At 70.3% G+C, this 56,299-nt stretch carries 56 protein-coding genes and 1 tRNA gene (2 of these 57 cut by a window edge); 36 read left to right on the top strand and 21 right to left on the bottom strand.

Annotation, left to right across the window (positions count from 1 at the left end; translation table 11 throughout):
- On the bottom strand, positions 1-271 hold the 5' portion of the coding sequence (locus U870_RS0108620; protein WP_240183664.1) for a TPM domain-containing protein. It extends 1,781 nt beyond the left edge of the window; only the first 271 of its 2,052 coding nucleotides appear in the window; the start codon lies at positions 269-271; its stop codon lies beyond the left edge, outside the window.
- A 125-nt stretch (positions 272-396) separates the two neighbouring features.
- Here U870_RS0108620 and U870_RS0108625 point away from each other — a divergent pair, with 125 nt between their 5' ends.
- Positions 397-1,137, top strand: a complete 741-nt coding sequence (locus tag U870_RS0108625; RefSeq protein ID WP_025156999.1) for a gamma-glutamyl-gamma-aminobutyrate hydrolase family protein — start codon at positions 397-399, stop codon at positions 1,135-1,137.
- Positions 1,138-1,156: 19 nt separating this feature from the next.
- Here the strand turns inward: U870_RS0108625 and U870_RS0108630 are convergent, their stop codons facing one another.
- From U870_RS0108630 to U870_RS0108660, 7 genes are all read right to left on the bottom strand, one after another.
- Positions 1,157-1,777 (bottom strand): protein-L-isoaspartate(D-aspartate) O-methyltransferase, encoded by a 621-nt coding sequence (locus U870_RS0108630; protein ID WP_025157000.1) that lies wholly within the window; start codon positions 1,775-1,777, stop codon positions 1,157-1,159.
- Positions 1,778-1,814: 37 nt separating this feature from the next.
- Positions 1,815-2,819 carry an N-acetylglucosamine kinase gene (locus U870_RS0108635; protein WP_025157001.1) on the bottom strand — a complete coding sequence of 335 codons (1,005 nt, stop codon included), beginning with the start codon at positions 2,817-2,819 and terminating at the stop codon, positions 1,815-1,817.
- Positions 2,807-4,078: a 6-phospho-beta-glucosidase gene (locus tag U870_RS0108640; protein WP_025157002.1), complete on the bottom strand. Its 1,272-nt coding sequence runs from the start codon at positions 4,076-4,078 to the stop codon at positions 2,807-2,809. The genes U870_RS0108635 and U870_RS0108640 overlap by 13 nt, the downstream gene beginning before the upstream one ends.
- Before the next feature lie 4 nt (positions 4,079-4,082).
- On the bottom strand, positions 4,083-5,003 hold the full coding sequence (locus U870_RS0108645) for a carbohydrate ABC transporter permease (protein WP_025157003.1): 921 nt from the start codon (positions 5,001-5,003) through the stop codon (positions 4,083-4,085).
- A complete protein-coding gene (locus U870_RS0108650) occupies positions 5,000-5,983 on the bottom strand; it encodes a carbohydrate ABC transporter permease (RefSeq protein WP_025157004.1) in 984 nt (327 codons plus the stop codon). The genes U870_RS0108645 and U870_RS0108650 overlap by 4 nt, the downstream gene beginning before the upstream one ends.
- 1 nt (position 5,984) lies before the next feature.
- Entirely contained in the window at positions 5,985-7,316 is a 1,332-nt protein-coding gene (locus U870_RS0108655) for an ABC transporter substrate-binding protein (protein ID WP_025157005.1), read from the bottom strand.
- Between the two features lie 89 nt (positions 7,317-7,405).
- Positions 7,406-8,599 carry an ROK family transcriptional regulator gene (locus tag U870_RS0108660; RefSeq protein WP_025157006.1) on the bottom strand — a complete coding sequence of 398 codons (1,194 nt, stop codon included), beginning with the start codon at positions 8,597-8,599 and terminating at the stop codon, positions 7,406-7,408.
- A gap of 230 nt (positions 8,600-8,829) precedes the next feature.
- Here U870_RS0108660 and U870_RS0108665 point away from each other — a divergent pair, with 230 nt between their 5' ends.
- The gene (locus U870_RS0108665) at positions 8,830-9,399 is read left to right on the top strand and encodes a COG4315 family predicted lipoprotein (RefSeq protein WP_025157007.1); all 570 of its coding nucleotides are present in this window, start codon (positions 8,830-8,832) and stop codon (positions 9,397-9,399) included.
- A gap of 13 nt (positions 9,400-9,412) precedes the next feature.
- Here U870_RS0108665 and U870_RS0108670 read toward each other — a convergent pair whose 3' ends face one another.
- Positions 9,413-10,408 (bottom strand): SDR family oxidoreductase, encoded by a 996-nt coding sequence (locus U870_RS0108670; RefSeq protein WP_025157008.1) that lies wholly within the window; start codon positions 10,406-10,408, stop codon positions 9,413-9,415.
- A 113-nt stretch (positions 10,409-10,521) separates the two neighbouring features.
- On the opposite strand from U870_RS0108670, the gene U870_RS0108675 reads away from it, so the two are divergent.
- Complete coding sequence (locus U870_RS0108675) at positions 10,522-11,730, top strand: mechanosensitive ion channel family protein (protein ID WP_025157009.1); 1,209 nt, start codon at positions 10,522-10,524, stop codon at positions 11,728-11,730.
- 39 nt (positions 11,731-11,769) lie between these two features.
- On the opposite strand, the gene U870_RS0108680 is transcribed toward U870_RS0108675, so the two are convergent.
- Complete coding sequence (locus U870_RS0108680) at positions 11,770-12,498, bottom strand: alpha/beta fold hydrolase (RefSeq protein ID WP_025157010.1); 729 nt, start codon at positions 12,496-12,498, stop codon at positions 11,770-11,772.
- A gap of 276 nt (positions 12,499-12,774) precedes the next feature.
- On the opposite strand from U870_RS0108680, the gene msrB reads away from it, so the two are divergent.
- Together msrB and msrA are read left to right on the top strand one after the other, a co-directional pair.
- Positions 12,775-13,221, top strand: coding sequence for a peptide-methionine (R)-S-oxide reductase MsrB (gene msrB, locus U870_RS0108685; RefSeq protein ID WP_025157011.1), 447 nt, complete (start codon positions 12,775-12,777; stop codon positions 13,219-13,221).
- 13 nt (positions 13,222-13,234) lie between these two features.
- The gene (gene msrA, locus U870_RS0108690; protein ID WP_025157012.1) at positions 13,235-13,747 is read left to right on the top strand and encodes a peptide-methionine (S)-S-oxide reductase MsrA; all 513 of its coding nucleotides are present in this window, start codon (positions 13,235-13,237) and stop codon (positions 13,745-13,747) included.
- A gap of 91 nt (positions 13,748-13,838) precedes the next feature.
- On the opposite strand, the gene rlmC is transcribed toward msrA, so the two are convergent.
- From rlmC to U870_RS0108705, 3 genes are all read right to left on the bottom strand, one after another.
- Positions 13,839-14,963, bottom strand: a complete 1,125-nt coding sequence (rlmC, locus tag U870_RS0108695; RefSeq protein WP_025157013.1) for a 23S rRNA (uracil(747)-C(5))-methyltransferase RlmC — start codon at positions 14,961-14,963, stop codon at positions 13,839-13,841.
- 76 nt (positions 14,964-15,039) lie between these two features.
- Positions 15,040-15,112: transfer RNA gene (locus U870_RS0108700), tRNA-Arg, on the bottom strand.
- A gap of 66 nt (positions 15,113-15,178) precedes the next feature.
- Entirely contained in the window at positions 15,179-15,790 is a 612-nt protein-coding gene (locus U870_RS0108705) for a hypothetical protein (protein ID WP_025157014.1), read from the bottom strand.
- 140 nt (positions 15,791-15,930) lie between these two features.
- Here U870_RS0108705 and argS point away from each other — a divergent pair, with 140 nt between their 5' ends.
- From argS to prfA, 8 genes are all read left to right on the top strand, one after another.
- Complete coding sequence (gene argS, locus U870_RS0108710) at positions 15,931-17,619, top strand: arginine--tRNA ligase (RefSeq protein ID WP_025157015.1); 1,689 nt, start codon at positions 15,931-15,933, stop codon at positions 17,617-17,619.
- Positions 17,620-17,623: 4 nt separating this feature from the next.
- Entirely contained in the window at positions 17,624-18,436 is an 813-nt protein-coding gene (locus tag U870_RS0108715; RefSeq protein WP_025157016.1) for an LmeA family phospholipid-binding protein, read from the top strand.
- A gap of 124 nt (positions 18,437-18,560) precedes the next feature.
- Positions 18,561-19,985, top strand: coding sequence for a diaminopimelate decarboxylase (lysA, locus tag U870_RS0108720; protein ID WP_025157017.1), 1,425 nt, complete (start codon positions 18,561-18,563; stop codon positions 19,983-19,985).
- On the top strand, positions 19,982-21,355 hold the full coding sequence (locus U870_RS0108725) for a homoserine dehydrogenase (protein WP_025157018.1): 1,374 nt from the start codon (positions 19,982-19,984) through the stop codon (positions 21,353-21,355). Before lysA ends, U870_RS0108725 begins: the two co-directional genes overlap by 4 nt.
- Positions 21,355-22,455 carry a threonine synthase gene (thrC, locus tag U870_RS0108730; protein WP_025157019.1) on the top strand — a complete coding sequence of 367 codons (1,101 nt, stop codon included), beginning with the start codon at positions 21,355-21,357 and terminating at the stop codon, positions 22,453-22,455. The genes U870_RS0108725 and thrC overlap by 1 nt, the downstream gene beginning before the upstream one ends.
- Entirely contained in the window at positions 22,452-23,414 is a 963-nt protein-coding gene (thrB, locus tag U870_RS0108735) for a homoserine kinase (RefSeq protein WP_025157020.1), read from the top strand. The genes thrC and thrB overlap by 4 nt, the downstream gene beginning before the upstream one ends.
- Positions 23,415-23,655: 241 nt before the next feature.
- Entirely contained in the window at positions 23,656-25,848 is a 2,193-nt protein-coding gene (gene rho / locus U870_RS0108740; RefSeq protein ID WP_025157021.1) for a transcription termination factor Rho, read from the top strand.
- A gap of 99 nt (positions 25,849-25,947) precedes the next feature.
- On the top strand, positions 25,948-27,024 hold the full coding sequence (prfA, locus tag U870_RS0108745; RefSeq protein WP_025157022.1) for a peptide chain release factor 1: 1,077 nt from the start codon (positions 25,948-25,950) through the stop codon (positions 27,022-27,024).
- 84 nt (positions 27,025-27,108) lie between these two features.
- Here prfA and epsC read toward each other — a convergent pair whose 3' ends face one another.
- On the bottom strand, positions 27,109-27,678 hold the full coding sequence (epsC, locus tag U870_RS0108750) for a serine O-acetyltransferase EpsC (protein ID WP_025157023.1): 570 nt from the start codon (positions 27,676-27,678) through the stop codon (positions 27,109-27,111).
- Positions 27,679-27,680: 2 nt separating this feature from the next.
- Positions 27,681-28,631: a cysteine synthase A gene (gene cysK / locus U870_RS0108755; protein ID WP_025157024.1), complete on the bottom strand. Its 951-nt coding sequence runs from the start codon at positions 28,629-28,631 to the stop codon at positions 27,681-27,683.
- A gap of 115 nt (positions 28,632-28,746) precedes the next feature.
- On the opposite strand from cysK, the gene prmC reads away from it, so the two are divergent.
- Positions 28,747-29,649, top strand: coding sequence for a peptide chain release factor N(5)-glutamine methyltransferase (gene prmC / locus U870_RS0108760; RefSeq protein ID WP_025157025.1), 903 nt, complete (start codon positions 28,747-28,749; stop codon positions 29,647-29,649).
- Positions 29,650-29,665: 16 nt separating this feature from the next.
- Here the strand turns inward: prmC and U870_RS0108765 are convergent, their stop codons facing one another.
- Positions 29,666-30,643 carry a TetR/AcrR family transcriptional regulator gene (locus tag U870_RS0108765; RefSeq protein WP_025157026.1) on the bottom strand — a complete coding sequence of 326 codons (978 nt, stop codon included), beginning with the start codon at positions 30,641-30,643 and terminating at the stop codon, positions 29,666-29,668.
- Between the two features lie 133 nt (positions 30,644-30,776).
- Between U870_RS0108765 and U870_RS0108770 the strand changes: the two genes are divergently transcribed.
- On the top strand, positions 30,777-31,658 hold the full coding sequence (locus U870_RS0108770) for a daunorubicin resistance protein DrrA family ABC transporter ATP-binding protein (protein ID WP_025157027.1): 882 nt from the start codon (positions 30,777-30,779) through the stop codon (positions 31,656-31,658).
- Positions 31,655-32,443, top strand: coding sequence for an ABC transporter permease (locus U870_RS0108775; RefSeq protein WP_025157028.1), 789 nt, complete (start codon positions 31,655-31,657; stop codon positions 32,441-32,443). Before U870_RS0108770 ends, U870_RS0108775 begins: the two co-directional genes overlap by 4 nt.
- An 18-nt stretch (positions 32,444-32,461) precedes the next feature.
- Here the strand turns inward: U870_RS0108775 and U870_RS0108780 are convergent, their stop codons facing one another.
- Both U870_RS0108780 and U870_RS0108785 read right to left on the bottom strand, forming a co-directional pair.
- A complete protein-coding gene (locus tag U870_RS0108780; protein ID WP_025157029.1) occupies positions 32,462-33,073 on the bottom strand; it encodes an HAD-IA family hydrolase in 612 nt (203 codons plus the stop codon).
- A gap of 3 nt (positions 33,074-33,076) precedes the next feature.
- Positions 33,077-33,709 (bottom strand): HAD-IA family hydrolase, encoded by a 633-nt coding sequence (locus tag U870_RS0108785; RefSeq protein ID WP_025157030.1) that lies wholly within the window; start codon positions 33,707-33,709, stop codon positions 33,077-33,079.
- Between the two features lie 64 nt (positions 33,710-33,773).
- Here U870_RS0108785 and U870_RS0108790 point away from each other — a divergent pair, with 64 nt between their 5' ends.
- From U870_RS0108790 to U870_RS0108850, 13 genes are all read left to right on the top strand, one after another.
- A complete protein-coding gene (locus U870_RS0108790; protein ID WP_025157031.1) occupies positions 33,774-34,490 on the top strand; it encodes an L-threonylcarbamoyladenylate synthase in 717 nt (238 codons plus the stop codon).
- A 4-nt stretch (positions 34,491-34,494) separates the two neighbouring features.
- Complete coding sequence (locus tag U870_RS0108795; RefSeq protein WP_025157032.1) at positions 34,495-35,760, top strand: MraY family glycosyltransferase; 1,266 nt, start codon at positions 34,495-34,497, stop codon at positions 35,758-35,760.
- Positions 35,757-36,251 (top strand): hypothetical protein, encoded by a 495-nt coding sequence (locus tag U870_RS0108800; protein WP_025157033.1) that lies wholly within the window; start codon positions 35,757-35,759, stop codon positions 36,249-36,251. The genes U870_RS0108795 and U870_RS0108800 overlap by 4 nt, the downstream gene beginning before the upstream one ends.
- A 173-nt stretch (positions 36,252-36,424) precedes the next feature.
- Positions 36,425-37,222 carry a F0F1 ATP synthase subunit A gene (atpB, locus tag U870_RS0108805; RefSeq protein WP_025157034.1) on the top strand — a complete coding sequence of 266 codons (798 nt, stop codon included), beginning with the start codon at positions 36,425-36,427 and terminating at the stop codon, positions 37,220-37,222.
- Positions 37,223-37,273: 51 nt separating this feature from the next.
- Complete coding sequence (gene atpE / locus U870_RS0108810) at positions 37,274-37,495, top strand: ATP synthase F0 subunit C (protein WP_018190348.1); 222 nt, start codon at positions 37,274-37,276, stop codon at positions 37,493-37,495.
- Positions 37,496-37,526: 31 nt separating this feature from the next.
- Positions 37,527-38,078, top strand: a complete 552-nt coding sequence (locus U870_RS0108815; protein ID WP_025157035.1) for a F0F1 ATP synthase subunit B — start codon at positions 37,527-37,529, stop codon at positions 38,076-38,078.
- Complete coding sequence (locus tag U870_RS0108820) at positions 38,078-38,869, top strand: F0F1 ATP synthase subunit delta (protein ID WP_025157036.1); 792 nt, start codon at positions 38,078-38,080, stop codon at positions 38,867-38,869. Before U870_RS0108815 ends, U870_RS0108820 begins: the two co-directional genes overlap by 1 nt.
- A 23-nt stretch (positions 38,870-38,892) precedes the next feature.
- Positions 38,893-40,530 carry a F0F1 ATP synthase subunit alpha gene (gene atpA / locus U870_RS0108825; RefSeq protein ID WP_025157037.1) on the top strand — a complete coding sequence of 546 codons (1,638 nt, stop codon included), beginning with the start codon at positions 38,893-38,895 and terminating at the stop codon, positions 40,528-40,530.
- Between the two features lie 33 nt (positions 40,531-40,563).
- Positions 40,564-41,463: a F0F1 ATP synthase subunit gamma gene (locus tag U870_RS0108830; RefSeq protein WP_025157038.1), complete on the top strand. Its 900-nt coding sequence runs from the start codon at positions 40,564-40,566 to the stop codon at positions 41,461-41,463.
- 40 nt (positions 41,464-41,503) lie between these two features.
- Positions 41,504-42,967: a F0F1 ATP synthase subunit beta gene (gene atpD / locus U870_RS0108835; protein ID WP_025157039.1), complete on the top strand. Its 1,464-nt coding sequence runs from the start codon at positions 41,504-41,506 to the stop codon at positions 42,965-42,967.
- A 2-nt stretch (positions 42,968-42,969) separates the two neighbouring features.
- Positions 42,970-43,230, top strand: a complete 261-nt coding sequence (locus U870_RS0108840) for a F0F1 ATP synthase subunit epsilon (RefSeq protein WP_025157040.1) — start codon at positions 42,970-42,972, stop codon at positions 43,228-43,230.
- Between the two features lies 1 nt (position 43,231).
- On the top strand, positions 43,232-43,789 hold the full coding sequence (locus U870_RS0108845) for an AAA family ATPase (RefSeq protein ID WP_052357654.1): 558 nt from the start codon (positions 43,232-43,234) through the stop codon (positions 43,787-43,789).
- Positions 43,790-44,608, top strand: a complete 819-nt coding sequence (locus tag U870_RS0108850) for a YaaA family protein (protein ID WP_025157042.1) — start codon at positions 43,790-43,792, stop codon at positions 44,606-44,608.
- Positions 44,609-44,938: 330 nt separating this feature from the next.
- Here the strand turns inward: U870_RS0108850 and U870_RS0108855 are convergent, their stop codons facing one another.
- Both U870_RS0108855 and U870_RS0108860 read right to left on the bottom strand, forming a co-directional pair.
- Positions 44,939-45,565, bottom strand: a complete 627-nt coding sequence (locus U870_RS0108855; protein WP_052357655.1) for a DNA-3-methyladenine glycosylase I — start codon at positions 45,563-45,565, stop codon at positions 44,939-44,941.
- Complete coding sequence (locus U870_RS0108860) at positions 45,562-46,056, bottom strand: methylated-DNA--[protein]-cysteine S-methyltransferase (RefSeq protein ID WP_025157044.1); 495 nt, start codon at positions 46,054-46,056, stop codon at positions 45,562-45,564. The genes U870_RS0108855 and U870_RS0108860 overlap by 4 nt, the downstream gene beginning before the upstream one ends.
- Positions 46,057-46,196: 140 nt before the next feature.
- On the opposite strand from U870_RS0108860, the gene U870_RS0108865 reads away from it, so the two are divergent.
- From U870_RS0108865 to U870_RS0108880, 4 genes are all read left to right on the top strand, one after another.
- A complete protein-coding gene (locus U870_RS0108865; protein ID WP_025157045.1) occupies positions 46,197-47,168 on the top strand; it encodes an aldo/keto reductase in 972 nt (323 codons plus the stop codon).
- A gap of 74 nt (positions 47,169-47,242) precedes the next feature.
- Positions 47,243-47,914 carry a TetR/AcrR family transcriptional regulator gene (locus U870_RS22475; protein WP_025157046.1) on the top strand — a complete coding sequence of 224 codons (672 nt, stop codon included), beginning with the start codon at positions 47,243-47,245 and terminating at the stop codon, positions 47,912-47,914.
- A 10-nt stretch (positions 47,915-47,924) separates the two neighbouring features.
- On the top strand, positions 47,925-49,658 hold the full coding sequence (locus U870_RS0108875; RefSeq protein WP_025157047.1) for an ABC transporter ATP-binding protein: 1,734 nt from the start codon (positions 47,925-47,927) through the stop codon (positions 49,656-49,658).
- A complete protein-coding gene (locus tag U870_RS0108880; RefSeq protein WP_025157048.1) occupies positions 49,655-51,634 on the top strand; it encodes an ABC transporter ATP-binding protein in 1,980 nt (659 codons plus the stop codon). The genes U870_RS0108875 and U870_RS0108880 overlap by 4 nt, the downstream gene beginning before the upstream one ends.
- Here the strand turns inward: U870_RS0108880 and U870_RS0108885 are convergent.
- Positions 51,631-52,413 (bottom strand): DUF1206 domain-containing protein, encoded by a 783-nt coding sequence (locus U870_RS0108885; protein WP_025157049.1) that lies wholly within the window; start codon positions 52,411-52,413, stop codon positions 51,631-51,633. The two genes, U870_RS0108880 and U870_RS0108885, sit on opposite strands and share 4 nt — an antisense overlap.
- A 129-nt stretch (positions 52,414-52,542) precedes the next feature.
- Between U870_RS0108885 and nusA the strand changes: the two genes are divergently transcribed.
- From nusA to infB, 3 genes are all read left to right on the top strand, one after another.
- Entirely contained in the window at positions 52,543-53,562 is a 1,020-nt protein-coding gene (gene nusA / locus U870_RS0108890; RefSeq protein WP_025157050.1) for a transcription termination factor NusA, read from the top strand.
- Between the two features lie 167 nt (positions 53,563-53,729).
- On the top strand, positions 53,730-54,005 hold the full coding sequence (locus U870_RS23660; protein WP_081815246.1) for a YlxR family protein: 276 nt from the start codon (positions 53,730-53,732) through the stop codon (positions 54,003-54,005).
- An 80-nt stretch (positions 54,006-54,085) separates the two neighbouring features.
- Positions 54,086-56,299 carry the 5' portion of a translation initiation factor IF-2 gene (gene infB / locus U870_RS0108895; protein ID WP_025157051.1) on the top strand. It continues 591 nt past the right edge of the window, so 2,214 of the gene's 2,805 nt are visible here — the first part of the coding sequence; it begins with the start codon at positions 54,086-54,088; the stop codon falls past the right edge of the window.

Genomic DNA, 56,299 nt, shown 5'->3' on the forward strand with positions numbered 1-56,299 from the left:
CATCGGTCGGGTTCGTGAACCGGTCGACGTAGACCACGAACAGGTCGATCTTGTGGTCGTCGGCGAGCTTCGCGGCGGCGGCGGCGACCGCGTCGCCCTCGCTGTCGCTGAGCACCCCGGCGACGTCGTCCACGTGGCTGGAACCGAGGTCCACCGGATCCTGTGCCGCAGCGGGAGCCGCGAGGGCCAGCGGGCCCGCGACGAGTGCGACGGCCAGCAGGGCCCCGGTCAGAACACGTCGCACGAGGATCCACCCACTCTCCAGGAACACTTCGAGCCCGAGTCTATTCGGGGCCCGTGGACGCTGTCACTGTTTCGGCCTGTTACGGGCCCGGCTGCGTCACGGCGCCGGCCGACCCAGAATGGACGGACCCGGCCAGGCGAGAGGAGGAGCCCGTGACCGCATCCGGTGGCCGATCGCTCGCCGTCGTCGAGGCGACCCGCTTCCGCGGGCACGACCCCGCCTACCATGCCTACGTGCAGCTCCTCGTCGGTGCGGTCATCGCCGAAGCCCGCGCACAGGGCTGGTCCGTCAGCCGGCTCGCCGCCGACGCGGGCGAGGAAGCGCTGCTCGAGCGCACCGACGCCGCCGACGCGATCGTCGTCGTCGGGGGAGAGGACATCGCCCCGCGCTTCTACGGCGCAGCCGGCGGATACGCAAACGAGAGCCGCCACCTCGAGGTCGCCGACGCTGCCCAGATCGCGCTCGCGCGCCGGGCCATCGAGCGCCGCACACCGCTGCTGGGGATCTGCCGCGGCCTGCAGATCGTGAACGTCGCCCTCGGCGGGACCCTGGTGCAGGATCTCGGCGAGCACACGCCGCACGTCAACCGGGGAGTCCCGATCGCCGAGGTGCTGACCACCCACCCCGTGCTCCTGGAGCCGGGCAGCCGGGTGTCCGAGCTCCTCGGCTCGGCCGTCGTCGACGTGCGCAGCGCCCATCATCAGGCCGTCGACGTGCTCGGTGCGGGCCTCGTCGTCAGCGGCCGGGCGCCGGACGGCCACGTGGAGGCGATCGAGCACACCGACGCGCCCGTGGTCGCCGTGCAGTGGCACCCGGAGGACGTCGCTGCCCCGGCGGGCCAGCTGACCGCGCTCCTCGGCGCCCTGCGCAGCAGTGTCGCCGTCGCCGCCTGACGGGCAGACGACCGCGCGGTCAGGCCGCCGGCCAGCCACCATCGCCGACGAGCGGCACGAATGACACCGCGCCCAGGTTGGTCTCACGCAGTGCGCCGGCCGCATCCCGCTCGAACACGGCGAGATGCTGGGAGCCCCCCGTCGGCCCCACCGGCATGACGATCCGCCCTCCGGGGGCGAGCTGGTCCAGCCAGGCCCGGGGCACCGCGGGACCGGTCGCCGCCGCGACGATCGCGTCATAGGGCGCGGCGTCCGGCCAGCCGAGCGTGCCGTCCCCGGTGACGACCTCGACCCGGTAGCCGAGCGCTTCGAGGGTCGCCGCGGCCGTGACCGCGAGGTCCGGGATGCGCTCGATGCTGATCACCCGGTGGGCCAGCTCTGCTGCGACCGCGGCGGCGTAGCCGGACCCGGTGCCCACGTCGAGCACCCGGTCCTCCGGTCCGATCCGGGCCGCCTCCAGCATCTGGGCGACGATGAACGGCTGCGAGATCGTCTGGCCGTCCTCCAGCGGGAGCGGACGGTCGGCGTAGGCGTACGCCACCGACTCCTCGGGCACGAACTCGTGCCGCGGCACACGGGCCATCGCGTCGAGGACCCGCTGGTCCGCGATCCCGCGGGGGACGAGCTGCTGCTCGACCATCCGGCGGCGCTGGGTGAGATCGTCGCTGTTCGTGTCCCTAGTGAACCACCGCCGCCCGCCGCCCGGCCAGCCCCTGGCGCGCGGTCTCCAGCGCAGCCGGGTCCGCCCCGGCCCCCTCGAGCGCGAGCAGCGCGGCGCCGAGGATCGGAGCAGCCGTGACCAGCTCGATGCTGGCCAGCGGGGCGCGCTCGGCGAGCAGCCGCTCGATGCCGCCGAGCAGTCGGGCGTCGCGGGAGCCGATGACGCCTCCGCCGAGCACGACCGGCACGGACCGCTCCAGCAGGGACAGCCGTCGCAGGGTGGTCGCGGCGAAGGCCACGATCTCCTCCGCCTGACGGTCGACGAGTCCGCCGGCCACCGCGTCGCCGTCGTTCGCGCAGGCGAACACCGCGGGGGCGATGCGGGCGAGGTCGGCGTTGGGCACGCGTCCGAAGTGCAGGGCCTCGATCACCGCCTGGACGTCGCCCAGCCCGAAGACGGCGGGGACGGCGCCGGTCAGCACCGTGGCGGGTCCGCGGCCGTCGACCGCGCGTGCGGCGTGCCACAGGGCCTGCTCGCCCAGGTGCCAGCCGCCGCCCCAGTCGCCGGAGGTCATGCCGAGTGAGGGATACCGGACCACCTCGCCGTCGGCGCGCACGCCGACGCAGTTGATGCCCGTCCCGCAGACGACCGCGACCGCGTCGGGTTCGCTGGTGCCGGCGCGCAGCAGCGCGAACAGATCGTTGTCGACCACGGCGTCCGCCCACGCGTAGCCGGCGATGCCCGCCCGGAACGCGGCCACCTCGGGGGGCAGGTCGAGACCGGAGAGGTAGATCCCGGCGTTCGCGATCGGCCGCGGCCCGGTCTGCTCGAGCAGGCGCTCGATGAGATCGTCGACCAGACGGGCGGAGGCGTCCATCCCGATCAGGTGCGGGCTGGAGGTCCCCGCGCGCGCGGTCGCCGCGATCGTGCCGTCGAGCTCGAGGGCGACCGCGTCGGTCTTGGAGCCGCCGCCGTCGACCGCGATCGCGATCGGGCGGCCGGCGCCGGTCAGCGCGCCCACGCGAGGTGCTCCCGGTTGCCGGCGATGAGGAGGTCGGTGAGCTTCTCGGCCCGGTCGTACTGGCCGACGAGGGGGTGCGCCAGCATCGCCCGCACGACACGGTCGCGGCCGCCGTGCACAGCGGCATCGAGGGCGAGCCGCTCGTATCCGGCGACGTGCGACACCAGCCCGCGGATGTCGTCCGGCAGGGGATCGATCGGCAGGGCCGTCAGACCGGCGGCGTCGACGGTGGCGGGCACCTCGATCACATGATCGTCCGGGAGGAAGGGCAGCGAGCCGTCGTTGCGCAGATTGACCACCTGCACGTCGCCGCGGTCGCTCGTGAGCGATGCGATCAGGTCGACGGCGGCCTCCGAGTAGAACGCGCCGCCGCGCTGCGCCAGCTGCTCCGGCTTGGTGTCGACCGCCGGGTCCGCATAGAGGGCCAGCAGCTCGCGTTCGACGCGCTGCACGGCCTCGGCACGGGTGGGCGCGTCGAGCTGTTCGCGCAGCACCTGGTCGTGCGCGTAGTAGTAGCGCAGGTAGTAGCTGGGCACGTTCCCGAGCAGCGAGATCAGGGAGGCGGGCAGCTCGATCTCCTCCGCCAGCTCGGCCAGGTGGGTGCCGAGGAGCGCCGGAAGGGCGTCGCGGGTCCCTGCGCCGTCCGCGACGGTGACCGAGCGCTCCCAGGTGAGGTGGTTGAGGCCGACATGCCCCAGCTGCACCTGTGTGTGGTCGACGCCCAGGAGGTTCGCGAACCGGCGCTGGAACCCGATCGCGACGTTGCAGAGCCCGACGGCGCGGTGTCCCTCGTTCAGCAGCGCGCGGGTCACGATCCCGACCGGGTTGGTGAAGTCGACGATCCAGGCGTCGGGCTTGGCGTGCTTCCGAACGACGTCGGCCACACTCAGCACGACCGGGACGGTGCGCAGCGCCTTGGCGAATCCGCCCGGTCCCGTGGTCTCCTGGCCGATGCAGCCGCACTCGTGCGGGAAGGTCTCGTCGCCGTGCCGGGCCGCCTGGCCGCCGACGCGCAGCTGCAGCAGCACGGCGTCGGCATCGGCGACGCCCGCGACCAGGTCGGAGGTGGGCACGATCCTCCCGGTGTGCCCGGCGGCGCGGAACATCCGCTCGCTCATCCCGCCCACCAGGCGGAGACGCTCGGGGTCGGTGTCGACCAGCCAGAGCTCTTCGATCGGGAGCACGTCGCGCATCCGCGCGAACCCGTCGATCAATTCGGGGGTGTAGGTGGACCCGCCGCCCACGACTGCCAGTTTCAACGCGTTATCCCTTCACGCCGGTCAGAGTGATGCCCTCCACGAAGACGCGTTGGGCGAAGAAGAAGATGATCACGACGGGGATGGTGACGAGCATGGTCATCGCCATCGTCAGCCCCCAGTCGGTCCCGTGGACACCGCGGAACGAGGCGAGTCCGTACGCGACGGGCCACGAGGCGGGGTTCTCGGAGGTGTAGAGCAGCGGCCCGTAATAGTCGTTCCACGAGTTGAAGAACATGAAGATGGCGGTCGCCGCGATCCCGGGCTTGGCCATCGGCAGCACGACCCGCCACAGCACGCCGAACTCCCCGTTGCCGTCGATGCGGGCCGCGTCGGCGTACTCGCTCGGGATGGTGAGGAAGAACTGGCGCAGCAAGAAGATCGAGAACGCGTCCCCGAGCAGGTTGGGCAGGATGAGCGGCCAGAGCGTGCCGGTGAGGCCGAGTTGCGACCACATCACGTAGATCGGGATGGCCGTCACCTGAGGTGGCAGCAGCATCGCCACGATGATGACGGTGAACAGCGCCCCCGATCCGCGGAACTTGATCTTGGCGAGCGCATAGGCCGCCGGCACGCTGGAGACCAGCATGAACACGGTGGCGAGCACCGCGTAGAGGGCCGAGTTGCCGAACCACTGCGCCAGGGGGACGGTGGTGAACACCTTCGTGTAGTTGTCCCAGGCGAAGGGCTGCGGCCAGAGCGATGCGGTCAGGGTCTGCTGGCTCGACATCAGCGAGGTGAGCAGGACGAACACGACCGGCGCGAGGAACAGCACGGCCAGGACCAGCAGCACGGCGTGCTCGGCGATCCAGCCCAGGATCCGACGCGTGCGCAGCGACCGCGGGGTGGGGATCCGGCGGTTCGGCGCCGCCGGGCGGCCGGAGGAGGGCCTGGTCAGCGGGGGAGTGGAGGAGGTGGCGGTGGTCATTGCGCGCCTTCCGGGGTGAACGCCTTGAATCGGCGCAGGATGAGGATGAGCAGGACGGCCGCCACGACGAACAGCAGCACGGCGAGGGCCGAGGCGTAGCCGAGCTGGTACGTGCCGAAGCCGCGCACGTAGAGCCACTGGGTGTAGGTCAGCAGGGAGCCGTCGGGGTAGCCGAGGTTGTTGCTGATGCCCTCCCCGACGACGGCTTTCCCGGAGGCCACGGAGGAGGCGACCGCCGCCTCCGTGAAGTACTGGATGGCCGCGATCACTCCCGTCACCGCCGCGAACAGCAGCACGGGGGAGATGCTCGGCATCGTGATGAAGCGCACCTTCTGCACCCCGTTGGCGCCGTCGAGGGAGGCCGCCTCGTACTGGTCCTTCGGCACGTCGAGCAGCGCCGCCAGGAAGATGATCATGACGTCGCCCATCACCCAGATGCCGAGCAGCACCAGCGAGGGTTTCGACCAGGCCGGGTCGTTGAACCAGAGCGGTCCCTTGATCCCGAACCAGGCGAGCACCTGGTTGACCGGTCCGGTGCCCGGGTTGAAAAGGAAGACGAAGGAGACCACGCTCGCGACCGGTGGCACCAGCGCGGGCAGGTAGAACACCGTGCGCCAGAAACCGGAGGCCCGCTTCGCCCGGGCGAGGAGGCCCGCGATCAGCAGGGCGAACACGGTCTTCACCGGCACCCAGATCACCACGAACCACAGTGTGTTCAGGGTGGCCTTCCACACGTTCGGGTCCTGGGTGAACAGGTACTCGTAGTTGCGCAGCCCGATCCACTGCGGCGCCGACACGAGGTCGTAGCGGGTGAACGAGTAGTAGACGGACGCGATCAGCGGGTACACGAAGAAGATCGCGAGGCCCAGCAGCGCCGGCGCCAGCAGGGCGAGCGTGACCAGGTTGCGGCGCCGGCGCGAGCGGGAGGACCGCACGGGGCGGGCGGTGGCCCGCCCCGTGCGTTCGATGGCGGACGTCATCTCACGGACCGGTGGTCAGCGCGAGCGCGTCGTTGATCTGCTTGTCGACGTCCTTCAGCCCCGCCTGGAGGTCGCCGCCCTGGCTCTGGTACTTGTTCCAGAAGTCCTGGAACGAGTTCTGGTAGCCGGCGCCGAGCGGGCTGGCCGGTGTGGTCTGCACGTTCTTGTCCGACGAGATGTCGAGGAAGGTCTTGAACTGCTCGGACACCTCGAGCTTCGGCGAGGCGAGCGCGTCCTTCGTCGTCGGCACGTTCTTCAGGCCGTTGGCCAGCTTGACGACCGCGTCCGTGTCGGTGGTGAGGTACTTCAGCAGCGCCCAGGCCAGTTCCGGCTGCTTCGAGCCCTTCGAGATGCCGATGATGTTGCCGGTGATGTAGCCGCCACCGTAGAGGTCGGTGTGGTCGTCCGCGGTCGGGAACGGCGCCGTGCCGTAGTCGAGGTCCTTCGCCTGGTCGGCGATGAACGCCGTGCGGTACTCGCCGTCCAGGTTCATGGCGACCTGGCCGGTCTGGAACGCGTTGTCGGCCGAGAACTCCTGGCCGAGGCCGGAGGTGAAGGCGTTCAGCTTGTCCCAGCCGATCTTCTGGACGTAGGCCCGCTGCCACTGGATCAGCTCGCTCCAGCCCGGGCTGGACGAGATCGCGCTCGTGCCGTCGTCCTTCAGCCACTTCGCGCCGGCCGCGGGGCCGTAGTGGGCGGCCGAGTTCTCGTACCAGCCCATGGTCGGGTTGAAGCCGAGTGTCTTGATCGAGCCGTCGGCGTTGAAGGTGGTGAGCTTGTCCGCCATGGCCTCCAGCTCGGAGAGGGTCTTCGGCGGTTCGGTGTAGCCGGCGGCCTGCAGCAGGGCCTTGTTGAAGTACAGGCCGTAGACGTCGGCGAGCATCGGCATCGCGCAGCGCGTGCCCTTGAACTCGGTGTACGACTTCACGGTGTCGGAGAACTGGCTCATGTCGACGCCGTCGCGCTCGATGACCTTGTTGAGGCTGCGGAACGCGCCGTTGGAGCAGAAGTTGCCGACGATGTCGGTGGAGTAGGAGAGGCCGACGTCGACCTTGCTCCCGGTGGCGATGGCCTTCTGCAGCTTCTCGTCGTCCTGGCCCGAGTGGACCTCGACTTTGACCTTGGGGTTCTTCTTCTCGAAGTCATCGACGACCGACTGGATGACGTCGGCCTCCCGGTCGGAGAAGAAGTGCCAGAACGAGACGGTCCCGGAGAGCTCCTTCGGGGTGGTGTCGGCGAACGAGGTGCCGCTGGAGCCGCCGGAGCAGCCGGCGAGCGTGAGCGCTGCGGCCGCGGCGATGCCGACGGCGGCGACGAGGTGACGGTGTTTCACGGGTGGTTTCCTCACTGATTCCGGTCGTGATGCAGGTGGACGGTGCGTGGTGGGTGGAGCCTGGTGCCTGGTGCGGGAGGAGCGGTGCCCTAGACGGTGATCCGGGACACTTCGGCGAAGAGCGCGCCGCGCACCTCGCCGAGGAGGTGCTCCCGCGCCCCGCGGAGCACGGGATGGGCGGGGACACCGGTGGCCACGATGGTGGGACAGCCCCACTGCTCGCGCAGCAGAGCGGCGACGCGCTCGGCGAGGAGCGCGCCTCCCGAGCGGCCGGTCGGGCCGCCGAGCACGATGAGCTCGGGGTCGAGGAGGGCCAGCACCGGCACGACGCCGACGGCGACGCGCGGGGCGAGCGCGGTGATCAGGTCGTCGAGCGCGGCGGATCCGGTCGATCCGGTGCCGGAGACGCTGTCGGCATCCGTCGCCTCCTCGGCCTCGCCGAAGCCGGCTACGCCGTGCGCGGCCGCGAGGCGGGCGACGGTCGGACCGCCGACCAGGTCCTGGAGGTCGTGGGCGTCGGGGTCGAGGGCTGCGGCTTCGCGGGGGATCGGGAGGTAGCCGATCTCGCCCGCGCCGCCGGAGGCACCGCGGTGCACCGCGCCGCCCTGGTCGACGGCGAGGCCGAGGCCGTCGCCCATCCAGAGCAGGGCGAACCCACCGGCGTCGCGACCGGCTCCGTCGGCCCGCTCGGCGATCGCGGCGAGGTTGGCGTCGTTGTCGATGTGGACGCTGACGCCGAGCGCGTCCTCCAGCCGGCGGCGGATGCCCTGCTTGGGCCAGCCAGGGAGGGTCTCGATGTAGGTCAGTTCGTCCGTGCGCGGGTCGAGGGCGCCCTGAACGCCGATGCAGACGGCGCGGACGCGGTCGGCGTCGACTCCCGCGGCCTCGCAGGCCGCGGCGATCGCCGCGCGCACGTCGTCCTCCGGTGTCCGGGCCGCAAGCGGGGTGACGGCGATCGGATGCTCGGCGCCGGCGGCGTCCACCACCGTGGACCGCAGGGCGACGGCGTCGATGTCGATGGCGACGCCGAGCATCCGGTCGGTGCGCACCGCGTAGCTGGCGGCATTCGGGCCGCGACCGCCGGAGACCTCGCCGACGACGTGGATCAGACCCGCCGTCTCGAGACGGGAGACCATCTGCGCGGCCGTGGGCTTCGACAGCCCCGAGAGCTCTCCGATGCGGCTGCGGGTGAGGACGCCGTGCTCGAGCAGCAAGGAGAGCGCGGTGCGGTCGTTCGTCTCGCGCAGCCATGCTGGCGTGCCGCGAACCGGTCTGTCGGCCATCCTCATCCCTCCGTCGGAACGATCTTCTGACGGGAATGTATCAGGAAAGTTTCTTAATAGTAAAGCTCGTGTTTCGCCCCAACCCGAAGCGCACCCGGGCGCATTCGGCACGAATGTGGAGTACGGGCCCGCCATTCCCCGCATTCGGCACGAATCCGGGCGGCGCTCCGGGGGGCGGGGAGTGAACCCGGGGAGGAAGGATCTCGTGCTTGTGGTGGAAGGGAAACACCATGAGAACGAGAATCGCCGCACTCACCGCCGCTGCAGCGGTGGCACTGATCGCCCTGGCCGGATGCTCGGCCGGTACCGGGACCTCCCCGTCGAGTCCGGGAGGCGGCTCCGCGTCGACCTCCACCTCGACCTCGGGCTCGACTTCCGCCTCGACCTCGGGCGCGGCCTCCTCGGCCGCGCTGAAGACGGGCGACACCTCCCTCGGCACCGTCGTCGTCGACGGCGCGGGTCTGACCGTCTACGTGTTCGACAAGGACACGCAGAACTCCGGGCAGAGCGCGTGCTCGGGAGCGTGCGCCGCGCAGTGGCCCGCCGTCGAGACCGACTCCGCGAAGCCGGACGTCACCGGCGTCACCGGGACCGTCGGCACCATCACCGGGGTCGACGGCAACAAGCAGGTCACCCTCGACGGCCGGCCGCTCTACACGTTCGCGGGCGACTCGTCGGCCGGCGACGTGACCGGGCAGGGCGTCGGCGGCATCTGGTGGGCCGTCATGCCCGACGGAGCGAAGATCGCCGCCGCCGCGACCTCCACCTCGGGAGGTGCGGGCTCCGGCTACTCGAAGTAGGCGACGGAGCGGGTCACCCGAACGCGCGCGCGTGGTCGACCAACCGGTCGAACGCGGCGTCCAGATCCGGGTCGACCCGCTGCCGGGAGGCGTCGGCGAGGAACCACTCGACGATCTCGCCGGCGCCGCGGGCGAACGGCACCCGCTGCTGGAAGCCGGGCACGAGGGCGCGCACCTTGCTGTTGTCGAACTGCATCGAGTGCGCCTTGTCGCCGAGCAGTCCGGGGCCGAGGTCCGGGACCACCGCGGCGATGGAGTCGCTGGCGACGTGCACGAGCTCCGCCTCGACGCCCAGCGCCTCGGCCAGGTCGCAGTAGATCCTGTCCCAGGTGGGGGCCTCGTCGCCGGTGATGTGGAACGTGTCGCCGACCGCCTCTGGCCGGCCCAGGAGGCCGGTGAAGGCGACCGCGAAGTCCGTGTTGTGCGTGATCGTCCAGCGGCTGGTGCCGTCGCCGTGCACGACGACCGGCGCGCCCCGGCGCATCCGCTCGAGGTCGGTCCAATGGCCCATCGTGGGGATCATCGTGCGGTCGTAGGTGTGCGACGGGCGCACGATGGTGATCGGGAAGCCGCGCTCGCGATACGCCTCGACCAGCAGGTCCTCGCAGGCGATCTTGTCGCGGGAGTACTGCCAGAACGGGTTGCGCAACGGGGTCGACTCGGTGACCGGGAGGCGGGACGGCGGCGTCTGGTAGGCCGAGGCCGAGCTGATGAAGACGAACTGGCCGACGCGTCCCTCGAACAGCTCGAAATCGGTGCGGATGTGCTCGGGGGTGAACGACAGGAACTCCGCGGCGACGTCGAAGCTGCGCTCGCCGAGCACGGCGTGCACGCTCTGCGGGTCCCGGACGTCGGCGTGGAGCACCTCGACGCCCTCGGGCAGCGCACGAGCGCCCTGGGAGCCCCGATTGACCACCGTGACCTGGTGTCCGGCCTCCAGCGCCTCGGCGACGCAGGCGGAGCTGATGACCCCCGTGCCGCCGATGAAGAGCGTCCGTGTCGCTGCCATGACTGTCTCCTGCTTCCTCGCCGACCGCTGGATTCCCCCGGGACCTCAGCGTAGCGCGGGCCGGGCGTACACTCCACGGCACCCCGTCCCCACCCGAAGGAGCCCCGTCCGTCGTGTCCGCCCTCCGAACCTGGCCCGGTCTCGCGGTCGCCTGCGTGGCGGCCGTCGTGCTCGCGATCGTCCTCACCGCCATCGTCGGCACCGTCCTGCGGGCCGTCGCCCGCCGGCGCAGCTGGCCAGAACTGCTGATCAGGAACGCGCGCGTGCCGTTCCGGCTGTTCCTGCTCGTGGTCGTCCTCTGGATCGCCGTCACGGTCGCCCTGCCGGCGGAGCTCCCTGCGGGCTGGCGGCAGGGCATCCACCACACGATGCTGATCCTCGCCATCGTCACCGGCGTCTGGTTCGCCGCGGCGCTCGTCGTCTTCGTGGAGGATCTGGGCCTCGCCCGCTACCGCCTCGACGTGCCCGACAACCGCTACGCACGCAAGGTGCGCACGCAGGTGCTGATCCTGCGCCGTCTCACCGTCGTGGCGGCGGTCGTCATCGGGGTCGGGGCGGTGCTGCTGACCTTCCCGGCACTGCAGGCCGCCGGGGCCAGCATCCTGGCCTCCGCCGGCGTGATCGGCATCATCGCCGGCGTCGCGGCGCAGTCCAGTCTCGCCAACCTGTTCGCGGGCATCCAGCTGGCCTTCAGCGACGCCATCCGGCTCGACGACGTCGTGGTGGTCGAGCAGCAGTGGGGCACCATCGAGGAGATCACCCTCACCTCCGTCGTCGTGCACGTGTGGGACGATCGCCGGCTCGTGCTGCCGTCGACCTACTTCACCACCAAGCCGTTCGAGAACTGGACCCGTCAGCACAGCGAACTGCTCGGCTCCGTCGAGTTCGACCTCGACTGGCGGGTCTCACCCGGCGGGATGCGGTCCGAGCTCAATCGCGTGCTCGCGGGGACCGAGCTGTGGGACGGTCGCACCGGCGTGCTCCAGGTGACGGACGCGGTCGCGGGCTGGGTGCGGGTGCGTGTGCTGGTCACGGCGAAGGACGCCCCGACGCTGTTCGACCTGCGCTGCCTGGTGCGAGAGCGGCTGGTCGACTGGATGCAGCGGTACGCACCCGCGTCGCTGCCGCGCTCCCGGGTGGAGCTGGTGCAGCCTCCCGAGCCCACGGCGCCGACGGCCCGCGCCCGCGCGCAGTCGCAGGACGAGGCCCGGCTCTTCGGGGGCTCTCCCGAGAAGGAGCAGCGCGGCGCGCAGTTCACCGAGGCGATCCCGGTGATTCCGTCGGACGCGGAGGGCGACGGAGCGGAGCAGGCCCGGCCGTGAGCGCGCGTGGGGGACGACGACGCCCACGGCCGGCGTCGCTCAGCCGAGGGATTCGGCTGCGGCGACGATCATCCCGGTGACGACGTCCGGCGCCGACAGCATGGCGACGTGACCGGTAGGGGCCTCCACGATCGTGGAGCCGGCCCGTTCGGCCATGCGGCGCTGGGACGCGGGAGGGATGATGCGGTCTTCGGTGCCGACGAGCGCCCAGCTCGGCAGCCGGCGCCAGGCGGGGGCCCCGGCGCGCTCCCGGTTGGCGGCCAGGGCGATCGGTCGCTGCGTGGCGAACACGAGTTCGCGCTCGGACGCGGAGAGGTCCTGGGCGAACCACTCGTGCACGGTCGCGGCCTTCAGATACGCATCGGCGTCTCCCGCGGGCGCCCCGGGGTACCCGATCACGTCGAGGATCGTCGTCGGGTCGGGGACGTCGAGCGCCGAGCCCGAGCCGCTCAGCAGCCCGGCGGTGGACTCGCCCTCATCGGGGATGAAGGCGTCGACGTAGACGAGAGCCCGCACATCCCCGCCGTCGAGGGCCGCGCCGCTGATCACTGACCCGCCGTAGGAATGGCCGGCGAGCACCACCGGTCCGCTGGTGCGCTGGGCCAGGGCGGCCGAGACCGCGGCGGCATCGCTCGCGACGCCGCGCAGGAGGTTGGGGAAGGCGAGCACGGCGAGGTCGCGCTCGCGGAGGGCGGTGATGACGGGACTCCAGCTGGAGGCGTCCGCCCACGCTCCGTGGACGAGGACGATGGTGGGCCGAGGGGTCACGTTCTGTTTCCTTCCAAGCGGTGCGGAGCGCGCGATCGAGCCGGAGGGATGCGGATCGGCCGCAGTCCGGATCAGCCACAGGCCTCGGTCCGGATCAGCCACAGGCTAGGGGAGCGGGTCGCGGAAGGCCACCCCTCGCCCGGGCCGCAGGCCATCCGCCGCTCACAGCAAAGACTCAGCATCGACGGGACCAACCCGGGCCGCCGCGCTGTTCTCCTCAGTGCGGGCCGCAGCAGGCGGCAGCCGCACCGAGGAGGAATCGTGACACAGGAGAACGTGACACCGCGCTACACCAAGGACCCGGACGCGATCGGGCGCCTCACCAAGCGGCAGTACGCCGTGACCCAGGAGGCGGCCACCGAGCCGGCCTTCCGCAACGAGTTCTGGAACAATCACGAGGACGGCATCTACGTCGATATCGTCTCGGGCGAGCCGCTGTTCTCGTCCACCGACAAGTACGACAGCGGATCGGGCTGGCCGAGCTTCACCCGGCCGATCGACGCCGCCGAGATCGTGGAGAACACCGACCGCACCTACGGCATGGTGCGCACGGAGGTGCGCTCCGGGCAGGCCGACAGCCACCTGGGGCACCTGTTCGACGACGGACCCGCCGCCGACGGCGGGCTCCGGTACTGCATCAACTCCGCCGCACTCCGCTTCGTCCCGCTCGCCGAGCTGGAGGAGCAGGGATACGGCGCCTACCGACGGCTGTTCGAGAAGTAAGGAGAGGGAACCGATGACGACAGAGAAGGCGATCCTGGCCGGAGGCTGCTTCTGGGGCATGGAGGATCTGATCCGCAAGCGCCCCGGCGTCACCAGCACACGCGTCGGCTACACCGGCGGAGACGTGCCGAACGCCACGTACCGCAACCACGGCACCCACGCCGAGGCGATCGAGATCGAGTACGACCCCGAGACGACGTCCTATCGCGAGCTGCTGGAGTTCTTCTTCCAGATCCACGACCCGTCGACGAAGAACCGTCAGGGCAACGATGTCGGCACCAGCTACCGCTCGGCGATCTACTACACCGACGACGCGCAGCGCCGCATCGCGGAGGACACCATCGCGGACGTCGACGCGTCCGGCCTCTGGCCGGGGAAGGTCGTCACCGAGGTGGAGGCCGCCGGCCCGTTCTGGGAGGCGGAGCCGGAGCACCAGGACTACCTGGAGCGCATCCCGTGGGGCTACACCTGCCACTTCGCACGCCCGGGCTGGGTGCTCCCGAAGCGCGAGACCCTCGCGAGCTGACGCGTCCTCCACACCCCCGCCGCCGATAAGGCGAAATGTACGCCTGTGACCGGGCACAGCGTGCACTTTCTGCCCGCTCGGCGGCGGGGCGTCAGGCGCGCTCGAGCAGGACGGCGACCTCGAGGTGGCCGGTCTGCGGGAACATGTCCAGGACGCGCCCGGTGCGGACGCGGTAGGACGGCATGCGTGCCAGGTCCGTGGCGAGGCTCTTCGGGTTGCAGCTGGAGTACACGACGTGCGGGACGCCCGAGCCTTCCAGCCACTCGGCCAGGTCGGTGCCGATCCCGCGCCGCGGCGGGTTGACGATCACGAGTTCCGGGGCCGTCTTCGCCCGGAGCGCGAACGCGGTCGCATCCTCCGCGCGGAACGCGAGCTGGGGGAGGCCGGCGGCGGCGGCGGTCGAGCGGGCGCTCTTCACCGCCTCCCGGCTGGTCTCCACTCCGACCACCCGCCGCCCCGGTGCCGCGCAGTGCAGGGCGAACCCGCCGACGCCGCAGTACAGGTCCCAGACGCTCGCCGGCGACACCTCGTCGACCCAGCCGCTCACCTGGCCGTACAGTTCGGCCGCGACCGCCGTGTTGGTCTGGAAGAAGCTCTGCGGCCGCAACCGCAGCCCGACCCCGCCGACGCGCATCACCAGCGAGGCGTCCGGGGTGAGCACGATCTCCCGATCGCCCTCGACGACCGCCTTGTGCTCGGACTGGATGTTGGCGGACACCACCCGGGTGTTCGGCAGCTCGGCGAGCAGCGAGCCCAGTTCGCGGCGGATGCGTGCGACCGCCGCCTCGTCCCGCAGGACGAACCGGATCATCAGCTCGTCGTCGGGGGAGAGCGTGACGAGCACGAACTTCAGCTCCCCGCGCCGATCGGGGACGCTGTAGGGCACCAGCCGCGCGCGCGTGACGAACCGCGCGAGCACCGGGAGGGCGGCGCGCACGCCGGGGGCGCAGATCCCACACTCCTGCAGGTCCACCCCGCGGCCGCGCTCGTCCAGGATGCCGATCGTCGGCTGCTCGAGTGTGCCGCCGACCACCATCTTCGCCTTGTTGCGGTAGCCGGACTCGGCGCTCGCGACCGGCGGGAGCCACGCGGCGTCTCCGTACGGCGCCAGCAGAGCGCGCGCCGAGCGGTCCTTCTCCGCCAGCTGCTCGGCGTACGGCACACCCATCAGCGTGCACGACCGGCACACGCCGGCATCGAAGTACGAACAGTCCATGACCGGTCAATGGTACGCGGTCCGGACGACGACGAAGGCCCCTCTCCCGCGGGAGAGGGGCCTTCGTGCGTTCCGGTGCCCCCAGTAGGATTTGAACCTACGGCCTTCTGCTCCGGAGGCAGACGCTCTATCCCCTGAGCTATGGGGGCCAGGAGTGCCCGTCCAGGCTAGCATCCTTTGAACGACGCGCTGCGCACGCGGCGGAGGCCGCCGGATCAGCTGGCGGGCAGGTTCCCCAGCACGCTCTCCATCAGCGGTGCGGCGTCTCCCGGCTCGAAGAACGCGGTGGACTCGGCGACGATCCAGTAGCCGCCGCGGAAGATCTGCACCTGGCCGACGTCGCCGGTCTTGAAGTAGCCCTCGACGGGCGGGGCGCCGTAGGTCGGCACCGGCTGCGCATCGGTGATCGCGGCGTTCTTGAGGGCATCGAGCTGGCTCGCCGGCGGCTGGGCGACTGCGATCTGGATGACGTCGCCACTCGTCTGGTTGAGCCACGCGCAGGAGACGCCCTTCCAGTCGGCGACCTTCTTCTCCAGGCTGCCGTCCTTCGGCGCGTAGCCGGGGTTCGTGCCGAAGTTCGGGTTGAACGCGTACAGCTGATCGGGCGTGACCAGCTGGTCGCACGCGATGGTCACCGGCGTGGGTGGCTCGGTCGGAGTCGGAGTCGGTGTTGTCGAGGGCGTCGACGAGGAGCCGCCGCCGCTCGCCGAGGAGGACGGCGAGGCGGAGGGCGACGCCGTGGGGGCGCAGCCGGCGAGCGTCAGAGCGCCGGCCAGGGCGACCACGACGGTCGTGGTGCGGAGGGCGGATCGGGTGGAGAGAGACATGGTGGCGATCGGTCTTCCGTGTCGGCGGGTGCGTCGCATCGACCTTATCAAGGGGTAGTCTCGACGTTCCGCCGCGTCACCGCCCCCGACGAATTCGTGAGGCAATCGTTGCCTGCGCGCTCCCGGTAGAATCGATCCTCATGACTCCCGCTGACCTCTCCGCCGCCCTGCTCGACATCGTGACCGCGGTCGTCGACCGGCGCCGAGCGGATGGCGCGGACCTCGGCGATCTGACCGTCACGCTCGACGACGTGCCGCTGGAGCGGCCGAAGAACCGGGAGCACGGCGACTGGGCGTCGAACGTCGCGATGCGACTGGCCAAGAAGGTCGGCGCCAACCCGCGCGAGCTCGCGACCGAGATCGCCGAGGCGGCCGCGGGCATCGACGGCGTCGCGTCCGCCGAGGTCGCCGGTCCCGGCTTCATCAACTTCCGGCTCGACGCCGCCGCCGCCGGCCAGCTCGCCCGGACGATCCTGGAGGCCGGCGAGAGCTACGGCCGCACCGACGTCTACCACGGGCTGAAGGTGAACCTCGAGTTCGTCTCCGCCAACCCGACCGGCCCGATCCACATGGGCGGCGCCCGCTGGGCCGCCGTGGGCGACAGCCTCGCCCGCATCCTGCAGGCCGCCGGCGCCGACGTGACGCGCGAGTACTACTTCAATGACCACGGCTCCCAGATCGACCGGTTCGCGCGCAGCCTCCTGGCCGCCTACCTGGGCGAGCCGACGCCGGAGGACGGCTACGGCGGCGCCTACATCGGCGAGATCGCGGCCTCCGTCGCCGCGTCGTACGACGGCGACCTCGCCGCCCTACCGCGGGAGGAGCAGCAGGAGGTCTTCCGCTCCCGGGGCACCGCGCAGATGTTCCAGGAGATCAAGGACCGCCTGCACGCGTTCGGGGTCGACTTCGACGTGTTCTTCCACGAGGACTCGCTGCACGAGTCGGGTGCGGTCGAGCGCGCCATCCAGCGCCTCCGCGACCAGGGCCACATCTTCGAGGCCGACGGCGCCGTGTGGCTGCGCACGACGACGTTCGGCGACGACCGCGACCGTGTCATCATCCGCTCCAACGGGGAGCCCGCCTACATCTCGGGCGACCTCGGCTACTACCTGAACAAGCGGGAGCGCGGGTTCGAGCAGAACATCATCATGCTCGGCGCCGACCACCACGGCTACATCGGCCGGCTGATGGCGATGACCGAGGCCTTCGGCGACGTGCCGAACGTCAACCACCAGATCCTCATCGGCCAGATGGTGAACCTCCTCAAGGACGGCGAGCCGATGAAGATGTCCAAGCGCGCCGGCACGATCGTCACGCTCGACGACCTGGTCGACGCCGTCGGGGTGGATGCCGCCCGGTACTCGCTGGTCCGCTCCTCCACCGACTCGCAGCTCGACATCGACCTCGACCTGCTGAGCAAGCGCAGCAACGAGAACCCGGTCTACTACGTCCAGTACGCCCACGCGCGCACGCGCTCCGTCGCGGCCAACGCCGAGAAGGCCGGGGTCGACCGCAGCGTGTTCACGCCGGAACTGCTCACCCACGAGACCGAGAGCGCCCTGCTCGGCGCTCTGCAGGAGTTCCCGCGGGTGGTCGCCCAGGCGGCCGAGCTGCGCGAGCCGCACCGCGTCGCCCGCTACATCGAGGAGGTCGCCGGTCTCTACCACGCCTGGTACGCGGTCCGCGACGGCTCCACCCGCGTGATCCCGTTCGGCGACGAGCCGGTCACCGACGCGCACCGTACCCGCCTGTGGCTCAACGACGCCACCGGTCAGGTCATCCGCAACGGCCTCGGGCTGGTGGGGGTGTCCGCTCCCGAGCGGATGTGAGCGGATGAGCGAGCAGCCCACCGAGATCGTCCCCGAGCCCGCCACGGCGGCCGCTCCGGCGACCGCGCGTGCGCGCCGCCCGCGCTGGGCGCGGGTGCTGCTGTGGACGCTGATCCCGCTCGCGATCCTGATCGTGCTCCTGGTCGTCGCCGACGTCGCCGCGCGCGCGTACGCCGAGCAGCGGGTGTCGTCGGAGATCGAGAAGAACCTGCCGGCGGAGGTGAAGGGCGACGTCCAGGTGCACATCGGGGGCGTCTCGGTGCTGCAGCAGTACCTGGCGGGCTCGTTCCAGCGCGTCGAGCTCGACGCGCCGAAGCTGACCGTGAAGGGTGCGCCGCTCAGCGCGTCCATCGTGGCGACCGGGGTCCCGGCCGACTTCAGCAAGCCGATCGCGGCGGCGACGGGCACCCTCAGCATCTCGCAGTCCTCGTTGAACACCCTGGTGACCATTCCGGGCGCGACCGGCGACATCACCCTCGGCGACGGCGTCATCGGATACCAGGGGAGCATCGACCTCCTGGGGCTCCCGGTCGGCTACTCGGTCACGGCCACGCCGACGGCGCACGGCGACACCGTCCAGCTCCAGCCGGACAAGGCCTCCCTCGACACCGGCTCCGGCGCCGACGTCAACCTGACCCGCCTGCTGCAGGCGCTCACCGACAAGGGGCCCTTCCCGGTCTGCACCGCGCAGTACCTCCCGGACGGCGTCCAGGTCTCCGACATCGCCGTGACGCCGGGCCACGCCACCGTCACGCTCACCGCGAGCGATTTCGTCCTGGACGCCACGTTCCTGCAGAGCAAGGGGCACTGCTCGTAACACTGTCGGGAGGCGGCCGAGCGCATCGGTAGACTTCTGATACTTCTCCACCGGCTTCAGGGGCCAATCCGGGTCCGCTCGCCTGAGAGACCCCCCCACTCGTCGCTCCCGTGAGGTTGTCCCTATGGCTCCGAATCCGCTCGCGCCCCCGTGGCTGCATGTTCCGGACGACGCCAACGCGCTCGTCCCCGGTCTCTGGTCGCGCACGGTGGCGCGCGACGATGAGGAGATCAGCGTCGGAGGCGTGCGCGCGTCCGACCTGGCCTCCCGCTTCGGCACGCCGATCTACGTGATCGACGAGCAGGAGGCGCGCGAGCGCGCCGTCGAGGTGCGCGACGCCCTGCAGACGGCGTTCGCCGAGGTCGGCAGCGCGGCCACCGTGTACTACGCGGGCAAGGCGTTCCTCTCGATCGAGGTCGCGCGCTGGATGGCCGACGCCGGCCTCAACATCGACGTCTGCTCGGGCGGGGAGCTGGCCGTGGCCCTCGCCGCAGGCGTCGACCCCGAGCGGCTCGGCTTCCACGGCAACAACAAGTCGGAAGGGGAGATCGACCGGGCCGTCTCCGTCGGCGTCGGGGCGATCATCATCGACAGCCTGCAGGAGATCGAGCGCGTGGCGGCCGCTGCGGAGCGCCACGGGCGCGTCCAGCGCGTGCGGCTGCGGGTCAACAGCGGCGTCCACGCCCACACCCATGCCTTCTTGGCGACCGCGCACGAGGACCAGAAGTTCGGCATCGCCCTCGCGGACGCCGCCGACGCCGTGGCGCGCATCCGGTCGCACGAGGGCCTCGACTTCCGCGGCCTGCACTGCCACATCGGCTCCCAGATCTTCGGGGCGGACGGGTTCGCCGAGTCCGCCGCCCGGCTGCTCGCCGTGCACCGCGACCTGCTCGCGGGCGGCGACGTCCCCGAGCTCAACCTCGGCGGCGGCTTCGGGATCGCGTACACCGCCGCCGACGACCCCACGCCCATCGACGAGCTGGCCCGCCGGATCGCCGAGACGGTGGCGGCGGGATGCGCGGAACTCGACATCCCGACCCCGGTGGTCGCCTTCGAGCCGGGCCGCCTGATCATCGGAACCGCCGGCCTGACCCTGTACACGGTGGGCACCACCAAGGACGTGCTGGTCGCGGCCGAGGACGACGGCGAGACCGCCGTGCGACGCTACGTGAGCGTGGACGGCGGGATGAGCGACAACGCCCGCACCGCCCTCTACGGCGCGGACTACTCCGCCCGGATCGCCGGCCGCGTCTCGTCCGCCGCCCCGGCGCTCGTGCGCGTCGCCGGCAAGCATTGCGAGAGCGGCGACATCGTCGTGGACGCCGAGTACCTCCCCTCCGACGTCCGGCCCGGCGACCTGCTCGCCGTGCCGGCCACCGGCGCCTACTGCTGGTCGCTGGCGAGCAACTACAACTATCTGGGCCGTCCGCCCGTGATCGCGGTGCGCGACGGCGTCGCCCGCGTGATCGTGCGCGGCGAGACCGAGGCGGATCTGCTGGCGCGCGACGCCGCGTACGACGGCACCGCCGGTGAAGGAGTCAACCGATGATCGAGTACCGCAACCTCCGCGTCGCCCTCCTCGGGGCCGGTTCGGTCGGCTCGCAGGTGGCACGCCTGCTGCTGGAGCAGGGCGACGAGTTCGCCTCGCGCGTCGGCGCGAAGCTCGAGCTCGTCGGCATCGCCGTCCGCGACGTCGACGCCCCGCGCGATGTCGACCTGCCGCGCGAGCTGTTCACCACCGACGCGAGCTCCCTCATCCTCGGCGCCGACATCGTGGTGGAGCTGATGGGCGGCATCGAGCCCGCCCGCGGCTACGTGCTGGAGGCGCTCAACTCCGGCGCGGACGTGATCACCGCCAACAAGGCGCTGCTCGCCACGCACGGACCGGAGCTGTTCGAGGCCGCCGAGCAGGTCGGCGCGCAGCTCTACTACGAGGCGGCCGTCGCCGGCGCCATCCCGATCATCCGTCCGTTGCGCGACAGCCTGGCAGGCGACCGGGTCAACCGCATCCTCGGCATCGTCAACGGCACCACCAACTTCATCCTCGACCGGATGGACATCAACGGCGAGAGCTTGCAGGACGCCCTGGCGACCGCCACCGAGCGCGGCTACGCCGAGGCCGACCCGACGGCGGACATCGGCGGGTACGACGCGGCGCAGAAGGCGGCCATCCTCGCCAGCCTCGCCTTCCACACCACCGTTCCGCTGGAGCGCGTCTACCGCGAGGGCATCACGGGCATCACCACGTCCCAGGTGGAGGCGGCCCGCGAGGCCGGCGCCGTCATCAAGCTGCTGGCGATCTGCGAGCGCCTGACCGACCCGGAGACGGGGGAGGAGGGTGTCTCGGCCCGCGTCTACCCGGCCCTGATCGACCGGCACCACCCGCTCGCCGCCGTGCACGGCGCGCACAACGCCGTCTTCGTCCAGGCGGGCGCCGCGGGCGACCTCATGTTCTACGGCGCGGGCGCCGGCGGCGTCGAGACCGCCTCCGCCGTGCTGGGCGACGTCGTCTCGGCCGCCCGCCGCCACGTCGTCGGAGGCCCGGGCGTCGCGGAGTCCACCCATGCCGACCTCCCGGTGCTCGACATCGGCCGTGTGGTCACCCGCTACCAGATCACGCTCGACGTGACGGACCAGCCCGGTGTGCTCGCGGCGGTCGCGCGCATCCTGAGCGACGGCGGCGTCAGCGTCGAGACCATGCAGCAGTCCGTCCCCAGCACGACGGGCGCCGTCGCCGTCGCCGGAGCCGTGCTCTCCGGTCAGGCGTCGGCGATTCACGGCCCGGGGGCGCCCACCGCTACCCTGGTCATCGGTACCCACGAAGCCGAGGAGGCCGCGCTCGCGGCCACCGTCGAGGCGCTCGCGGCGAGCGACGTCGTGACCGCCATCTCTTCCGTTCTCCGAGTCGAAGGATCGTAATGCCCGAGAAGTCCTACAGCCGTCAGTGGCGTGGTGTCCTCCGCGAGTACGCGGACCGCCTGAACATCTCCGAGGCGACGCCGATCGTGACGCTCGGCGAGGGCGGCACCCCGCTCATCCCGGCCGCCGCGCTCTCCGCGCGCACGGGAGCGGACGTCTACGTGAAGTTCGAGGGCATGAACCCGACCGGCTCCTTCAAGGACCGCGGAATGACCATGGCGATCTCGAAGGCCGTCGAGCACGGCGCGAAGGCCGTCATCTGCGCCTCCACCGGCAACACCTCCGCCTCGGCGGCCGCGTACGCGACCCACGCCGGCATCCAGGCCGTCGTGCTCGTGCCGGAGGGCAAGATCGCGATGGGCAAGCTCAGCCAGGCCATCGCGCACAACGCGCAGCTGCTGCAGGTGCAGGGCAACTTCGACGACTGCCTCGACATCGCCCGCGATCTGGCCACCAATTACCCGGTGCACCTCGTCAACTCGGTGAACCCGGACCGCATCGAGGGTCAGAAGACGGCCGCGTTCGAGGTCGTCGAGGCGCTCGGCGACGCGCCGGACTTCCACATCGTGCCGGTCGGCAACGCCGGCAACTACACCGCCTATCACCGCGGCTACACCGAGGAGCTGCAGCGCGGCGAGACCACGAAGCTGCCCCGGATGTTCGGCTTCCAGGCCGCTGGCAGCGCCCCGATCGTGCTCGGCCACCCGGTCAAGGACCCGGACACGATCGCCACCGCGATCCGCATCGGCAACCCGGCCTCGTGGGAGCTCGCGCTCAACGCCCGCGACGACAGCGACGGCTACTTCGGAGCGATCGACGACGCGAAGATCCTCGAAGCGCACCGCATCCTCTCCTCGGAGGTCGGCATCTTCGTCGAGCCGGCCTCGGCGATCAGCGTCGCCGGTCTGCTGGAGCGGGCAGAGGCCGGAGTGATCCCGGCGGGTTCGACCGTCGTCCTCACCGTCACCGGCCACGGCCTGAAGGACCCGCAGTGGGCCCTCCGCACGGCGGACGGCTCCGACGTGCAGCCGACGGTCGTCCCGGTCGACACCGCCGCCATCGCCGATGTGCTCGGCCTCTCCTCCGGAGCGACGGCGTGACGTCCTCGGCCGACGCCCTGCGCGGCCGCTCCGTCGCTGTCAAGGTGCCCGCCACCAGCGCCAACCTCGGTCCGGGCTTCGACACGCTCGGCCTCGCGCTCGCGCTCTACGACGAACTGCAGGTCACCGTCCGCGACGAGCCCGGCGCGACCGTCGAGGTCATCGGCGTGGGCGCCGGGGAGGTGCCGACCGACGAGACCAACCTGGTCGTCCGCGCGATCGCGCACACCTTCGCCTCGGTCGGGCACCCCATGCCCGGGCTGAACCTGGTGGCGCGCAACAGCATCCCGCACGGCCGGGGGATGGGCTCCTCCGGCGCCGCGATCGTCTCCGGCATCATGGCCGCGAAGGGGCTGCTCGACGGCGTGGTCGATTTCGACGCTCAGGCCCTGCTCGCGCTGGCGAACGACATGGAGGGGCACCCCGACAACGTGGCGCCCGCCCTGTTCGGCGGCCTCACGATCGCGTGGGTCACCCCGCAGGGGCCGCAGTTCAAGAAGCTCATCGTGCACCGCGGTGTATCGCCGCTCGTGCTCGTCCCGTCGCACGTCATGTCGACGGCGCTCGCGCGCAGCCTCCAGCCGGAGTCCGTGCCGCACGAGGACGCCGTCTTCAACGTCTCCCGCTCCGCGCTGCTCGTCGCGGCTCTCATCCAGAGCCCCGAGCTGCTGCACGCCGCCACCGAGGACAAGCTCCACCAGAGCTACCGTGCCTCGGCGATGCCCGAGACCAACCGTCTCATCACGCTTCTGCGCGAGCAGGGCTTCGCGGCCGTCGTCTCCGGGGCCGGGCCGTCGATTCTCGTGCTCTGCAGCGATCCGAGCCAGCGGCTCGCCGCCGCGGAGCTCGTCGCGGCCTCCGCGGAGACCGCCTGGCAGCCGCTGATGCTGGCGGTCGACTTCAAGGGCGCGACGGTCACCCCGCTCGCCGTGGAGAGCGCGGACACGCCCGTCGCCTAGCGTCAAAAACGCCGGGGGCGAGGTGGTAAACTGTGCGTGCACCCGTGAAGACCCCGTCTCACGAGCGAATTCAGCTTCCGGGTGATCTCAAAGCAATCATGCCGTCATTCCTGCCTGCGTGCCCGGATCCCCGGGGCGCACCGTAGCGCGGATCAGAACGCCGCTCGGTCAAGGCAGTTCATGTGACGAGTGCTCCACAGCGACGCGCAGAGAGCGCGTCGGGGGAAAGGAATCCTCTTCAGTGACTGATGTCGAACTCCACGCCGGGGGCGTGGACACCAGCGACCTGACCTCGCTCAAGGTGGCGGAGCTCCAGGCTCTCGCCTCCCAGCTCGGGCTCCAGGGCGCCAGCAAGCTTCGCAAGGGCGAGCTCGTCGAGGCGATCGCGGCGGCCCGTGCCGCCGCGCAGCCGGAGGCGACGGTCGCGGCCGCCGCTCCGGTCGAGACGGTCGTCGAGCTCCCGATCGACGAGCAGCCGGCCGACCACGCGACCGCCGCGTCGCAGGTGCTGCTCGAGCCGCTCATCGCCGAGCCGGCCGCCGCCGAGACGGTGGCGCCCGCCGACACCGCCGTGGCGGATGCCGCACCGCAGACCGCGGAGCCGCGCCGTCGCGGCTCGCGTCGGGCGTCCAGCCCCGACGGCACCAGCCTCACCGCCGCCGGCCACGTCAACTCGGGGGAGACCGGCGTCGAGTCGCTCATCCCCGACGTCGACGCCCTCCTCGACTCGGCCCTCGCATCGCGCGAGCAGGCGCAGCGCGAGGGGCAGACCGGCGGTCGCCGTCGCCGCGGACGCGGTCAGGGCGGCGCCCAGGGCGCGGCTCCGGAGCAGGCGGGCGAGCAGCCGGCCGAGCAGACCGGCGAGGCCGAGCAGAACGCTCCGGCCGAGCAGGGCGACGCGCAGGCGCCGGCCGAGGGCGAGCAGCAGTCCCGCTCCAGCCGTCGCAACCGCAACCGCAACAAGAACAGCGGCCAGAACCAGAACGGCAACGGCGGGCAGAGCCAGAACGGCAACGGCGGGCAGAACCAGAACGGCAACCAGGGCCAGGCCACGGGCGACCGCCAGCAGGGCCAGCCGAAGGATCTGCAGAGCGGCGACGAGCAGCGCCAGGGTCAGCAGGGACGTGCGCAGCAGCAGCAGCAGCAGGACGGCGAGGGCGAGCGCTCCGGCCGCTACCGGGATCGCGACCGCAACCGCAAGCGCCGCGGCGCCCCCGGCGACGAGTTCGAGCCCGAGCTCGCCGACGACGACGTGCTGCTCCCCGTCGCGGGCATCCTGGACGTGCTGGACAACTACGCGTTCGTCCGCACCACCGGCTACCTCCCGGGCGCGAGCGATGTCTACGTCTCCCTCGGCCAGGTCAAGAAGTACAGCCTGCGCAAGGGTGACGCCGTCGTCGGCGCCATCCGCCAGCCGCGCGAGGGCGAGAACAACAGCCGCCAGAAGTACAACGCGCTGGTCAAGGTCGACTCCATCAACGGCCAGAGCGTCGAGGAGGCGGCCAACCGCGTCGAGTTCGGCAAGCTGACGCCGCTCTACCCGCAGGACCGCCTGCGCCTGGAGACCGAGCCCACCAAGGTCACGCAGCGCATCATCGACCTGGTCGCCCCGATCGGCAAGGGCCAGCGCGGCCTCATCGTCGCGCCGCCCAAGGCCGGCAAGACCATCGTGATGCAGCAGATCGCCAATGCGATCACCACCAACAACCCCGAGGTACACCTCATGGTCGTCCTGGTGGACGAGCGTCCCGAAGAGGTCACCGACATGCAGCGCACGGTCAAGGGCGAGGTCATCGCCTCCACCTTCGACCGCCCCGCCGAGGACCACACCACCGTCGCCGAGCTCGCCATCGAGCGTGCGAAGCGTCTGGTGGAGCTGGGCCACGACGTGGTCGTGCTGCTCGACTCCATCACCCGCCTGGGCCGCGCGTACAACCTGACCGCTCCGGCGTCGGGTCGCATCCTCTCCGGCGGCGTGGACGCCTCCGCGCTGTACCCGCCGAAGCGCTTCTTCGGCGCCGCGCGCAACATAGAGAACGGCGGATCGCTGACCATCCTCGCCTCGGCCCTAGTCGAGACGGGTTCCAAGATGGACGAGGTCATCTTCGAGGAGTTCAAGGGCACCGGCAACATGGAGCTCCGCCTGTCTCGCCAGCTGGCCGACAAGCGCATCTTCCCGGCCGTCGACGTCAACGCCTCCGGCACCCGCCGTGAGGAGATGCTGATGGGCCAGGACGAGGTCAAGATCACCTGGAAGCTGCGCCGCGCCCTCGCCGGGCTCGACCAGCAGCAGGCCCTGGAGATCGTGCTCGGCCGCCTGAAGGAGACCTCGAGCAACGTCGAGTTCCTGATGCAGGTGCAGAAGTCGATGCCGCAGCCGACCAACGGCCACGGCACCGCGCACTCGCACGGTCACGAGAACGACCACCGCTAGCTGACGGAGTGCCCGTCCGTCGCGCCCCGAGCGCGCCGGGCGGGCACTTTTCCGTTCCCGGGCGGACCGCCCGGATCCCTCCGCGAGAAAGTAGCCTCCATGTTCGAATCGGTGAACACCCTCATCGCCGAGCACGACGACCTGCAGCAGCAGCTGTCCGACCCGGAGCTGCACAGCGACCCCGTCCGCTCCAAGAAGGTGAACCGCCGCTACGCCGAACTCTCCCGCATCGTCGCCGCGTACAACGAGTGGAAGCAGCTCTCCGACGACCTGGAGGCTGCGCGTGAGCTCGCCGCGGAGGACGCCGCCTTCGCGGAGGAGATCCCGGGCCTCGAGCAGGCCGTGGAGGAGACGGGGGAGAAGCTGCGCAGGCTCCTCATCCCGCGCGACCCCAACGACAGCCGTGACGTGATCATGGAGATCAAGATGGGCGAGGGCGGTGCGGAGTCCGCGCTGTTCGCCGGCGACTTGCTGCGGATGTACCTGCACTACGCCGACTCGAAGCGCTGGAAGGCCGAGATCATCGAGCAGACCTCGAGCGATCTGGGCGGCATCAAGGACGTGCAGGTCGCCTTCAAGGGCTCCTCGAGCGATCCCGCCGAGGGCGTCTGGGCGCACCTGAAGTACGAGGGCGGCGTGCACCGCGTGCAGCGCGTGCCGGCGACCGAGTCGCAGGGCCGCATCCACACCTCCGCCGCCGGTGTGCTCGTCTTTCCCGAGGTGGACGAGCCGGAGGAGGTCGACATCAACCCGAACGACCTCAAGATCGACGTGTTCCGTTCCTCGGGCCCCGGCGGTCAGTCGGTCAACACGACCGACTCCGCGGTGCGCATCACGCACGTGCCCACCGGGATCGTCGTCTCGATGCAGAACGAGAAGAGCCAGCTGCAGAACCGCGAGGCGGCGATGCGCGTGCTGCGCGCCCGCCTGCTGGCGAAGCAGCAGGAGGAGGCGGACGCCGAGGCTGCGGAGTTCCGCAAGGGCCAGATCCGCACGATGGACCGCTCGGAGCGCATCCGCACGTACAACTTCCCGGAGAACCGGATCGCGGACCACCGCACCGGCTACAAGGCGTACAACCTCGACTCCGTCATGAACGGCGCCCTCGAGCCCGTCATCGAGTCGAACATCCTCGCCGACGAAGAGTCCCGCCTCGCCGACCTCGGCAACGACTGACCCGCGAGCCTCGAAAACTCCCGACTCCGCAGAAACTCGGGTCGAAACCGCCGAGTACGCAGAGAGTTCGTGTACTCGGCGGGCTCAGATGTAGAGCGCGGGGTCGAGCCAGTCGTCGCCGGCGATCTGCTCGTGGCCGGAGCGCGGGCGTGCCCGCGCCGGGACGCCGGTGAGCACGGAGTCCGGCGCGGCGTCCTTGGTGACGACGGCGTTGGCGCCGATCACGCTGCGCTCGCCGATCGTGATCGCGCCGAGCACTTTCGCTCCCGCCCCGACGATGACGCCGTCGTGGATCGTGGGATGGCGCTTGCCGTGCCCGCTGCCGCGGCCGCCGAGCGTGACGCCGTGGTAGATCATCACGTCGTCGCCGATCCAGGTGGTCTCGCCGACGACGACGCCCATGCCGTGATCGATGAAGAACCGGCGGCCGATCCGGGCGCCGGGGTGGATCTCGATGCCGGTCAGGAACCGCGCGAACTGCGAGAGGAGGCGGGCGGGCGTCCGCAGCCCCGACCGCCACATCCGGTGTGCGATCCGGTAGGCCCACACCGCGTGGAGCCCCGAGTACGCCAGAGTGACCTCGGTGGTGGTCCGCGCGGCCGGGTCGTGCCGGCGTGCGTTGCGGATGTCCTCCCGCACTCGTCCGAAGGGCAACGTCAGTCCTGCAGGTCCGCCCACAGCGGGGTGGAGATGTAGCGCTCGCCGGTGTCGCAGACGATGGCGACGATGGTCTTGCCGGCGTTCTCGGGGCGCTTCGCCTGCTCGAGCGCGGCCCAGACGATCGCGCCGGAGGAGATGCCGGCCAGGATGCCCTCCTGGCTGGCGAGCTTCTTGGCGATGTCGATCGCGTCGTCGAACGACGCGTCGGCGACCTCGTCGTAGACGGTGGTGTCGAGGATCTCGGGTACGAAGTTGGCGCCGATGCCCTGGATCTTGTGCGGGCCGGGCTTGCCGCCGTTCAGGATGGGGGAGTCGATCGGCTCGACCGCGACGACCTTCACGCCGGGCTTGCGCTCCTTGAGCACCTGGCCGACGCCCGTGACCGTGCCACCGGTGCCGACGCCGGCGACGAAGATGTCGACCTCGCCGGCCGTGTCCGCCCAGATCTCCTCCGCCGTGGTGGCGCGGTGGATGGCCGGGTTGGCGGCGTTCGCGAACTGCTGGGCCCAGATCGCGTTGTCCGAGGAGGCGACGATCTCCTGCGCCTTCTCCACGGCTCCGCGCATGCCGTCCGGGCCGGGGGTGAGGACGATCTCGGCGCCGAACGCGCGCAGCAGCACGCGACGCTCCTTGCTCATCGTCTCCGGCATGGTGAGGATGACCTTGTAGCCGCGGGCCGCGCCGACCATCGCGAGGGCGATGCCGGTGTTGCCGCTGGTGCCCTCGACGATGGTGCCGCCGGGGCGGAGCGCTCCGGCCTTCTCGGCGGCGTCGATGATCGCCACACCGATGCGGTCCTTCACACTGCCGGCCGGGTTGGCGAACTCCAGCTTGACGAGCACCGTGGCGCCGGTGCCCTCGGCGAGCCGGTTCAGTCTCACCAGCGGCGTGCGGCCCACCGTCTCGGTGACGTCGGCGTAGATGTGACCCTTGACCTGTTCTGACATGGCCTCTTCCTCGTGGCGGAGTGCGGATGGAGCGTGGATGGGAGCGTGTCCCACTCTAAACCGCCCCGGTGTCCGCACGGAGTGTGTGACGGGATGCGGATAGGCTCGATGGGCCATGCCTCCCGAGACCCCTGCCCCCGCGCGCCCGGACGACTCCGGTCCGCTCACCGTCCGCTCCGTGCTCGAGCGCGTCGTCGCGGTCCTGAGCGCCGCGGGCGTCCCCGATCCGGAGGTCGACGCCGAGTTGCTCCTCGGCCACGTGCTCGGCGTGAGCCGGGGCCGGGTGCAGGCGCTCGCCGTGATGGGGTCGTCGCTGGAGGCCGCGGACGCCGACCAGCTCCGTGCGCTGACCGAGCGCCGCGCCGCGCGCGAGCCGCTGCAGCACATCACCGGGCGGGCGGCGTTCCGCTCGCTCGAGCTGGCCGTCGGCCCGGGAGTGTTCGTGCCACGCCCGGAGACCGAGCAGGTCGCGCAGTTCGCGATCGACGCCCTGCGGTCCGTGCCCGCTCCCGCGCCCGTGGCCGTCGACCTCGGGACCGGCAGCGGGGCGATCGCGATCGCCCTGGCGACGGAGGTGCCGCACGCCCGGGTGTTCGCCGTCGAGAACTCGCCAGAGGCGTACGTCTGGACCCGGCGCAACGTCGACGAGTCCGGCGCCGGCAACCTCCGTCCGGTCTTCATCGACCTCGCCGACGCCCTGCCCGAGCTCGACGGGACGGTGGACGTCGTCATCTCGAACCCGCCCTACGTTCCGGACGCGGCCGTCCCGCGCGACCCCGAGGTGCGGTTGTACGATCCGGCGGCCGCTCTCTACGGCGGCGAGGACGGCCTGGATGTCGTGCGCACGATCTCTCGCGTGGCCCAGCGGCTCCTCCACCCCGGCGGAACCCTCGTGCTCGAGCACGGCGAGCTGCAGGGCGCCGCCATCCGGGAGCTCCTGACGGCCGACGGCTGGCGGGCGGCCGCAACGCACCGCGATCTCACCACGCGCGACCGGGCGACGACCGCGCTGCGCTGAGCGGCCGCGCCGCGGGTCAGCGTCCGCGCCGCTCCGCGTCCCGCGCGGCCTTCTCGGCCTCGCGCTCCGCCTTCTCCGCGTCGCGCTGGAGCCGGTCGCGGGCGCGCTCGATCGCCTCGCGCTCCCTCTTGCGCGCCTCCCGCAGCGCCTTCTCGGCTTCGCGGCGCTGTTTGGTCGCCTCCCGGACCGCTTTGTCGTTCGGGAGCGGCTCGGGGCGTTCCTGCGCGGCGACGATCGGTTCGCCGTCCGCGCGCGCGGTGACGTAGCGTTCGATGCCGTCGAGGATGCGTTCCAGGCCGAAGGCGAAGTCGTCCTGCCCGTCGGAGCCGTCGTCGACGTAGGCTCCCGCGGAGACCAGCGGGGAGAGGTCGGGGAAGCGCTCGGGCGTGATCAGCTCCGCCAGTGCGGCGACGAAGGCGTCACCGTTCTGCGGGGGCGCGTCCTCGCGCCGTGAGCGCCGTACATCGCGTTCCACGACCCCGGCGGCACGCGCGTAGGACGACAGCAGCAGGGCCACCGACATCTTCTCCGCCTCGGTCAGCGGGAGCGCGCGCATCTCGCGCAGCCCCCAGTCGAGCACGGCGAGGTTGTTGGGCATCATCGGCACCCCGTTGATCGGGATGTCGGGGAACCAGGGATGCGCCTCGATCACCTGGATGCTGGCCATCGCCCAGACGCGCAGTCCCTGCCGCCAGTCCGCGGCGCCCTCGTCGTCCGGCGGGATCGGCACGTCGCACACCGCGTCCTGCATCAGGGCGAGCACGTCGTCCTTGCTGGTCACGTAGCGGTAGAGCGACATCGTGGTGAACCCGAGGTCGCCCGCGATGCGGCTCATCGACACGGCGCCGAGGCCGTCGGCGTCGGCGATCGCGATGGCCGTCTCGACGATCCGCTCGATGCTCAGCTCGCGTTTCGGGCCGCGCTGCGGGCGCTCGGCCACGCCCCAGCTCAGCGCGACGGCGCGGGGGAGTGCGTCCTCGACGGCATCGGGCATCGGCTCCGCCTTCCTCGGTGGCGACCCGGGGCGTCCCGGGCCGGTCGTTGACATCCATCCTAGAACTGTGTATCACTTAAACCAAATCGTATGCGCCATAAACAGTTTGACTGATACACAGAAAGGGATCACCATGACGACAGCGGCGATCGAGGTCACGGGACTGCGCAAGGCCTTCGGCGCTCAGACCGTGCTCGACGGCATCGATCTGCGGGTGGAGGCGGGCACCGTCTTCGCCCTGCTCGGCCCGAACGGGGCGGGCAAGACCACGCTCATCTCCATCCTCTCCACCCTCGTCGACCCCGACGGCGGCACCGCGACCGTCTGCGGTCACGACGTCGTCGCCGACCGCGAGGGCGTGAAGGAGTCCATCACCCTGACCGGTCAGTCCGCCGCGGTCGACGGCGTCCTGACCGGTGAGGAGAATCTGCGGATGATGGCCCGGCTCTCGGGCTACTCCGCGCCGGGGGCGCGGCGACGCGCGCAGGAGCTGCTCGAGAGCTTCGACCTCGCCGGTGCGGCGCGCAAGCGGGTGGCGACGTACTCCGGAGGGATGCGTCGCCGGCTCGACCTGGCGCTGAGCCTGGTCGCCACGCCGCCGGTGATCTTCCTCGACGAGCCGACCACGGGCCTCGACACCCGCAGCCGCCAGGCGCTGTGGGACATCATCGACGGTCTCGCCCGCGCCGGGACGACCATCCTCCTGACCACCCAGTACCTGGAGGAGGCCGACCACCTGGCCGATCGGATCGCCGTGCTCGACCGCGGCGTCGTCGTCGCCGAGGGCACGGCCGCCGAGCTGAAGGCCCTGGTCGGCGGCGAGGTCGTCGAGCTGCGTGGCCGCAACGACGAGGTGCTCCGCGAGCTGCCGACGGACGGCACCGTCGACGGCCTGCGCGCCGCGATCGACGAGCTCGACGATCTCGGCCTCCCCGGCGCGTCCATCGGCATCCGCAAGCCGAGCCTCGACGACGCCTTCCTCGCCCTCACCACCCGGAAGGAGGCCGTGCGATGAGCGCTCTCGCACCCGCCCGCACCACCGTCGCACCTCTCACCAGCACCGCGGTCTTCATCGGTCGCAGCGTCCGTCACTCGCTGCGCAACGTGGAAGCCCTCACCATGGCGATCGTCCTGCCGGTCATGCTCATGCTGCTCTTCACCTTCGTCTTCGGCGGGGCGCTGGACAGCGGCGGGGGATACGTCGACTACGTGGTCCCCGGCATCATCCTGCTCTGTGCCGGCTTCGGCGCGTCGAGCACCGCCGTCGACATCGCCCAGGACATGAGCGACGGCATCGTCGACCGCTTCCGGACGATGCCGTTGCGCTCGCGCGGGGTCGTCACCGGGCACGTCGTGGCGAGCCTCGCGCGCAACCTCGTCGCGACCGGTGTCGTGATCGCGGTGGCGCTGCTGGTCGGGTTCCGGCCCACGGCGAACGTCCTCCAATGGGTGGCGGCGCTCGCGATCGTCGCGCTCTTCATCCTCGCGATCACCTGGCTCTACGCCGGGATCGGCATCGCCGCGAAGAACCCGACCTCCGCGTCCGGCTACGGCTTCGCGCTGCTCTTCCTGCCGTATCTGTCGAGCGCGTTCGTCCCCACGGACACGATGCCCCAGTGGTTGCAGTGGGTCGCGCAGAACCAGCCGATCACCCCGATCATCGAGACGATCCGGGCGTTCCTGTTCGGAAACGCCCCGGGCACGGACCTCTGGTGGGCGCTGGGCTGGTGCGCCCTCATCATCGCGGGCGCCTACGTCTGGGCGGCCTGGCTGTTCCGGCGCACGGCCGGGAGGCGCTGAGCCGGGACGCCCGTTCCGTCAGGCGACCAGCTCGCCGGCCTGCTCGACCGCCTCGAGCAGGCCGGCGGGCGTGCGGAAGAGGTGCGCGTGGATCCCGAGACCGGCCGCCGACTCCACGTTCTCGACGAGATCGTCGGCGAAGAACGTCTCCTCTGGCGTCGATCCGTAGCGTTCGAGCACCCGCTCGTAGACGACCGGGTCCGGTTTGCGCGCGCCGTAATCGGAGGAGGCGCGCATGTGCTCGACCCCGAGGATCGGCACCAGCTCGGGAGCGAGCCGGCTCAGCCTCCTGGCGACCAGGGGACCGTTGTTGGTGAGGAGGGTCGCCGTGCCCAGCTCCGCGGCCCGCTCGACGGCGCGCAGGGAGGTCGGCCACGGCGTCATCGCGTCGCCGCGGATGCGGAGGAAGTCCTCCTCCGTCACCGGCACGCGCAGCGCCGACTGGAGCGCCCCCAGGTAGACCGCCTCGTCCGCGAACGCGCCGGCCTCGGCCGCCCACTCGCCCTCGCGATGCCACCAGCGCTCCCGCAGCTCGTCCAGGCTCAGGCCGGTCAGCCGCGACATGCCGGCCATCCGGCGCCGCCAGTCGTACTCGTAGAGCACGTTGTCCATGTCGAAGACGAACAGCACGGCTCAGCGCTCCCTCTCGGCGAAGGCGCGCATGGCCGCCGTCAGCCCGTCGGTGTCGAAGGTGCCGTCGTCGCGCTTCGTCAGCTGGTAGGCGTGCATGCCGGCCTCTCGCGCCCCCTCCACGTTCGGCAGCGAGTCGTCGAACAGGATCGCGTCGCGTGGTTCGACGCCGAACCGGCCGAGGGCGCGGGTGTAGATCCGGCGCTCGGGCTTGCGCGCGCCGAGCACTGCGGAGACCAGGTCGTTGTCGCGCAGCACGTCGACGATCTCCGGGGTGAGCACCGGCAGCGAATCCTTGAACGGGATGGGGTTGTTCGAAAGCAGGGACACCGTCCCGAGTGTCGCGGCCTCCCGCAGCGCGGCGATCGAGCCCGGGATGGGCGTCATCGCGGCCTTCCGAGCATCCTGCCACTGGGCGAGGGTGAGGCGGGCGCCTGTCACGTCGGCGAACGCCTCGAGGTACTCCTCGCTGGTCGCGTACTCGCCGATCTCGGCGGCGCGCTCGTGGCCTCCCGCCCACCAGGTGGAGGCCAGGCGGTACTGACTCACGCCGCCCAGCTCGGCCAGCCGGGGCAGGCGCTTGTGGAAGTCGTAGCCGTAGAGCGTCTTGTCGCAGTCGAAGAAGTAGACATCCATCGGTACCAGTATCGACCGTGAACGCAGGGAACCTTGCAGCGGCTCAACTATCATGGGTGCCGTCATGGCACCCATCTACGACTGCTCGGTCGACTCCGAGCTCCTCTCCGGCATGCGTCTGGCCCGTTCGGCCATCGGACGCGGCGAACTCGTCGTCATCCCCACGGACACCGTCTACGGTGTCGCGGCGGACGCCTTCTCGCCCGCGGCGGTGCAGCGGCTGCTCGATGCGAAGGGACGCGGGCGCCAGTCGCCGCCCCCGGTGCTCGTGCCCGGCATCCCCACGCTCGCGGCGCTCGCCGAGACGGTCCCGCCCGAGGTGGACGCCCTGGTGAAGGCGTTCTGGCCCGGCGGCCTCACCGTCGTGCTCCCGGCGGCGCCGTCCCTGGTCTGGGACCTGGGGGAGACCCGCGGAACCGTCGCGCTGCGCATGCCGCAGGACACGATCGCCCTCGAACTGCTGTCGGAGACAGGGCCGCTCGCGGTCTCCTCCGCCAACCTCACCGGTCGTCCCGCCGCCCGCACCGCCGCCGAGGCCGAGGCCATGCTGGGCGACTCGATCGCCGTCTACCTCGACGGGGGAGAGGCCGGCGGCTCCTACGAGCGCGTCGAGGGCAAGGACTCCTCGTCGACGATCGTCGACGCGACCGCGCTGGCCTCCGGCGCCGGCGCCCTGCGCATCCTGCGCCACGGCGTGATCTCGGCGGCGCAGCTGCGCGCGGTCGTCGGCGACGCCCTCGAGCCGGACGACGCGCCGGCGCAGGCCCCCACGGACAGCTGATCCCGTGATCCTCCTCCTCGCCCTCGCCCTGATCTCGGCGGTCATCACCTTCGGGATGTCCCTCGTCGTCTACCGGCTGAGCCTGAAGTACCGGCTGTACCCCAAGATCCGGGAGCGGGACGTGCACACGCGCCCGACGCCGCGTCTGGGCGGGATCGCGATGTTCCTCGGCATCCTGGTGGCGTTCGCCGTCGCCTGGCTGCTGTCCAGCCAGTTCGGCGTGCTGTCGCTGATCTTCTCGGACAGCGGGCCGATCCTGGCCATACTCGGCGCCAGCCTGCTGATCGTCGTCATCGGCGTCGCCGACGACATCTGGGACCTCGACTGGATGACCAAGCTGGCCGGCCAGTTCGTGGCCGCGGGCCTGGTCGCCTGGCTCGGGGTGCAGATCTACTCGCTGCCGATCGGCGGTCTCACCGTCGGCTCGCCGATCATGAGCATCGTCATCACGCTGTTCGCGATCGTCCTGGTGATGAACGCGATCAACTTCATCGACGGGCTCGACGGCCTGGTCGCGGGCGTCGCGCTGATCGCCAACGGCACCTTCCTCATCTACACGTATCTGCTCCAGCGCGAGATCAGTCCGCAGAACTACTTCAGCCTGGCGGGGGTGATCGCGGCCATCCTGGTCGGCGCCTGCGCCGGCTTCCTGCCGCTCAACTGGCACCCGGCGAAGATGTTCATGGGCGACGCCGGGGCGCTGCTCATCGGCCTCCTGATGGCGACCTCGGCCATCTCGGTGACCGGAACGATCAACCCGGAGACCCTGCAGACGCTCGGAAAGTCGTCGCTCGTGCCGGCGTTCATCCCGATCATCCTGCCGTTCGCCGTGCTGATCGTCCCGCTGCTGGACTTCGGCCTGGCGGTCGTCCGCCGGCTGCGGGCGGGCAAATCCCCGTTCAGCGCGGACCGCAAGCACCTGCACCACCGGCTGCTCGACATGGGGCACTCCCACCTGCACGCGGTCCTGATCTTCTACGCGTGGACCGCGGTGGTCGCGATCGGCTCGCTGCTGTTCTTCTTCGACCCGTACTGGATGGCGATCGTGTTCCTCGCCATCGGCCTGGTCGTCTGCGCCGTGTTCACCCTGGCGCCGCTGAGCCGCCGCAAGGTCACCGAGGCCGCCGCGGAGCTCGCCCCCGCCGGCACCGAGGAGGCGGTCGAGACCGCCCGGTACGACCAGCTCGACGCCGCCAGCGAGCGGCACCCCTACTCCGACCCGACGCCCGCCGTCGGCTCGCCCGCCCCCACTCGTGAGGAGTCCCGATGACCGACCCGCAGGACGGCGCCCCCGCGCCGCGCCCGACCGGCCCGCCCGCCCAGCCCACCTCCACGCCCGTGTTCAAGGACGTGCTCAAGTACGGCCTGATCATCGCCGGGGGGATCGCCATCGTCGGCGCTCTGCTCGGCTGGATGTTCGCGGGCTGGATCGGCGTCACCAGCGCGCTCATCGGCACCGTGATGGCGGCGGTCTTCCTCTCCATCACGGCTCTGAGCATCCTGATCGCGAACCGCTTCATCGGCTCCGACCTCTTCGTCGGGCTGTTCTTCGGCATCGTCCTCGGGGGCTGGATCCTCAAGTTCGTGCTGTTCCTCGTGCTCGCGATCGTGCTCAGGGACCAGGCCTGGATCAACCCGGTGGTGCTGTTCCTGAGCCTGATCGCGGGGGTCATCGGCTCCCTCGTGGTCGACATGATCGTGGTCTTCCGATCCCGCGTCCCGTACGTCAGTGACATCTCGCTCCCGGGCGAGAAGCGCTGAGCCGTATCCGATTCGTTACGCTGCGAAAACTCTTGTAGAGTTGTCAGTGATCCCCCACCCGAACGCGCTCTCCAGCTTCACTGGCGCAGTATTCCGGGTGTTCCCATGTTCGTCGTCGCGAGGGCCTGAGGCTCGACGCCCCGAAACAGGAGATAGCGCTGCTAGCTAACGCTGTGAACCTGCTGGTCCAGGCCGCAAGCTCCGATGATGGAAGCTTCACCGGCCCCTCGATCAACGAGTTCTTCCCACCGACCCTGTTCACCATCGGCGGACTCGAGTTCAACCGCATCATCGTGGTCCGGCTCATCGCCCTTCTGGCGCTGATCCTGGTCTTCTGGCTCGGCACCCGCAAGATGAAGCTCATCCCGGGCCGCTTCCAGTCGGTCGTCGAGATGGGTCTGGACTTCGTCCGCGTCAACGTCGCGGAAGACCTGCTGGGCAAGAAGGACGGCCGCCGGTTCCTGCCGCTGCTGACCACCATCTTCTTCATGGTGCTGTTCTTCAACCTGACCGGCATCATCCCGTTCCTCAACATCGCGGGCACCTCGGTCATCGCGCTCCCGCTGCTGCTGGCGATCGTCGCGTACATCGCGTTCATCTACGCCGGAGTCAAGAAGAGCCCGAAGAACTTCTTCAAGAACGCGCTCTTCCCGCCCGGCGTGCCGTGGTTCCTCTACATCATCGTGACGCCGATCGAGTTCGTCTCGACCTTCATCCTGCGCCCCGTGACCCTCACGCTCCGACTCCTGATGAACATGGTCGTCGGTCACCTTCTGCTGGTCCTGTTCTTCACGGCGACCTCGTTCTTCTTCTTCACCGCGGGCAGCTGGTGGTCGCTCTTCGGCGTCGGCACCTTCGCCTTCGGCTTCGTCTTCACCCTGTTCGAGATCCTGGTCGCAGTCCTGCAGGCCTACGTCTTCGCACTGCTCACGGCTGTCTACATTCAGCTCGCAGTCGCCGAGGAACACTAAGAACGATCCGCGCACCCGCACGGATCGCCATCACGGAAGGAAACACACAACGTGGACATCGCTGCAATCAACGGCAACATCGCCACCGTCGGTTACGGCCTCGCGGCCATCGGCCCGGCCATCGGCGTGGGCATCGTCGTCGGCAAGACCATCGAGGGCGTCGCCCGTCAGCCCGAGCTGGCCGGCCGTCTCCAGGTCCTGATGTACATCGGTATCGCGTTCACCGAGGCCCTCGCCTTCATCGGTATCGCGACCTACTTCATCTTCCAGTAAATCCTCTTTTCACACTCAGTAAGGAGGAACGATGCTCAGTAGTGTCGTGATCGCCGCCGAGGAGCAGCACAACCCGCTGATCCCCGCGTGGCCGGACATCATCGGCTCTCTGATCTGCTTCATCATCATCCTGTTCTTCTTCTGGAAGCTCGTGCTTCCGCGTATGAGGAAGCTGCTCGATGAGCGTGCTGAAGCGATCGAGGGCAACATCGCGAAGGCCGACGAGGCCCAGCACAAGGCCGAGGCGCTGCTCGAGGAGTACACCGCTCAGCTCGCCGACGCCCGCGCCGAGGCCGCGAAGATCCGCGAGACCGCCCGCACGGACGGCCAGAAGATCGTCGCGGAGGCCAAGGACACCGCGACGGCCGAGGCCGCCCGCGTCACCGCCACCGCGCAGGCGCAGATCGAGGCGGAGCGCCAGGGCGCTCTCGTGTCGCTGCGCAGCGAGGTCGGCTCGCTCGCGATCGACCTCGCCTCCGGCGTGGTCGGCGAGGCGCTCACCGACGACAAGAAGTCGCAGGCGATCGTCGACCGCTTCCTGGCGGACCTCGAGGCCGGCGAGAAGGCAGGATCGAGCAAGTAATGGGAAGCGCCACCAGAGAAGCATTGGCCCGGTCCGTGTCGGCTCTCGCCGGCCTGGGATCCAAGGCCGATCTGGCGACGGCAGAGGACCTGTTCGCCGCAGGACGAGTCGTCGCCGACTCCGCCCAGCTCCGAGCGGTCCTCAGTGACCCCTCGGCCGATCCGGCCGGCAAGACGGCGCTCGTGCAGCGCGTCTTCGGTTCGCTCTCCGCTCCCGCGGTCGAGCTCCTGGTCTCCGTCGCCTCCGGGCGCTGGTCCGGCCAGGACGACCTGCAGGACGCGATCGAGGAGCTCGGCATCCGCTCCATCGCCGCCTCCGCTCCGCGCAACCTCGACATCGCGGCCGAGCTGCTCGCGTTCGGAGGCGCCGTGACCTCCGACGCGCAGCTCGAGCTCGCGCTGCGCAGCAAGCTCGGCGCACCCGAGGCGAAGGCCGCCCTGGCCGAGCGGCTGCTCGCCGGGAAGGCCTCCGCTCAGACGATCGCGATCGTGCGTCAGCTGGTGCTGCAGCCCCGCGGCCGCAGCATCCGCGAGTCGCTCCGCGCCGCCGCCCGGATCGTCGCCGCGCAGGACGGGCAGACGATCGCGACGATCGTCACCGCCCGGCCGCTGCCGGCCGCGCAGCTGGAACGCCTCCGGGCGGGCCTGGCCGCGAAGTACGGCGACCTCAAGCTCAACACGATCGTCGACCCGGCGATCGTCGGCGGCCTGCGCGTGCAGATCGGCGATGACGTCATCGACGGCAGCATCGCATCGCGCCTCAACGACCTCAGACTTCAGCTGGCGGGCTGACCGCCCCAAGATAGGGAAATACGATGGCAGACATTTCGATCAGCCCCGACGAGATCCGGGATGCGCTCAAGGAGTTCGTCTCCAACTACGAGCCGACCGCGGCCGCGACGGCCGAGGTCGGGCACGTCCTCGACGCCTCCGACGGCATCGCGCACGTCGAGGGACTCCCCGGTGTGATGGCGAACGAGCTCATCCGCTTCGCGAACGGCACCCTGGGCCTGGCCCAGAACCTCGACGAGAACGAGATCGGCGTCGTCGTGCTCGGCGAGTTCGACGGCATCGTCGAGGGCATGGAGGTGACCCGCACCGGCGAGGTCCTCTCCGTCCCCGTCGGCGACGGCTACCTCGGCCGCGTGGTGGACCCGCTCGGCAACCCGATCGACGGCCTGGGCGACATCGCCTCCGAGGGCCGCCGCGAGCTCGAGCTCCAGGCCCCCGGCGTCATGCAGCGCAAGTCGGTGCACGAGCCGCTCCAGACCGGCATCAAGGCGATCGACGCCATGATCCCCGTCGGTCGCGGTCAGCGCCAGCTCATCATCGGCGACCGCCAGACCGGTAAGACGGCCATCGCGATCGACACGATCATCAACCAGAAGGCCAACTGGGAGTCGGGCGACGTCAACAAGCAGGTCCGCTGCATCTACGTCGCCATCGGCCAGAAGGGCTCGACCATCGCCTCGGTGAAGGGCGCGCTCGAGGACGCCGGCGCGATGGAGTACACCACCATCGTCGCGGCTCCTGCCTCCGACCCGGCCGGCTTCAAGTACCTCGCCCCCTACACCGGCTCGGCCATCGGCCAGCACTGGATGTACGGCGGCAAGCACGTCCTGATCATCTTCGACGACCTGTCGAAGCAGGCCGAGGCCTACCGCGCCGTGTCGCTCCTCCTGCGCCGTCCGCCGGGACGCGAGGCCTACCCGGGTGACGTCTTCTACCTGCACTCCCGTCTGCTGGAGCGTTGCGCCAAGCTCTCCGACGAGCTGGGCGCCGGCTCGATGACCGGCCTGCCGATCATCGAGACCAAGGCGAACGACGTCTCCGCGTACATCCCGACCAACGTGATCTCGATCACCGACGGCCAGATCTTCCTCCAGTCCGACCTCTTCAACGCCAACCAGCGTCCCGCCGTGGACGTCGGAATCTCGGTCTCCCGAGTCGGCGGCGACGCGCAGGTCAAGTCGATCAAGAAGGTCTCCGGCACGCTCAAGCTCGAGCTGGCCCAGTACCGTTCGCTCGAGGCGTTCGCGATGTTCGCGTCCGACCTCGACGCGGCCAGCCGTCGCCAGCTCGCCCGTGGTGCGCGCCTCACCGAGCTGCTCAAGCAGCCGCAGTACTCGCCGTACCCGGTGGAGGAGCAGGTCGTCTCGATCTGGGCCGGCACCAACGGCAAGCTGGACGAGGTCGCCGTCGAGGACGTGCTCCGCTTCGAGTCCGAGCTGCTCGACCACCTGCGCCGCAACACCGGCATCCTCGACACCCTGCGCGAGACGAACGTCCTCGACGACGACACCGTCGAGAAGCTCGGCGCCGAGGTCGACAAGTTCAAGCTCGAGTTCCAGACCGGCGAGGGCAAGCCGCTCGCCTCGGTCGGTCGCGAGGAGTTCGAGGCCATCGCGGAAGAGGACGTCGACCAGGAGCGCATCGTCAAGGCGAAGCGCTGATCCACCGCGATCAGTTAGGTACTTAGGAGACACATGGGAGCACAGCTTCGGGTCTACCGGCAGAAGATCAAGTCTGCCCAGACGACCAAGAAGATCACCCGTGCGATGGAGCTGATCTCCGCCTCACGCATCCAGAAGGCGCAGGCGCGAGTCGCTGCCTCGTCGCCGTACGCCCGCGCCATCACGCGCGCGGTGTCGGCGGTGGCGACGTACTCGAACGTCGAGCACGTCCTGACCACGGAGCCGGAGAGGATCGATCGCGCGGCGATCGTCATCTTCTCCTCGGACCGCGGACTCGCGGGCGCGTTCAACTCGAACGTGCTCAAGGAGTCGGAGAAGCTCGCCGAGCTGCTCCGCAGCCAGGGCAAGGACGTCGTCTACTTCCTCGTCGGACGCAAGGCGCAGGGCTACTTCAGCTTCCGTCGACGCGCGTTCGAGCGGGTGTGGACCGGCAACACCGACGCGCCCGAGTTCGAGCAGGCCAAAGAGGTCAGCGACGCGATTCTGGAGTCCTTCCTGCGTGACTCGGCGGACGGCGGCGTGGACGAGATCCACGTCATCTACAACCGTTTCGTCAGCATGCTGACCCAGGAGCCGCAGGTCGTCCGTCTCCTCCCGCTGGAGGTCGTCGAGGGCGTGGAGGAGCCGGATCGCACTCAGGTCCTGCCGCTCTACGAGTTCGAGCCCGACGTCGAGACGGTGCTGGACTCGCTGCTGCCGGTCTACATCGAGAGCCGCATCTTCAACGCCATGCTGCAGTCCGCCGCGTCCAAGCACGCGGCCACGCAGAAGGCGATGAAGGCGGCGAGCGACAACGCCGACAAGCTCATCACCGATTACACGCGCCTCGCGAACAACGCCCGTCAGGCCGAGATCACCCAGCAGATCTCCGAGATCGTCGGCGGCGCGGACGCGCTGAGCGGCGCGAAGTGACATCCGGCCGAGAAGTTTCACAACGAGAAGAGAACGAATCATGACTACCGCTACCGCCGAGGCCCAGGCTTCGACCGCGCAGCCGGCCGGCGTGGGACGCATCGCCCGCGTCACCGGTCCGGTCGTCGACATCGAGTTCCCGCACGACTCGATCCCGGGCATCTACAACGCTCTGAAGACCACCATCACCATCGGTGACAACGCGACCGAGATCACCCTCGAGGTCGCACAGCACCTCGGTGACGACCTGGTCCGCGCCATCGCCCTCAAGCCGACGGACGGTCTCGTCCGCGGCGGCGAGGTCCGCGACACCGGTGCACCGATCTCGGTGCCCGTCGGCGACGTGACCAAGGGCAAGGTGTTCGACGTCACCGGCCAGGTCCTCAACGCCGAGCCGGGCGAGACGATCGAGATCACCGAGCGCTGGCCGATCCACCGCCAGCCGCCGGCGTTCGACCAGCTGGAGTCGAAGACCCAGCTCTTCGAGACCGGCATCAAGGTCATCGACCTCCTCACCCCGTACGTGCAGGGTGGCAAGATCGGCCTCTTCGGTGGTGCGGGCGTCGGCAAGACCGTCCTCATCCAGGAGATGATCCAGCGTGTGGCCCAGGACCACGGTGGTGTGTCGGTGTTCGCCGGTGTCGGCGAGCGCACCCGTGAGGGCAACGACCTCATCCACGAGATGGAGGAGGCGGGCGTCTTCGACAAGACCGCGCTCGTCTTCGGCCAGATGGACGAGCCGCCGGGAACGCGTCTGCGCGTCGCCCTGTCGGCCCTGACCATGGCGGAGTACTTCCGCGATGTGCAGAAGCAGGACGTGCTGCTCTTCATCGACAACATCTTCCGCTTCACCCAGGCCGGCTCCGAGGTCTCGACCCTGCTGGGCCGCATGCCTTCGGCCGTGGGCTACCAGCCGAACCTCGCCGACGAGATGGGCCTCCTCCAGGAGCGCATCACCTCGACCCGCGGTCACTCGATCACCTCGCTGCAGGCGATCTACGTTCCCGCCGACGACTACACCGACCCGGCGCCGGCGACCACGTTCGCCCACCTGGACGCGACCACCGAGCTCTCGCGAGAGATCGCCTCGAAGGGTCTGTACCCGGCCGTCGACCCGCTGACCTCGACCTCGCGCATCCTCGACCCCCGCTACCTGGGCGCCGACCACTACCGCGTGGCCACCACGGTCAAGCAGATCCTCCAGAAGAACAAGGAGCTGCAGGAGATCATCGCCATCCTCGGTGTCGACGAGCTCTCCGAAGAGGACAAGATCACGGTGTCGCGTGCGCGCCGCATCCAGCAGTTCCTCTCGCAGAACACCTACATGGCGAAGAAGTTCACCGGTGTCGAGGGCTCGACGGTTCCGCTGAAGGACACCATCGAGTCGTTCGACGCCATCGCCAAGGGCGAGTTCGACCACGTCGCCGAGCAGGCCTTCTTCAACGTCGGTGCGATCACCGACGTCGAGGAGAAGTGGGCGCAGATCCAGAAGGAGAACGGCTGATCATGGCTGTTCTCAACGTGAGCGTCGTCGCCGCCGACCACGAGGTGTGGTCGGGCGAGGCGAGCATGGTCGTGGCTCGGACCGTGGAGGGGCAGATCGGTATCCTGCCCGGCCACGAGCCGCTGCTCGCCATCCTCGCCTCCGGCGAGGTGCGCGTGACACTGAACGGCGGGGAGTCGATCACGGCGCAGGCCGACGACGGCTTCCTCTCGGTCGAGAACAACACGGTCACCGTCGTGGCCCGTCAGGCCGAGCTCGTCTGACATGTCGGATCAGGCAGCCCCGCTCGACCGCCAGTTCGGTGACGTCCGCGTCCCCGTGCTGGTGGTGATGGCGGGGCTGCCCGGTTCCGGCAAATCCACCATCGGGGAGATCGTGGCGAGCCGCATCGGCGCAACGCCCATCTCGGTCGACCCGATCGAGGCGTCCATCCTGCGTGCCGGGATCGACGCCGACCAGCCCACGGGCCTCGCCGCCTACCTCGTCGCCGACACCCTGGCGGAGCAGGTGCTCGTCTCCGGGCGCTCCGTCGTCGTCGACGCGGTGAACGCGGTCGAGCCGGCCCGGCTCCAGTGGCGCGACCTGGCGGAGCGGTGCGGCGTCGCACTGCACATCGTCGAGACGGTCTGCGCCGACGAGGAGCTGCACCTCGAGCGGCTCGGCAAGCGCGAGGTCCCGATCTCGGGTCATGCGGTCGAGCAGAGCATCGAGGAGTATTCCGAGTGGAAGGGCGCCAGTGCGGCGCTCCCGCGGATCACCCTCGACACGTCGCTCCCGCTGGGCCAGAACGTCGAGGCGGCGGTCGCCTTCGTAGGACGCTAGGTGCTCATCCTCCTTCCGCCCTCCGAGACGAAGAGGGACGGAGGCGCCGGTGCGCCGTTGCTGCTGGAGTCCCTGCGCTTCCCCTCCCTGCTGCCCGTGCGGCGCGAGGTCGTCGACGCCGTGCTCGCCCTCTCCGCCGATCGGGAGACGGCGGTCCGTGCGCTGAAGCTCGGACCGAAGCAGGCCGGCGAAGTCGACCGCAACCGCGCGATCCTCGCCTCGCCGACGATGCCGGCGCTCCAGCGCTACACCGGGGTGCTCTACGACGCCCTGTCCCCGGAGACCCTCTCTCCCGCCGCCCAGCAGTTCGCCGCCTCGCGGGTCGCGGTGAAGTCCGCCCTGCTCGGGCTCGTCGGCGCCGACGATCTGATCCCCGCCTACCGGCTGTCGTTCGATTCGCGGCTCTCGCTGGAACGCGGTGTCCCGTCGCTCACGAAGCGCTGGGCACCCGCCGCGGGGGAGGCGTTGCGTGCGCACGGCGGTCTCCTGCTCGATCTGCGCTCCGAGGGCTATGCGGCACTCGGGCCGCTCCCACGACGGGACGGCGCACACTACGTCCGCGTGCTCGCGCGCGACGAGACCGGTGCGGTGCGTGCGCTCAACCACTTCAACAAGCAAGCCAAGGGGCTGCTGACGCGTGCGCTCATCGAGTCGGGCGTCGACTTCTCCGGGACGGCGGAGCTGCTGGAGTGGGCGGCGGCGGAGCGCTACGAGCTGACCGAGACCGACGACGGCTCGGGCGACCTGCAGCTCGTGGTGCCGGAGGTGGCCGGCCCGCCGGGCAAGCTCATGGCGGTGCTCCGCAGCGCGGCCGCCTGAACGGTCAACCGTTCGCGCGTGAATTCCCGGCGTTTCCCTCTTTGCGTTCGCCCAAAAGTGAGATATGCTCACGACAAGCGAGAAGAAGGATTTCGATCCGAGGAGCGGGACGCCGCGGGGGTGTCAGCGCGACTCGCAGAGTAGTCGGGCCGATGATGCTCTCGACGTGTCTCATCCCACGTCGATGTCGGGGTCGTGTGTGATGGACGGTGAAGATCCGCGTGCGGTCGGGCACGAGCGGAGCACCGCATCACCAGCGAGAACGATCCCGTCGACGGAGTCGGCCCGACTCCTCGCCTCCGACGAGACGCCGCGCGGCGGCGGTGTCGGTCACACCGCCCGGAAGCATCCGGCGAAGTGATCGTCGACCATCCCGGTCGCCTGCATCAGCGCGTACATCGTGGTGGGTCCGACGAAGCGGAAGCCCCGGCGCCGCAGTTCCGTGCTCAGCGCCGTCGACTCCGCGGTGACCGCGGGCACATCGGACCAGGCGCGCGGCCGGGCGTTCTCGGGCGCGTGTGGCGGCGCGAAGCTCCACATCAGCTCGTCGAGCGGCCGGTCGAGGGCGAGCGCGGCGCGGGCGTTCGAGATGGTCGCCTCGATCTTGCCGCGATGCCGGATGATGCGCTCGTCGCCGAGCAGCCGGAGCACATCGGCCTCGGTCATCGCCGCCACACGCTCCGGCACGAAGCCGTGGAACACCTCGCGGAAGGCGGGTCGGCGGCGCAGGATAGTGATCCAGGAGAGCCCGGCCTGAAAGCCTTCCAGGCACATCTTCTCGTAGAGCGCCCGGGGGTCGCGCTGCTCGCGACCCCACTCCTCGTCGTGGTAGCGCCGGTACTCGGCGTCGGAGGCCGACCAGGAGCACCGGTCGAACCCGTCGTCGCCGCGGACGAGCGCAGCGCGGGCGGGGGGCGGGGGAGTGGCCGTCACGGCGTTCTGGTCGTCGACGCTCATGCGGCCAGCGTGATCCCCTCGTGCTCGAGCAGCCAGAGCTTGGTGGGCACGCCCTCGCCGCCGCTGTAGCCGGTCACCTTGCCGCTCGTGGAGAGCACGCGGTGGCAGCCGACGATGATCGGGATGGGGTTCGCTCCGACCGCGCCGCCGATCGCCCGGCCGTAGCCGCTGTAGCCGAGGGAGAGCCCCAGCTCGCCGTAGGAGGTGAGGGTGCCGTACTCCAGGTGCTGCAGCCGCTCCCACACCGCCTGACGGAACGGGGTGCCGTCGAGGCGGACCGGCAGGTCGAAGTCGCGCCGCGTGCCGGCGAAGTACTCGTCGAGCTGGCGGGCGGCCTCGTCGAGCACGGCGGTGCTGCGCTCGGGGTGCTCGTCGAGGGGGAGGGCGCCGCCACGCTCGATCGCGAGCGAGGTCACCGCCTCACCGTCACTCGTGAGCTCGATCCGGCCGATCGGGCTCGGTGTGCGAAGGAGGTACGCGAAGCTGGTCATGACTCGACTCTAGGAGCAGCCACCGACAGAATCTCGCGGAAATCGGACATCGGGGATAACCTCCGGATGTCACCGATTGTGGAGGATCCCGTGCCCGGCGGCCCCGGGATGGTGACCGCGCTCCCGCCTAGACTCGGGGTATGGCGAACATCGAATACCGCACCCTCGGCCGCTCCGGACTCGTCGTCTCCACCATCGGGCTCGGCTGCAACAACTTCGGCCGCCAGGGCACGGCCTCCGCATCGCAAGAGGGGACCGACGCCGTGATCGGCGCGGCGATCGACGCGGGCGTCACGCTCTTCGACACCGCCGACATCTACGGCGCCGAACGCGGGCTCTCCGAGTCCCTGATGGGCAAGGCGCTCGCGGGAAAGCGCGACCGCATCGTCCTGGCGACGAAGTTCGGGATGGACATGGCCGGCGCGAACGGACCGGACTGGGGCGTGCGCGGTTCGCGGCGCTACATCCGGTTGGCGGTGGAGGCGTCCCTCCGCCGGCTGCGCACGGACTGGATCGACCTCTACCAGTTGCACCGGCCCGACCCCGCGACGCCCATCGAGGAGACGCTGGCCACGCTCGACGACCTGATCGCCGAGGGCAAGATCCGCTACATCGGCCACTCGAACCTGGACGGCTGGCAGATCGCCGAGGCCGAGTTCACCGCCCGACTGCACGGTCACCCGAAGTTCATCTCGGCACAGAACGAGTACAGCCTGCTCGTCCGCGACGCCGAGCGCGAGGTGCTCCCCGCCGTCAACGCCTACGGCCTCGGCTTCCTGCCGTTCTTCCCGCTCTACAACGGACTGTTCACCGGCAAGTTCTCCCGGGACGGCGGCCCGGCGGACAGTCGGATCATGTCCACCCGCAAGCACCTGCTGGACGACGCGCCCTGGGAGCGGATCGAGGAGTACCAGGCGTTCTGTGCGGAGCGCGGCGTGACCATGCTGGCCGCGACCTTCGCGTGGCTGCTCGCCCAGCCGGGGTTGACCAGTGTGATCGCCGGTGCGACGAAGCCCGAGCAGATCGTCGCGAACGCGGAGGCGGCGACCGCCTGGACGCCGACCGCCGACGACCTCGCCCGGATCTCGGAGATCTTCGCGCCGACGGCGTGACCCGGCCCTCGTTCGCTCTCGGCGAACGGTCCACTGCTTGTGAGTGAGCACTCACTCCGCGTAGTGTCGCCTGCGTGATACCGGAGAAGGAAGCCGCCCCCGACGACGGGGTCGATGCCGACACGGCCCCGCGCCAGCGCGCTCAGCCGCTCGCGCCGGACGAGCGCAAGGCGATGATCATCGACGCCGTCATCCCGCTCCTCGTCGAGCACGGCCGCGGCGTCACCTCCCGCCAGATCGCCGAGGCGGCGGGGATCGCCGAGGGGACGATCTTCCGGGCCTTCGGCGACAAGGAGACGCTGGTCACCGCGGCGATCGAGAAATACCTCGATCCGGAACCGCTCCGCGACGCCCTCCGTGCCATCGACCCGGGACTGCCCCTGGAGCACAAGGTCCGCGCCGTCATCCTGCTCATGCGGGAGCGCTTCCAGAGTGTCATGCGGATCATGGCCGTGATCGGGCCCGAACGACCGCACATCCCGCAGGAGCGGCACGAGTTCGCCCGCATCATCGCTCGCATCATCGAGCCGGAGGCGGCCGCGCTGAACCTCCCGCCGGAGCGCGTCGCGTACGTGCTGCGGCTCCTCAGCTTCGCGTCCGCCTTCCCCGCGCTGAACGAGGGGTTGGAATTCAGCGTGGACGAACTCGCCCGCATCGCCCTCCTGGGCGTCGCCGGGCGCCCCTTCGTCGTCTTCACGCCCTCGGGCGTATCCACCGTCCCCGCCGCCGGCGCTGCACTCGACTAGGAGGTCGCACATGCTCCTGAAACTCCTCGGCCGGTACCTCCGACCGCACTGGCGGCTCCTGGTGGGCGTCGTCTTCTTCCAGCTGGCGCAGTCGTTGCTGTCGCTGTGGCTGCCGACGCTCAACGCCGACATCACCGACAACGGCATCGCGAAGGGCGACACCGGCTACATCCTCGCCGTCGGAGCGGAGATGCTCGGGGTCACGCTCGTGCAGGTCGCCTGCTCGATCGCCGCGGTCTACTTCGGGGCGAAGGTCGCGATGCGGGTCGGCCGGGACCTGCGGACCGCGATCTTCCACAAGGTCGGCGAGTTCTCGGAGCGCGAGGTCTCGCGGTTCGGCGCGCCGTCGCTCATCACCCGCAACACCAACGACGTGCAGCAGGTGCAGATGCTGGTGCTGATGACGTGCACCCTGCTCGTCTCGGCGCCCATCCTCGCGATCGGCGGGATCATCCTCGCGATGCAGCAAGACCTCGAGCTCTCCTGGCTGATCGCGGTCAGCGTGCCCATCCTGCTGATCGCCGTCAGCCTGATCATCACGCGGATGGTCCCGCTCTTCCGCCGCATGCAGGAGCGGATCGACCGGGTCAACCGCGTGCTGCGGGAGCAACTGACCGGCATCCGCGTCATCCGCGCCTTCGTGCGGGAGGACGTCGAGACCGAGCGGTTCGCGGTCGCCAACGACCAGGTGACGGAGACGGCGCTGAAGGCCGGACGCCTGTTCGCGCTGATGTTCCCGATCGTGATGCTGGTGCTCAACGTGTCGAGTGTCGCGGTCATCTGGTTCGGCTCCTTCCGGGTGGACGACGGCTCGATGCAGATCGGGACGCTCACGGCGTTCCTGCAGTACCTCATGCAGATCCTGATGGGCGTGATGATGTCGACGATGATGGCGGTCCTGGTCCCGCGCGCGGCGGTCTGCGCCGACCGCATCGGCGAGGTGCTCGGTACGGAGGCTTCCGTGCGCGCCGCGGAGAACCCAGTCACCGAGCTGGCCGCCCACGGCACGGTCGAGTTCGTGGACGTCGGCTTCGCATACCCCGGAGCCGAGGAACCGGTGCTCAGAGACGTGACGTTCCTCGCCCGCTCGGGCGAGACGACCGCGATCATCGGAAGCACCGGGTCGGGCAAGACCACCCTGGTGAACCTCGTCCCTCGACTCTTCGACGCGACCAGCGGACTCGTCCTGGTGGACGGCGTCGATGCGGCGGAGCTCGACCCCGAACTGCTCTGGTCGCGCATCGGGCTCGTCCCGCAGAGACCGTACCTGTTCTCGGGGACCGTCGCGACCAACCTGCGCTACGGCAAGCCGGATGCGACCGACGAGGAGCTCTGGGCCGCCCTCGAGATCGCGCAGGCGAAGGATTTCGTGCAGTCGATGCCGGAGGGGCTCGACGCGCCGATCGCCCAGGGCGGCACCAACGTGTCCGGCGGTCAGCGGCAGCGTCTCGCGATCGCTCGGGCGCTGGTCAAGCGCCCCGAGATCTACGTCTTCGACGACTCGTTCTCCGCCCTCGACACGGCCACCGACGCCCGGTTGCGCGGGGCGCTGGGCCGATCGGTGGCCGACGCCACGATGATCGTGGTCGCTCAGCGCGTCTCGACGATCGTCGACGCCGACCAGATCATCGTGCTCGAGGACGGTCGCGTCGTCGGGCGCGGCACGCACGAGGAGCTCCTCGAGAGCAACCCGACCTACGCCGAGATCGTCTCGTCGCAGCTGACCGCGGAGGAGGCGGCATGAGCCAGGAGACGGAAGACCGTCCGGTCCCCGCCCGCCCTCCGGTGCGACGCGGCCCCGGCGGCGGTGGCGGCCCGTTCGGCGGAGCAGGCATGCCGGCCGAGAAGTCCCTCAACTTCGGACCCTCGGCGCGCCGGCTCGCCGGTCAGCTGAAGCCCGAGCGCTGGGCGATCGTGTTCGTCACAGTGCTCGCGGTGGTGAGCGTCGTGCTCGCCGTCCTCGGGCCGAAGCTGCTCGGCAACGCGATCAATCTCGTGTTCGCCGGCGCGCTCTCGAAGCAGTTCCCCTCCGGGGCGACGCAGGCGCAGGTGATCGACGGACTCCGGGCGAAGGGGCAGGACCAGTTCGCCGACCTCCTCTCGGGCACGACGTTCACACCCGGAGCGGGGATCGACTTCACCGCGGTCGGGCACGTGCTGATGTGGGTGCTCGCGCTGTACATCGCCTCCTCGCTGTTCAGCTACCTGCAGGCGTACGTGCTCAACGGCGTCACCCAGCGCACGGTGTACCGGCTCCGCGAGGAGGTGGAGGCCAAGATCCACCGCCTCCCACTGACCTACTTCGACCGGATGCAGCGCGGCGAGCTGCTCAGCCGCGTGACGAACGACATCGACAACATCTCGCAGACGCTGCAGCAGTCGATGAGCCAGCTGCTCACCTCGCTGCTGACGGTGGTCGGCGTGATCGTGATGATGTTCGTCGTGTCGCCCCTGCTTGCGGTGATCGCGCTCATCACCATCCCGCTGACGCTGCTGATCACCTCGCTGATCGCCAAGCGCTCGCAGAAGCTCTTCGTGGCGCAATGGCGCAACACCGGCGAGCTGAACGGCCAGATCGAGGAGGCCTTCACCGGCCACTCCCTGGTCAAGGTCTTCGGCCGCCACCGCGAGGTCGAGCAGCGGTTCGGAGCGAAGAACGAGGAGATGTACGAGGCCAGCTTCGGCGCGCAGTTCATCTCCGGCATCATCATGCCGGCGATGATGTTCGTCGGGAACCTGATGTACGTGGCGATCGCCGTCGTCGGCGGTCTGCAGGTCGCCAGCGGAGCGATGCAGCTCGGCGACGTGACGGCGTTCATCCAGTACTCCCGCCAGTTCACCCAGCCCCTCACCCAGCTCGGATCGATGGCGAACCTGCTGCAGTCCGGTGTCGCCAGCGCCGAGCGCGTCTTCGAGCTGCTGGACGCCGACGAGCAGTCGGACGACCCCGAGCGGCCGCAGAGCCCCGACGGGACGAAGGGCCGCCTGGCGTTCGAGGACGTCTCGTTCCGGTACACCGCGGACAAGCCGCTCATCGACGACCTCTCCCTGGTCGCCGAACCCGGCCAGACGGTCGCGATCGTTGGACCGACCGGTGCGGGCAAGACCACCCTGGTGAACCTGATGATGCGGTTCTACGAGTTGGACAGCGGCCGGATCACCCTGGACGGTGTCGACATCGCCGCCATGACCCGGCACGATCTGCGCGGCCGGATGGGCATGGTGCTGCAGGACACCTGGCTCTTCCAGGGAACCATCCGCGACAACATCGCCTACGGGCGACCGGGCGCGACCGAGGAGGAGATCGTCGGCGCCGCCAAGGCGACCTACGTCGACCGCTTCGTGCGGTCGCTGCCCGACGGCTACGACACGGTGCTGGACGACGAGGGCGGCAACATCTCGGCGGGGGAGAAGCAGCTGCTGACGATCGCGCGGGCCTTCCTCGCCCGGCCGAGCGTGCTCATCCTCGATGAGGCGACGTCGTCGGTGGACACCCGGACCGAGCTGCTGGTGCAGAAGGCGATGAGCGCGCTGCGGGCCGACCGTACGTCGTTCGTGATCGCCCACCGGCTCTCGACCATCCGCGACGCCGACCTCATCCTGGTGATGGAGGCCGGCAGCATCGTGGAGCAGGGCACGCACGCCGAGCTGCTGTCGCGCGGGGGCGCGTACTACACGCTGTACAACGCGCAGTTCGCGGCCCCGGCGGAGGAGGCCTAGAGGCGGGCGGCGACCGAGCGCACCAGCCAGAAGACGCCGTACGCGATCAGCCCGAGGGCGATCAGCACCAGGAGCACGGGTCCGAACGGGAGGCCGATGAGCGCCTTCAAGCTGCCGTCGAGGCCTCCCGCCTTCTCCGGGTCATAGGTGACGGCGCCGGCGACCACCAGACCGCCGACCAGCATGAGGGCGATCCCCTTCGCGATGTATCCGATGCGGCCCAGAGCCGTGGTCACGCGCGCCAGCGCGTTCGGGGGCAGGCGCAGATCGCGCTCGAACGCGCGGGTCACCCCGCTGCGCAGGAAGACGATCCCGCCGATCAGCACGCCCAGCCCGATCAGGGCGAGGACGAACACTCCGCCGGGCAGGCCGAGCAGGCGTGCGCTCATCGTCTTCTCGGAGGACGACGCATCGTGACCGCCGCCCAGTGCGATGGAGGCGGCCACGACCGCCAGGGCGGCGTACACGATGCACTTGCCCACCTCGGTCAGGCGTTTGCCCGCACCGTGCGCGGTCACGGCCACGAGGATCTGCCAGAGGGCGAGCACGGCGAGGCCGACGACGGCGGCCCACACGACGAACAGCCCGCCCGGCACGGCCACGATCGCCTGCAGCGCCCCGGACTGGTCGGCGTCGCCCCTCCCGCCGAAGGTGAGGGCGATGGCGATGGCGCCGATCAGGATGTGGAGCAGCCCGATCGTGGCCAGCCCGACGCGCGCGAGGGCTCTCACGGCGGGGTTGCGCTCGGCGCGGGAGGCGGTCCTGGTCGGTGCGGTCATGCTCGGCACGGTACTCGCCCTGGCGGGCGTGCGGACGAGGGTCCCGACTTCGCCGATTCTCGGGTACCGTAGATATTCGAGTCCGCTGCGCCATCGCGCGGCGGCGCAATGTGAATAGAGGAGGCCGGCATGGACATCGACCTCAGCGTCTTGCGTCTCATGGAGCGCGAGAAAGAGATCCCGTTCGACGAGCTGGTGCAGATCATCGAGCAGGCGATCCTGACCGCCTACCTGAAGCACACCAATCAGGGTGAGCACGGTCACGGCCACGGGCACAGCCACACCGACGAGGTTCCGGCCGCGCGCGTCCACCTGGATCGCAAGACCGGCCACGTGAGCGTGTACGTGCCGGAGCGCGACGAAGAAGGCACCGTCATCGGCGAGGCCGAGGACAGCCCCAGCGACTTCGGCCGCATCGCCGCCTTCGCGGCGAAGCAGGTCATCAACCAGCGCCTGCGCGACATCGCGGACGATGCGGTGCTCGGCGAGTTCCGGGGACGCGAGGGCGACATCGTCGCCGGCGTCATCCAGCAGGGGCCGAACCCGCGCATGATCCACGTCGACCTCGGAAGCGTGGAGGCCATCCTCCCGCCGGAAGAGCAGGTGCCGGGCGAGGAGTACACGCACGGTTCGCGCATCCGCGTCTACGTCACCAGCGTGGCCAAGGGCACGAAGGGTCCGCAGATCACGGTGTCGCGCACGCATCCCGCCCTCGTCCGCAAGCTCTTCGCGCTCGAGGTCCCGGAGATCGCCAGCGGAGTCGTGGAGATCGTGTCGCTCGCCCGCGAGGCCGGCCACCGCACCAAGATCGCTGTGCGCGCGACCGAGCCGGGCGTGAACGCCAAGGGCGCGTGCATCGGCGAGCTCGGGCAGCGCGTGCGCGCGGTCACGGCGGAGCTGAACAACGAGAAGGTCGACATCGTCGACTACTCGCCCGACCTGGCGACGTTCGTCGCGAGCGCGCTCTCGCCGGCGAAGGTCACCAGCGCCTTCGTCATCGACGAGTCGCTGAAGGCCGTCCGCGCCCTCGTCCCGGACTACCAGCTCTCGCTCGCGATCGGCAAGGAGGGTCAGAACGCCCGTCTCGCCGCGAAGCTGACGGGCGCGAAGATCGACATCCAGCCGGATTCGATCCTGGACCGCGAGTGATTCGTGCGACGAGGCTGGATGTCGATCTTCGCGCCGTGCCGACGCGGCGGAGCCGTGGCGCCACGGTTGCCGCAGGCACATGAACACGACATCCAGCCGGATTCGATCCTGGACCGGGAGTGAGAGGGGCCGCGCATCGGGCGAGTCGGCCGATACGCGGGTGTAAGATGGAAGCTGTCAGAACGTGCGTCGGATGCCGTTCTCGCGCCCCCCGACCCTCTCTTCTGAGGGTCGTCGCCCGGAATTCGGAACTCGTGGTGGATCCCTCCGCCACGCTCCCCGGGCGAGGTGCGTGGCTGCATCCGGTCGACGAGTGTCTCGACAACGCTCTCAAGCGGCGGGCCTTCGGGCGCGCTCTGAGAGTGGAGGGAGCACTCGACCCGACGGCCATCCGGGCCTACCTACGAGAACAGGCTGAAGAACAAGTGACTTCACATGAGTGACAACCGATGAGCGGCTCGAAATGAGTCCCGTCCGCTACTAACGCCTGCCCTGTCCGGGGTAGGCCCCAGACAGGAGAATTGTGGCTGCAAAACCACGCGTACACGAGGTCGCGAGCGAACTCGGCGTCGACAGCAAGATCGCGCTCGCGAAGCTCAAGGAGATGGGCGAGTTCGTCAAGGGACCGTCCTCCAGCATCGAGCCCCCGGTCGCCCGCAAGCTGCGCGCCGCCCTCGAGGCCGAAGGCTTCACCGCCGACAAGGCGGCCGCACCGGCCGCTGCGCCGGCGCCGGGCCCCCGCCCGCAGACCCCGCGCCCGCAGGCGTCGGAGGCCGGCGAGAGCGGTGCGCCCAAGCCGCAGGCGCCGATGTCGGTCGCCGAGCGGCAGGCCGCCGCGGAGAAGGCGGCCGCGGAGAAGGCCGCCGCCGAGAAGGCCGCGACGGAGTCCGCTGCGGCTCAGGCCGCTCCCGCCGCCGCACCCGCGGCCGGCGCACCCGCCGAGACCCCGACCGATGCGGTCAAGCCGTCCGCGGCTCCGCGTCCCGGCGGCAGCAGCGCCCCGCGTCCCGGCGCACCGCGCCCGGGCAACAACCCCTACTCGTCCAACCAGGGCATGGGCCAGCGCCCCAGCACGCCGCGACCGGGCAACAACCCGTTCTCGAGCTCGCAGGGCATGGGCCAGCGCCCGACCCCGAGCAACATCCCGCGCCCGGCTCCGCCGCGCCCGGGCTCGCCGCGCATCGGCGCGCCGGGCCAGGGCGGCGGCCAGGGTCGTCCCGGCGGCAACCGCCAGGGCGGCGGCGCCCGTCCCGGCTTCCAGCAGCGCCCCGGCGGCGCCGGTGGTGCCGGCGGCGGTGGCTTCCAGCGTCCCGGCGGCGCTCCGGGCACGGCCGGGGGCTTCTCCGGCCCGCGTCCGGGCGGTGGCGGCGGTCGCGGTCGTGGACCGGGCGGCGGCACGGCCGGCGCGTTCGGTCGCGGCGGCGGCAAGAGCAAGGCCCGCAAGTCGAAGCGCGCGAAGCGTCAGGAATTCGAGATGCGGGAGGCCCCGTCGCTGGGCGGCGTGACCGTTCCCCGCGGCGACGGCGGCACGGTCGTGCGTCTGCGCCGCGGCTCCTCGATCTCGGACTTCGCCGACAAGATCGACGCGAACCCCGCGTCGCTGGTCACCGTCCTCTTCCACCTGGGCGAGATGGCGACCGCGACCGAGTCGCTCGACGAGGCCACCTTCCAGGTGCTCGGCGAGGAGCTGGGATACAAGATCCAGGTCGTCTCCCCGGAGGACGAGGACAAGGAGCTCCTGGAGGGCTTCGACATCGACCTCGACGCCGAGCTGGAGAACGAGTCCGACGAGGACCTCGAGATCCGCCCGCCGGTGGTCACCGTCATGGGTCACGTCGACCACGGTAAGACGCGACTCCTCGACGCCATCCGCAGCGCGAACGTCGTGGAGGGTGAGGCCGGCGGCATCACCCAGCACATCGGTGCGTACCAGGTGTGGACCGAGCACGAGGGCATCGAGCGTGCGATCACCTTCATCGACACCCCGGGTCACGAGGCGTTCACCGCCATGCGTGCCCGTGGTGCGCAGGTGACCGACATCGCGATCCTCGTGGTCGCTGCCGACGACGGCATCATGCCGCAGACGGTGGAGGCGCTGAACCACGCCCAGGCGGCCGGTGTGCCGATCGTGGTCGCGGTCAACAAGATCGACAAGCCCGAGGCCAACCCGGCCAAGGTGCGCCAGCAGCTGACCGAGTTCGGTCTGGTCGCGGAGGAGTACGGCGGCGACGTCATGTTCGTCGACGTGTCCGCGCGGAACAACATCGGCATCCAGGACCTCCTGGACGCGGTGCTGCTCACCGCCGACGCCGGACTCGACCTGCGGGCGAACCCGAACAAGGACGCCCGCGGTGTCGCGATCGAGGCCAAGCTCGACAAGGGCCGCGGTGCGGTCGCGACCGTGCTCATCCAGTCCGGAACGCTGCGCGTCGGCGACGCGATCGTCGCCGGCACCGCCTACGGCCGCGTGCGTGCCATGGCGGACGAGAACGGCGAGCCGGTCTTCGAGGCCGCTCCGTCGCGTCCGGTCCAGGTGCAGGGCCTCTCCAGCGTCCCGCGCGCCGGCGACACCTTCCTCGTCACCGAGGAGGACCGCACGGCCCGTCAGATCGCCGAGAAGCGCGAGGCCGCCGAGCGCAACGCGCAGCTGGCCAAGGCCCGCAAGCGCATCTCGCTCGAGGACTTCACCCGCGCTCTGGAAGAGGGCAAGGTCGAGGCGCTCAACCTCATCATCAAG

The organism is Leifsonia aquatica H1aii (genome assembly GCF_000633535.1).
Lineage (GTDB): Bacteria > Actinomycetota > Actinomycetes > Actinomycetales > Microbacteriaceae > Leifsonia > Leifsonia aquatica_A.

Excerpts from the sequence above, each read along its gene's own strand:
- U870_RS0108785 (WP_025157030.1), bottom strand. The coding sequence starts at position 33,709 with ATGGATGTCTACTTCTTCGACTGCGACAAGACGCTCTACGGCTACGAC.
- nusA (WP_025157050.1), top strand. The coding sequence starts at position 52,543 with ATGGACATCGACCTCAGCGTCTTGCGTCTCATGGAGCGCGAGAAAGAG.
- thrC (WP_025157019.1), top strand. The coding sequence starts at position 21,355 with ATGCCCGAGAAGTCCTACAGCCGTCAGTGGCGTGGTGTCCTCCGCGAG.
- U870_RS0108820 (WP_025157036.1), top strand. The coding sequence starts at position 38,078 with ATGGGAAGCGCCACCAGAGAAGCATTGGCCCGGTCCGTGTCGGCTCTC.
- U870_RS0108725 (WP_025157018.1), top strand. The coding sequence starts at position 19,982 with ATGATCGAGTACCGCAACCTCCGCGTCGCCCTCCTCGGGGCCGGTTCG.
- U870_RS0108865 (WP_025157045.1), top strand. The coding sequence starts at position 46,197 with ATGGCGAACATCGAATACCGCACCCTCGGCCGCTCCGGACTCGTCGTC.
- U870_RS0108705 (WP_025157014.1), bottom strand. The coding sequence starts at position 15,790 with ATGTCTCTCTCCACCCGATCCGCCCTCCGCACCACGACCGTCGTGGTC.
- rlmC (WP_025157013.1), bottom strand. The coding sequence starts at position 14,963 with ATGGACTGTTCGTACTTCGATGCCGGCGTGTGCCGGTCGTGCACGCTG.
- U870_RS0108670 (WP_025157008.1), bottom strand. The coding sequence starts at position 10,408 with ATGGCAGCGACACGGACGCTCTTCATCGGCGGCACGGGGGTCATCAGC.
- U870_RS0108775 (WP_025157028.1), top strand. The coding sequence starts at position 31,655 with ATGAGCGCTCTCGCACCCGCCCGCACCACCGTCGCACCTCTCACCAGC.
- U870_RS23660 (WP_081815246.1), top strand. The coding sequence starts at position 53,730 with ATGGAAGCTGTCAGAACGTGCGTCGGATGCCGTTCTCGCGCCCCCCGA.
- U870_RS0108715 (WP_025157016.1), top strand. The coding sequence starts at position 17,624 with ATGAGCGAGCAGCCCACCGAGATCGTCCCCGAGCCCGCCACGGCGGCC.
- U870_RS0108660 (WP_025157006.1), bottom strand. The coding sequence starts at position 8,599 with ATGGCCGACAGACCGGTTCGCGGCACGCCAGCATGGCTGCGCGAGACG.
- prmC (WP_025157025.1), top strand. The coding sequence starts at position 28,747 with ATGCCTCCCGAGACCCCTGCCCCCGCGCGCCCGGACGACTCCGGTCCG.
- U870_RS0108840 (WP_025157040.1), top strand. The coding sequence starts at position 42,970 with ATGGCTGTTCTCAACGTGAGCGTCGTCGCCGCCGACCACGAGGTGTGG.
- U870_RS0108875 (WP_025157047.1), top strand. The coding sequence starts at position 47,925 with ATGCTCCTGAAACTCCTCGGCCGGTACCTCCGACCGCACTGGCGGCTC.
- U870_RS0108665 (WP_025157007.1), top strand. The coding sequence starts at position 8,830 with ATGAGAACGAGAATCGCCGCACTCACCGCCGCTGCAGCGGTGGCACTG.
- lysA (WP_025157017.1), top strand. The coding sequence starts at position 18,561 with ATGGCTCCGAATCCGCTCGCGCCCCCGTGGCTGCATGTTCCGGACGAC.
- U870_RS0108770 (WP_025157027.1), top strand. The coding sequence starts at position 30,777 with ATGACGACAGCGGCGATCGAGGTCACGGGACTGCGCAAGGCCTTCGGC.
- argS (WP_025157015.1), top strand. The coding sequence starts at position 15,931 with ATGACTCCCGCTGACCTCTCCGCCGCCCTGCTCGACATCGTGACCGCG.
- U870_RS0108630 (WP_025157000.1), bottom strand. The coding sequence starts at position 1,777 with ATGGTCGAGCAGCAGCTCGTCCCCCGCGGGATCGCGGACCAGCGGGTC.
- U870_RS0108855 (WP_052357655.1), bottom strand. The coding sequence starts at position 45,565 with ATGAGCGTCGACGACCAGAACGCCGTGACGGCCACTCCCCCGCCCCCC.
- atpA (WP_025157037.1), top strand. The coding sequence starts at position 38,893 with ATGGCAGACATTTCGATCAGCCCCGACGAGATCCGGGATGCGCTCAAG.
- prfA (WP_025157022.1), top strand. The coding sequence starts at position 25,948 with ATGTTCGAATCGGTGAACACCCTCATCGCCGAGCACGACGACCTGCAG.
- U870_RS0108845 (WP_052357654.1), top strand. The coding sequence starts at position 43,232 with ATGTCGGATCAGGCAGCCCCGCTCGACCGCCAGTTCGGTGACGTCCGC.
- U870_RS0108790 (WP_025157031.1), top strand. The coding sequence starts at position 33,774 with ATGGCACCCATCTACGACTGCTCGGTCGACTCCGAGCTCCTCTCCGGC.
- U870_RS0108860 (WP_025157044.1), bottom strand. The coding sequence starts at position 46,056 with ATGACCAGCTTCGCGTACCTCCTTCGCACACCGAGCCCGATCGGCCGG.
- U870_RS0108650 (WP_025157004.1), bottom strand. The coding sequence starts at position 5,983 with ATGACGTCCGCCATCGAACGCACGGGGCGGGCCACCGCCCGCCCCGTG.
- U870_RS0108800 (WP_025157033.1), top strand. The coding sequence starts at position 35,757 with ATGACCGACCCGCAGGACGGCGCCCCCGCGCCGCGCCCGACCGGCCCG.
- U870_RS0108815 (WP_025157035.1), top strand. The coding sequence starts at position 37,527 with ATGCTCAGTAGTGTCGTGATCGCCGCCGAGGAGCAGCACAACCCGCTG.
- U870_RS0108885 (WP_025157049.1), bottom strand. The coding sequence starts at position 52,413 with ATGACCGCACCGACCAGGACCGCCTCCCGCGCCGAGCGCAACCCCGCC.
- msrA (WP_025157012.1), top strand. The coding sequence starts at position 13,235 with ATGACGACAGAGAAGGCGATCCTGGCCGGAGGCTGCTTCTGGGGCATG.
- atpD (WP_025157039.1), top strand. The coding sequence starts at position 41,504 with ATGACTACCGCTACCGCCGAGGCCCAGGCTTCGACCGCGCAGCCGGCC.
- cysK (WP_025157024.1), bottom strand. The coding sequence starts at position 28,631 with ATGTCAGAACAGGTCAAGGGTCACATCTACGCCGACGTCACCGAGACG.
- U870_RS0108645 (WP_025157003.1), bottom strand. The coding sequence starts at position 5,003 with ATGACCACCGCCACCTCCTCCACTCCCCCGCTGACCAGGCCCTCCTCC.
- U870_RS0108765 (WP_025157026.1), bottom strand. The coding sequence starts at position 30,643 with ATGCCCGATGCCGTCGAGGACGCACTCCCCCGCGCCGTCGCGCTGAGC.
- U870_RS0108880 (WP_025157048.1), top strand. The coding sequence starts at position 49,655 with ATGAGCCAGGAGACGGAAGACCGTCCGGTCCCCGCCCGCCCTCCGGTG.
- U870_RS0108830 (WP_025157038.1), top strand. The coding sequence starts at position 40,564 with ATGGGAGCACAGCTTCGGGTCTACCGGCAGAAGATCAAGTCTGCCCAG.